Source organism: Sphingopyxis sp. Root1497 (genome assembly GCF_001427085.1).
In the GTDB taxonomy this organism is placed as follows: domain Bacteria; phylum Pseudomonadota; class Alphaproteobacteria; order Sphingomonadales; family Sphingomonadaceae; genus Sphingopyxis.
Genome location: NZ_LMGF01000003.1, coordinates 1 through 54,423 on the forward strand (window position 1 = coordinate 1; position 54,423 = coordinate 54,423).

Annotated in this window: 59 protein-coding genes and 1 pseudogene (1 of these 60 only partly in view); 22 read left to right on the forward strand and 38 right to left on the reverse strand. The window is 66.3% G+C overall.

Annotated elements, in window-relative coordinates:
- On the forward strand, positions 1-400 hold a 400-nt coding region (locus ASD67_RS03460), incomplete at its 5' end, for an AMP-binding enzyme (RefSeq protein WP_443028003.1).
- A 3-nt stretch (positions 401-403) separates the two neighbouring features.
- Here the strand turns inward: ASD67_RS03460 and ASD67_RS03465 are convergent.
- The 10 genes from ASD67_RS03465 to ASD67_RS03510 form a co-directional block, all read right to left on the reverse strand.
- Positions 404-1,519 (reverse strand): Kelch repeat-containing protein, encoded by a 1,116-nt coding sequence (locus tag ASD67_RS03465; RefSeq protein ID WP_056343463.1) that lies wholly within the window; start codon positions 1,517-1,519, stop codon positions 404-406.
- A gap of 78 nt (positions 1,520-1,597) precedes the next feature.
- Positions 1,598-2,788 carry a serine hydrolase domain-containing protein gene (locus ASD67_RS03470; protein ID WP_056343467.1) on the reverse strand — a complete coding sequence of 397 codons (1,191 nt, stop codon included), beginning with the start codon at positions 2,786-2,788 and terminating at the stop codon, positions 1,598-1,600.
- Positions 2,789-2,816: 28 nt separating this feature from the next.
- Positions 2,817-3,809 (reverse strand): cyclic nucleotide-binding domain-containing protein, encoded by a 993-nt coding sequence (locus tag ASD67_RS03475; protein ID WP_162248533.1) that lies wholly within the window; start codon positions 3,807-3,809, stop codon positions 2,817-2,819.
- Positions 3,806-4,576 carry an exodeoxyribonuclease III gene (gene xth / locus ASD67_RS03480; RefSeq protein WP_056343475.1) on the reverse strand — a complete coding sequence of 257 codons (771 nt, stop codon included), beginning with the start codon at positions 4,574-4,576 and terminating at the stop codon, positions 3,806-3,808. Before xth ends, ASD67_RS03475 begins: the two co-directional genes overlap by 4 nt.
- A gap of 39 nt (positions 4,577-4,615) precedes the next feature.
- On the reverse strand, positions 4,616-4,957 hold the full coding sequence (erpA, locus tag ASD67_RS03485) for an iron-sulfur cluster insertion protein ErpA (protein ID WP_056343477.1): 342 nt from the start codon (positions 4,955-4,957) through the stop codon (positions 4,616-4,618).
- A 334-nt stretch (positions 4,958-5,291) separates the two neighbouring features.
- A complete protein-coding gene (locus ASD67_RS03490) occupies positions 5,292-5,930 on the reverse strand; it encodes a M23 family metallopeptidase (protein WP_156377556.1) in 639 nt (212 codons plus the stop codon).
- A 175-nt stretch (positions 5,931-6,105) separates the two neighbouring features.
- Positions 6,106-6,897: a ferritin-like domain-containing protein gene (locus ASD67_RS03495; RefSeq protein ID WP_056343482.1), complete on the reverse strand. Its 792-nt coding sequence runs from the start codon at positions 6,895-6,897 to the stop codon at positions 6,106-6,108.
- 102 nt (positions 6,898-6,999) lie between these two features.
- Positions 7,000-7,464, reverse strand: a complete 465-nt coding sequence (locus ASD67_RS03500; RefSeq protein ID WP_056343483.1) for a peroxiredoxin — start codon at positions 7,462-7,464, stop codon at positions 7,000-7,002.
- 93 nt (positions 7,465-7,557) lie between these two features.
- Positions 7,558-10,242, reverse strand: coding sequence for a bifunctional [glutamine synthetase] adenylyltransferase/[glutamine synthetase]-adenylyl-L-tyrosine phosphorylase (locus tag ASD67_RS03505; protein ID WP_056343487.1), 2,685 nt, complete (start codon positions 10,240-10,242; stop codon positions 7,558-7,560).
- A 67-nt stretch (positions 10,243-10,309) separates the two neighbouring features.
- Positions 10,310-11,110, reverse strand: coding sequence for a response regulator (locus ASD67_RS03510; RefSeq protein ID WP_056343488.1), 801 nt, complete (start codon positions 11,108-11,110; stop codon positions 10,310-10,312).
- A gap of 259 nt (positions 11,111-11,369) precedes the next feature.
- Between ASD67_RS03510 and ASD67_RS23300 the strand changes: the two genes are divergently transcribed.
- Positions 11,370-11,480: a NepR family anti-sigma factor gene (locus tag ASD67_RS23300; protein WP_162248534.1), complete on the forward strand. Its 111-nt coding sequence runs from the start codon at positions 11,370-11,372 to the stop codon at positions 11,478-11,480.
- A 6-nt stretch (positions 11,481-11,486) separates the two neighbouring features.
- Here ASD67_RS23300 and tgt read toward each other — a convergent pair whose 3' ends face one another.
- The 9 genes from tgt to ASD67_RS03555 all read right to left on the reverse strand — a co-directional run bounded on the left by tgt (position 11,487) and on the right by ASD67_RS03555 (position 19,877).
- A complete protein-coding gene (tgt, locus tag ASD67_RS03515; protein WP_056343491.1) occupies positions 11,487-12,623 on the reverse strand; it encodes a tRNA guanosine(34) transglycosylase Tgt in 1,137 nt (378 codons plus the stop codon).
- Positions 12,624-12,669: 46 nt separating this feature from the next.
- Positions 12,670-13,158: a hemerythrin domain-containing protein gene (locus ASD67_RS03520; protein ID WP_056343494.1), complete on the reverse strand. Its 489-nt coding sequence runs from the start codon at positions 13,156-13,158 to the stop codon at positions 12,670-12,672.
- A 70-nt stretch (positions 13,159-13,228) separates the two neighbouring features.
- Entirely contained in the window at positions 13,229-13,990 is a 762-nt protein-coding gene (locus ASD67_RS03525; RefSeq protein WP_056343497.1) for a tetratricopeptide repeat protein, read from the reverse strand.
- A 55-nt stretch (positions 13,991-14,045) separates the two neighbouring features.
- Positions 14,046-16,166 carry an EAL domain-containing protein gene (locus ASD67_RS03530; protein ID WP_235535557.1) on the reverse strand — a complete coding sequence of 707 codons (2,121 nt, stop codon included), beginning with the start codon at positions 16,164-16,166 and terminating at the stop codon, positions 14,046-14,048.
- Between the two features lie 154 nt (positions 16,167-16,320).
- Complete coding sequence (queA, locus tag ASD67_RS03535) at positions 16,321-17,346, reverse strand: tRNA preQ1(34) S-adenosylmethionine ribosyltransferase-isomerase QueA (protein WP_056343504.1); 1,026 nt, start codon at positions 17,344-17,346, stop codon at positions 16,321-16,323.
- Between the two features lie 13 nt (positions 17,347-17,359).
- Positions 17,360-18,085, reverse strand: coding sequence for a peptidylprolyl isomerase (locus ASD67_RS03540; protein ID WP_056343507.1), 726 nt, complete (start codon positions 18,083-18,085; stop codon positions 17,360-17,362).
- A gap of 87 nt (positions 18,086-18,172) precedes the next feature.
- Positions 18,173-18,679 carry a pantetheine-phosphate adenylyltransferase gene (coaD, locus tag ASD67_RS03545; protein WP_056343510.1) on the reverse strand — a complete coding sequence of 169 codons (507 nt, stop codon included), beginning with the start codon at positions 18,677-18,679 and terminating at the stop codon, positions 18,173-18,175.
- A complete protein-coding gene (locus ASD67_RS03550) occupies positions 18,679-19,596 on the reverse strand; it encodes a polyprenyl synthetase family protein (RefSeq protein WP_056343514.1) in 918 nt (305 codons plus the stop codon). The genes coaD and ASD67_RS03550 overlap by 1 nt, the downstream gene beginning before the upstream one ends.
- Positions 19,597-19,601: 5 nt before the next feature.
- Positions 19,602-19,877: an exodeoxyribonuclease VII small subunit gene (locus ASD67_RS03555; RefSeq protein WP_056343517.1), complete on the reverse strand. Its 276-nt coding sequence runs from the start codon at positions 19,875-19,877 to the stop codon at positions 19,602-19,604.
- Between the two features lie 83 nt (positions 19,878-19,960).
- Between ASD67_RS03555 and ASD67_RS03560 the strand changes: the two genes are divergently transcribed.
- The 6 genes from ASD67_RS03560 (at position 19,961) to ASD67_RS03585 (ending at position 24,944) form a co-directional block, all read left to right on the forward strand.
- Positions 19,961-20,620 (forward strand): hypothetical protein, encoded by a 660-nt coding sequence (locus tag ASD67_RS03560; RefSeq protein WP_056343520.1) that lies wholly within the window; start codon positions 19,961-19,963, stop codon positions 20,618-20,620.
- Positions 20,620-21,033: a DUF2177 family protein gene (locus ASD67_RS03565; RefSeq protein WP_056343523.1), complete on the forward strand. Its 414-nt coding sequence runs from the start codon at positions 20,620-20,622 to the stop codon at positions 21,031-21,033. Before ASD67_RS03560 ends, ASD67_RS03565 begins: the two co-directional genes overlap by 1 nt.
- Before the next feature lie 131 nt (positions 21,034-21,164).
- Entirely contained in the window at positions 21,165-21,455 is a 291-nt protein-coding gene (locus ASD67_RS03570; protein WP_056343528.1) for a hypothetical protein, read from the forward strand.
- Positions 21,456-21,532: 77 nt separating this feature from the next.
- A complete protein-coding gene (purL, locus tag ASD67_RS03575; RefSeq protein ID WP_056343531.1) occupies positions 21,533-23,788 on the forward strand; it encodes a phosphoribosylformylglycinamidine synthase subunit PurL in 2,256 nt (751 codons plus the stop codon).
- Between the two features lie 23 nt (positions 23,789-23,811).
- Positions 23,812-24,546, forward strand: coding sequence for a DUF72 domain-containing protein (locus ASD67_RS03580; RefSeq protein ID WP_056343534.1), 735 nt, complete (start codon positions 23,812-23,814; stop codon positions 24,544-24,546).
- Complete coding sequence (locus ASD67_RS03585; RefSeq protein WP_056343538.1) at positions 24,543-24,944, forward strand: hypothetical protein; 402 nt, start codon at positions 24,543-24,545, stop codon at positions 24,942-24,944. The genes ASD67_RS03580 and ASD67_RS03585 overlap by 4 nt, the downstream gene beginning before the upstream one ends.
- Before the next feature lie 141 nt (positions 24,945-25,085).
- On the opposite strand, the gene ASD67_RS03590 is transcribed toward ASD67_RS03585, so the two are convergent.
- On the reverse strand, positions 25,086-25,865 hold the full coding sequence (locus ASD67_RS03590) for a Coq4 family protein (RefSeq protein WP_056343541.1): 780 nt from the start codon (positions 25,863-25,865) through the stop codon (positions 25,086-25,088).
- Positions 25,866-26,057: 192 nt separating this feature from the next.
- On the opposite strand from ASD67_RS03590, the gene ASD67_RS03595 reads away from it, so the two are divergent.
- A complete protein-coding gene (locus ASD67_RS03595) occupies positions 26,058-27,314 on the forward strand; it encodes a DUF418 domain-containing protein (RefSeq protein ID WP_056343544.1) in 1,257 nt (418 codons plus the stop codon).
- On the opposite strand, the gene ASD67_RS03600 is transcribed toward ASD67_RS03595, so the two are convergent.
- The 6 genes from ASD67_RS03600 to panB all read right to left on the reverse strand — a co-directional run bounded on the left by ASD67_RS03600 (position 27,308) and on the right by panB (position 32,552).
- Complete coding sequence (locus tag ASD67_RS03600) at positions 27,308-27,730, reverse strand: Hpt domain-containing protein (RefSeq protein ID WP_056343545.1); 423 nt, start codon at positions 27,728-27,730, stop codon at positions 27,308-27,310. The two genes, ASD67_RS03595 and ASD67_RS03600, sit on opposite strands and share 7 nt — an antisense overlap.
- 97 nt (positions 27,731-27,827) lie before the next feature.
- The gene (locus tag ASD67_RS03605; protein ID WP_262408148.1) at positions 27,828-28,031 is read right to left on the reverse strand and encodes a sulfurtransferase TusA family protein; all 204 of its coding nucleotides are present in this window, start codon (positions 28,029-28,031) and stop codon (positions 27,828-27,830) included.
- A gap of 14 nt (positions 28,032-28,045) precedes the next feature.
- Complete coding sequence (gene der, locus ASD67_RS03610) at positions 28,046-29,434, reverse strand: ribosome biogenesis GTPase Der (protein WP_056343552.1); 1,389 nt, start codon at positions 29,432-29,434, stop codon at positions 28,046-28,048.
- A 40-nt stretch (positions 29,435-29,474) separates the two neighbouring features.
- Complete coding sequence (locus tag ASD67_RS03615) at positions 29,475-30,806, reverse strand: outer membrane protein assembly factor BamB family protein (RefSeq protein WP_056343555.1); 1,332 nt, start codon at positions 30,804-30,806, stop codon at positions 29,475-29,477.
- Entirely contained in the window at positions 30,806-31,573 is a 768-nt protein-coding gene (locus ASD67_RS03620) for a tetratricopeptide repeat protein (protein WP_056343560.1), read from the reverse strand. The genes ASD67_RS03615 and ASD67_RS03620 overlap by 1 nt, the downstream gene beginning before the upstream one ends.
- Before the next feature lie 115 nt (positions 31,574-31,688).
- On the reverse strand, positions 31,689-32,552 hold the full coding sequence (gene panB / locus ASD67_RS03625) for a 3-methyl-2-oxobutanoate hydroxymethyltransferase (protein ID WP_056343565.1): 864 nt from the start codon (positions 32,550-32,552) through the stop codon (positions 31,689-31,691).
- Positions 32,553-32,680: 128 nt separating this feature from the next.
- Here panB and ASD67_RS03630 point away from each other — a divergent pair, with 128 nt between their 5' ends.
- The 4 genes from ASD67_RS03630 (at position 32,681) to ASD67_RS03645 (ending at position 34,704) form a co-directional block, all read left to right on the forward strand.
- On the forward strand, positions 32,681-33,103 hold the full coding sequence (locus tag ASD67_RS03630) for a hypothetical protein (protein WP_056343568.1): 423 nt from the start codon (positions 32,681-32,683) through the stop codon (positions 33,101-33,103).
- Positions 33,104-33,106: 3 nt separating this feature from the next.
- The gene (locus ASD67_RS03635) at positions 33,107-33,595 is read left to right on the forward strand and encodes a hypothetical protein (protein WP_235535559.1); all 489 of its coding nucleotides are present in this window, start codon (positions 33,107-33,109) and stop codon (positions 33,593-33,595) included.
- Complete coding sequence (locus ASD67_RS03640) at positions 33,588-33,809, forward strand: helix-turn-helix transcriptional regulator (RefSeq protein ID WP_056343571.1); 222 nt, start codon at positions 33,588-33,590, stop codon at positions 33,807-33,809. The genes ASD67_RS03635 and ASD67_RS03640 overlap by 8 nt, the downstream gene beginning before the upstream one ends.
- A 112-nt stretch (positions 33,810-33,921) precedes the next feature.
- Complete coding sequence (locus tag ASD67_RS03645; protein ID WP_156377558.1) at positions 33,922-34,704, forward strand: dienelactone hydrolase family protein; 783 nt, start codon at positions 33,922-33,924, stop codon at positions 34,702-34,704.
- Here ASD67_RS03645 and ASD67_RS03650 read toward each other — a convergent pair.
- Genes ASD67_RS03650 through ASD67_RS03665 form a run of 4 tightly spaced genes read right to left on the reverse strand, consistent with a single transcriptional unit; the run spans position 34,701 to position 37,771 of the window.
- A complete protein-coding gene (locus ASD67_RS03650) occupies positions 34,701-35,636 on the reverse strand; it encodes an aldo/keto reductase (RefSeq protein WP_056343577.1) in 936 nt (311 codons plus the stop codon). The genes ASD67_RS03645 and ASD67_RS03650 overlap by 4 nt on opposite strands.
- The gene (locus tag ASD67_RS03655) at positions 35,633-36,703 is read right to left on the reverse strand and encodes a glycerophosphodiester phosphodiesterase (RefSeq protein WP_056343581.1); all 1,071 of its coding nucleotides are present in this window, start codon (positions 36,701-36,703) and stop codon (positions 35,633-35,635) included. Before ASD67_RS03655 ends, ASD67_RS03650 begins: the two co-directional genes overlap by 4 nt.
- Complete coding sequence (locus ASD67_RS03660) at positions 36,700-37,047, reverse strand: ArsC family reductase (protein ID WP_056343583.1); 348 nt, start codon at positions 37,045-37,047, stop codon at positions 36,700-36,702. Before ASD67_RS03660 ends, ASD67_RS03655 begins: the two co-directional genes overlap by 4 nt.
- Positions 37,048-37,093: 46 nt before the next feature.
- Positions 37,094-37,771, reverse strand: coding sequence for a Crp/Fnr family transcriptional regulator (locus ASD67_RS03665; protein ID WP_056343585.1), 678 nt, complete (start codon positions 37,769-37,771; stop codon positions 37,094-37,096).
- Between the two features lie 239 nt (positions 37,772-38,010).
- Between ASD67_RS03665 and ASD67_RS03670 the strand changes: the two genes are divergently transcribed.
- Positions 38,011-39,384 (forward strand): class II 3-deoxy-7-phosphoheptulonate synthase, encoded by a 1,374-nt coding sequence (locus ASD67_RS03670; protein WP_056346983.1) that lies wholly within the window; start codon positions 38,011-38,013, stop codon positions 39,382-39,384.
- Between the two features lie 116 nt (positions 39,385-39,500).
- On the opposite strand, the gene ASD67_RS03675 is transcribed toward ASD67_RS03670, so the two are convergent.
- On the reverse strand, positions 39,501-41,006 hold the full coding sequence (locus ASD67_RS03675; protein ID WP_235535560.1) for a M28 family peptidase: 1,506 nt from the start codon (positions 41,004-41,006) through the stop codon (positions 39,501-39,503).
- 64 nt (positions 41,007-41,070) lie between these two features.
- On the reverse strand, positions 41,071-41,874 hold the full coding sequence (locus ASD67_RS03680) for an HpcH/HpaI aldolase/citrate lyase family protein (RefSeq protein ID WP_056343588.1): 804 nt from the start codon (positions 41,872-41,874) through the stop codon (positions 41,071-41,073).
- Between the two features lie 80 nt (positions 41,875-41,954).
- On the opposite strand from ASD67_RS03680, the gene ASD67_RS03685 reads away from it, so the two are divergent.
- Both ASD67_RS03685 and ASD67_RS03690 read left to right on the forward strand, forming a co-directional pair.
- Positions 41,955-42,878: an SPFH domain-containing protein gene (locus ASD67_RS03685; protein WP_056343591.1), complete on the forward strand. Its 924-nt coding sequence runs from the start codon at positions 41,955-41,957 to the stop codon at positions 42,876-42,878.
- A 1-nt stretch (position 42,879) separates the two neighbouring features.
- Complete coding sequence (locus ASD67_RS03690; RefSeq protein WP_056343594.1) at positions 42,880-43,326, forward strand: NfeD family protein; 447 nt, start codon at positions 42,880-42,882, stop codon at positions 43,324-43,326.
- 119 nt (positions 43,327-43,445) lie between these two features.
- Here the strand turns inward: ASD67_RS03690 and ASD67_RS03695 are convergent, their stop codons facing one another.
- Positions 43,446-43,976, reverse strand: coding sequence for a GNAT family N-acetyltransferase (locus ASD67_RS03695; RefSeq protein ID WP_056343597.1), 531 nt, complete (start codon positions 43,974-43,976; stop codon positions 43,446-43,448).
- Positions 43,977-44,087: 111 nt separating this feature from the next.
- Complete coding sequence (locus ASD67_RS03700) at positions 44,088-44,993, reverse strand: metal-dependent hydrolase (protein WP_056343600.1); 906 nt, start codon at positions 44,991-44,993, stop codon at positions 44,088-44,090.
- A gap of 83 nt (positions 44,994-45,076) precedes the next feature.
- Between ASD67_RS03700 and ASD67_RS03705 the strand changes: the two genes are divergently transcribed.
- The 6 genes from ASD67_RS03705 (at position 45,077) to sppA (ending at position 51,884) form a co-directional block, all read left to right on the forward strand.
- Complete coding sequence (locus ASD67_RS03705) at positions 45,077-45,682, forward strand: TetR/AcrR family transcriptional regulator (RefSeq protein ID WP_056346987.1); 606 nt, start codon at positions 45,077-45,079, stop codon at positions 45,680-45,682.
- A 174-nt stretch (positions 45,683-45,856) separates the two neighbouring features.
- Positions 45,857-46,900, forward strand: coding sequence for a GTPase ObgE (obgE, locus tag ASD67_RS03710; RefSeq protein WP_056343603.1), 1,044 nt, complete (start codon positions 45,857-45,859; stop codon positions 46,898-46,900).
- Between the two features lie 50 nt (positions 46,901-46,950).
- Entirely contained in the window at positions 46,951-47,751 is an 801-nt protein-coding gene (locus ASD67_RS03715) for a MipA/OmpV family protein (RefSeq protein WP_056343604.1), read from the forward strand.
- A 45-nt stretch (positions 47,752-47,796) separates the two neighbouring features.
- Positions 47,797-48,903: a glutamate 5-kinase gene (gene proB / locus ASD67_RS03720; RefSeq protein ID WP_056346989.1), complete on the forward strand. Its 1,107-nt coding sequence runs from the start codon at positions 47,797-47,799 to the stop codon at positions 48,901-48,903.
- 17 nt (positions 48,904-48,920) lie between these two features.
- On the forward strand, positions 48,921-49,820 hold the full coding sequence (locus ASD67_RS03725) for an NAD-dependent epimerase/dehydratase family protein (protein WP_056346990.1): 900 nt from the start codon (positions 48,921-48,923) through the stop codon (positions 49,818-49,820).
- Positions 49,821-49,898: 78 nt separating this feature from the next.
- Positions 49,899-51,884 carry a signal peptide peptidase SppA gene (gene sppA, locus ASD67_RS03730; protein ID WP_082544828.1) on the forward strand — a complete coding sequence of 662 codons (1,986 nt, stop codon included), beginning with the start codon at positions 49,899-49,901 and terminating at the stop codon, positions 51,882-51,884.
- A gap of 71 nt (positions 51,885-51,955) precedes the next feature.
- Here sppA and ASD67_RS03735 read toward each other — a convergent pair.
- The 4 genes and pseudogenes from ASD67_RS03735 to ASD67_RS03750 all read right to left on the reverse strand — a co-directional run.
- Positions 51,956-52,651 (reverse strand): annotated as a pseudogene (locus ASD67_RS03735) (PepSY domain-containing protein); the annotation flags it as partial.
- Entirely contained in the window at positions 52,648-53,550 is a 903-nt protein-coding gene (locus ASD67_RS03740) for an alpha/beta fold hydrolase (RefSeq protein ID WP_056343606.1), read from the reverse strand. The pseudogene ASD67_RS03735 and the gene ASD67_RS03740, both read right to left, overlap by 4 nt.
- Positions 53,551-53,568: 18 nt before the next feature.
- Entirely contained in the window at positions 53,569-53,844 is a 276-nt protein-coding gene (locus ASD67_RS03745; RefSeq protein WP_156377559.1) for a hypothetical protein, read from the reverse strand.
- Between the two features lie 118 nt (positions 53,845-53,962).
- A protein-coding gene (locus ASD67_RS03750; protein ID WP_056343610.1) for a trimeric intracellular cation channel family protein crosses the window boundary here: on the reverse strand, positions 53,963-54,423 show its 3' portion. Its footprint extends 166 nt past the window's final position; only the last 461 of its 627 coding nucleotides appear in the window; its start codon lies off the right edge, out of view — the gene reads right to left on this strand; its stop codon occupies positions 53,963-53,965.

Here is a 54,423-nt window from a genome sequence, read left to right on the forward strand (position 1 = left end):
CGACGACGTCATCAACGTGTCGGGCCACCGCATGGGCACCGCCGAGGTCGAAAGCGCGCTCGTGCTGCACGAACTCGTCGCCGAAGCCGCGGTCGTCGGCTTCCCGCACGACATCAAGGGCCAGGGCATCTACGCCTATGTCACCCTCAATGCCGGGGTCGAGGCAACCGAAGAGGTCGCCGCCGCGCTCAAGCAGCAGGTCCGCAAGGAAATCGGCCCGATCGCGACCCCCGACCATATCCACCTCACACCCGGACTGCCCAAGACGCGCTCGGGCAAGATCATGCGCCGCATCCTGCGCAAGATCGCCGAGAATGATTTCACCTCGCTCGGCGACACCTCGACCCTCGCCGACCCCAGCCTCGTCGATGGACTCATCGAGGGGCGCAAGAACCGCTAAACTTCACTCGCAGCGCATCGACGGCCGGTACACCTGCATCGCGTTGGTGCCGGTATTGCCGCCCAGCGTGATCGCGCCGCCGGGCAGGAAGATGCGTCCGCCGATCACCGCGCTGCCCTTCAACCCGTGCATCGCGATCGGCAGATCGGGCAGCCGCGTCCAGCGGTCGGCGCGCGGATCATAAGCGTAGGTGGTCGGCGTGAGGCCCAGCACATGCGCCCGCTCGCCCTCGCCGCCGAACACGAACATACATCCGGCATGCGCCGCCCCGGTGACGCCGCCGCGCGGCGCCGGAAGCGGCGCGCCCTTGCTCCAGCGCCGCGTCGCCGGATCGTATATCTCGACGACATCGACCCGCTCGGCCATCGCGCCCGGACCGGTGCGGCCGCCGGCGACGACGATCTTCCCGCCCAGCGCGACCATCGCCAGATGATTGCGCTGCGTCGGCAGGTCGGGCAGCTTTTCCCATGTGTCGGTCGCCGGATCATAGACCTCGAACGCATGGCCGCCCGGCGGGCGCCCGCCGGCGACATAGATTTTGCCGTCGATCACCGCCTTGCCGCCGCCGCTCCGCGCGGTCGGCATCGCCGCGCGCTGGACCCAGCCGCCGACCGCCGGGTCGTGCTCCCAGACATGCGCGACAAAAATCTCGGGCCGCCCGGTACTCGCGCCGTCGATCTCGCCGCCGATCACGTAGAGCTTGCCGCCGACCGCGGCGGCCATCATGTGGTGGATCGGCTGCGGCAACCGCGGCCCGAGCGACCAGCGGCTCGCGACCGGGTCGTAAATCTGGACGAGGTTCGACGGCAGCCGCCCGGGCGGATAGCCGCCGAGCACCCAGATCTTGCCGCCCATTTCGGCCACCGCATGCTCGGAACGCGCCAGCGGCATCGCGAGACCCAGGCTCCACCCGTCGAACTCGGGCGCCGAGCCGACCGGCGCGCCCGCGCTCACCCGCTCGTTCCAGGTTTCGACCAGTTCATTGTCTTGCACCGGCGTCGCCTCCTGCTGCGCCGCCGCGCTCGTCGCGAGCAGCAGAGCCGCGCCCATGACCACCCAATCGCGCATCATCGTCGTCTCCCGGCCTGCCGCCCCGCGCATCGGGGACGTCTTCGCCATCCGCATTCCATCAGACTGACGAGATTGACCGGCGCGTCGATGCCCTGATCGACGAACGACGGTTTCGCTCGACGAGCGTTACTTCGCCAGCGCCTCGCAAAGCCGGTCGGTCGCCAGCGCGATGTGCGATTCCGCCGTCTCGCGATTCGCGGGGCTGTTCTGCACGCCGCGCGTCTCGGTGTTGAACGCGAGCAAGCTCCCGACGCGCTGGTCGGGGAAAAGGCTGAGATAAGCACGAAAGCCGTTCTGGTCGCCATTATGACCGACGAAACGTACCGCCGCACTGCGATCGATAAAGAAGGACAGCCCGCTCTGCGTCGTCGTCGCCATGCGGCCCTGGGTGAAATCCGCGCCCGCCGAGATCTGCGGCACCCACATCTCATCGATCGACGAGCGCTTCAGCACCAGATCATAGTCGGCGGCGCGCGCCGGATCGCCAAGCAGGAAGCCGACATAGTTCGCCATGTCGGGCAGCGGCGCGTTGAGCCCGCCGTTCGACACCGTTACCCCGGTGTCGACATCGAACGGCGCGGCGACACGCTTGCCGTCACGGACATAATAGCTGTGCGACCGGTGCGGCAGCAGGTGCGGCGGCGTGCGGTCGAAAGTGCTGTCGTGCATACCCAGCGGCTTCAGGATATTTTTGTCGACATAGACTTCATAATCTTCGCCCGACAGCCGCTCGATCACCTGCCCCAGATAGACGATGCCGGGGTTCGAATAGCCGAACCGGCTGCCCGGTTCGAACTCGACCTGGGTATAGGGAAGCATCGCGACCAGCTGCGACCAGCGCGCGGGCTCGAACGGCTGCCAGTCATGGTCGCGCCAGGGCCAGGTCCCGCTGCGAAACCCCGCGCTGTGGCTCATCAGCTGGCGCAAGGTGATCGCGCCCGTGTCGCCATAGGGGTTATGCACCGCCGCCAGCTCGGGGACATATTTGACGATCGGGTCGTCGAGCGACAGCAGCCCGCGATCGCGCAGCTGCATGATCGCGATGCCCGTCATCGTCTTGGTCACCGACGCCCAATGATAGATGGTGCGCGCATCGACGGGGACATGCGCGTCCGCGTCCTGCTCGCCCAGATGGTCGGCCGCGACAACCTGCCCGTCGCGCACGACGTAAAAGCTGCTCCCGGCAATATTCGCGCGGCGCGTTTCGGCGCGATGGAGCTGGCGAAAATCACGCAGCGCGGCGTCGAAACCGCCCTCGTCCGCCCCGGCGGACGGGGCTGCGGTCAGGCAAAGGGCGGCGGCAATCCAGCGCGACATGGCAATCCCCCGTCTCTTCATCGAAATATCAGGCCGCGACCGCGTGCCCGCGCTGCATCGCGAGGATGCGCGCCTCGACCTGATCGAGCGCGTCGAGCGCGGTGACGAGGTCGGCGTTGACCGACGCGCCGAGTTCGCGGCTCAGCGCATCGCCGGTCCCAAGCATTTCGGCAAAGGTCGCGCGGTCGAAGGCCAGCAACGTCGCCTGCTCGCTCGTCCGCAGCAGCCGGTCGTGTGCCATGCCCGATAGCATCGGCGACAGACCGACAAGCTGGCCGGGACCGGTGACGGTCAGCTGATAGATACCCTCCCTGTGCGGCAGGCCGCTGCGCACCGCACCGCGCACGACGAGCCACAGCCGGTCCGAAACCGCGCCGGGCGTCGCCAGATCCCTGTCCGCCGGCGCATCGACGCGCGTTCCGGCATCCCAGAAGGCGCGGCGCTGGCCCGGCGTCATCGCCGCGCAACAGGGGAGCTTGGCGAGAAAGGCCTCGGCCGCGAAATCCTCCTCGCTCACCGGCGGCAGCGCCCGCTGCGGGCGCGGCGTGAAGCTATCGGGGGTTTCGGACAGCATCGCGGCAATATCGCGCGTCTTGCCCGCAACGCGCGCCGCGACCAGCCGGCCAAGCGCGGTCTGCAATTGCAGCGAGGCGGGGCGAAGCTGCGACAACGCCGCGCGAAACTGATCGGCGGGCATATACCAGCTGCGCACCGGTCCGCGCGCAATGCCCATCGCCGATCGTTTGATGTCGCGGCCGATCAGCGCCATGTCGCCGATGACCTCGCCCGGACCGACCTGCGCGAGCAAGGCCAGCCCGCCGCCGGGCAGGCGTTTGCCGATATCGACCCGGCCCTCGTCGATCAGGTACAGGCCCTCGGCGCGCTCATTCTGGACGAGCAGCGCCTCGCCATCGGCGAAATGGCGCACCGTGAAGGCGTCGGCGATTTCGGCGCGCGCGGCGTCGTCGAGGTCCGCGAACAGCGGCACGTCCGCCAGCCGGCTGGCGGACAGCGCGCTCAAGCCAGCACCGCCCATGTCGGCGCATGGTCGCTCGCCTTCTCGCGCCCGCGATGGTCCTTGTCGACCCCGGCATCGACCAGCCGGTCGGCGAGCGCAGGGCTCAAAAGCAGATGGTCGATGCGAAAGCCATGGTCGCGCTGCCAACCCCCCGCCTGATAATCCCAGAAGGTCCACACCCCGCCCGCGGGATGGCGGCTGCGGATCGCGTCGGTCCAGCCGTCACCGAGCAGGCGGAACCAGGCGTCGCGCGATTCGGGCTGCATCAGCGCATCGGTCGACATCGCGCGTGGGTCCCACACATCGTCATCGTGCGGGATGACATTATAGTCGCCGGTCAGGATCGTCGGGATCTCGGCGGTGAGCAGCGCCTTCGCGCGCTCGCGCAGCCGCGCCATCCAGCGCAATTTATAATCGAACTTCGGCCCCGGCTGCGGATTGCCGTTGGGCAGGTAGATCGACGCGACGCGCACGCCGTGCACGTCGGCCTCCAGGTAACGCGACTGCTCGTCCTCGGCTTCGCCCGCCAGCCCGCGCTGCACCTCGACCGGCGTCGTGCCTTTGGCGAGGATCGCGACACCGTTGAAGCCCTTTTGCCCGTGATAGAGAAAGCCGTAACCCGCGGCCTCAATCTCCTTGGTTGGCATCGTCTCGTCGCTCGACTTCAGCTCCTGCAGGCAGGCGATATCGGGCTGGGTTTCCTCCAGCCATTCGACGAGACGCGGCAGGCGCGCCTTGATTCCGTTGATGTTGAAGGTCGCGATTTTCATGCCGCACCTATGGCAGCAACGGGGTCGCGACGAAAGGCGTCAGATCGAGAAGCTCGACCCGCAGCCGCAGCCCGAGGCCGCGTTGGGATTTTCGACCTTGAACGACGACCCGCCGAGCGAATCGACAAAATCGACGATACAGCCGCGCACCAGGTCGATGCTGACGGGATCGACGACCAGCTTCACCCCGTCGGTCTCGGTGACGATATCCTCGGCATCGATGCCTTCGGCGAGCCCGAAACGATAGGTAAAGCCAGAACAGCCGCCGCCATCGACCGCGAGGCGCAGTGCAGCCTCTGCTTCACCCTTGCGGTTGGCGATCCAGCGGACGCGCGCCGCGGCGGCGGGGGACAGGGTGATATCGGAAAGCTGCGTGGCCATGGTGCCAAGATAGGGCGTGCGAGCACGAATGGAAGGGGGTGTGGTGACGATGGATCGCGGCGTTTTGTCGGCTTTGGTGTGAGTGGCGACCCTGAAGATCCTCCCCATCGCGAAGCGTTGGGGAGGGGGACCGCCGCGAAGCGGTGGTGGAGGGGTCGGTACGGTGCGTCATGGTGAGAGGTTTGAACCCCTCCGTCAGCCCTGCGGGCTGCCACCTCCCCATCGCTTCGCGTGGGGAGGATCTTGCGTCCAACCGAGGCATACCGCCCAAATGAAAAGGGCGCCCCGGCTTGGACCGGTGGGCGCCCCCTCCTCTCCGACCCTGAAAAGCTTTTTATTCGGGACCGCCCATCGCCAGCTTGTCGCCGGTGATCGCGGCGATCGCCATGCTGTCCTGGCGGCAGAAGGGCATCGGATTGACCGGCGCGCCTTCGATGCGGACTTCATAATGGAGGTGGTTGCCGGTCGAGCGCCCGGTCGAACCGACGTAACCGACGACCTGCCCCTTCTTCACCTGCTGGCCCGGGGCCACGATGTAGGAGGACATATGGCCGTAGCGCGTCTGGATCGCGTTGCCATGCTCGATTTCGACATAATTGCCATAGCCGCCGAGGCGCTGGGCGCGACCGACGATGCCGTCGGCGGTCGCATAGATCGGGGTACCGTGCGGCGCGGGAATATCGACGCCATTGTGGCGCGCGACCTTGCCGGTGATCGGGTGCACGCGCATGCCGTAGGACGACGACAGCGACATATTCTCGATCGGAACCCGCGACGGGATGGCGACGCCGATATTGGCGGTCAGGCCGGTGTCGAGGCGCTTCCACGCCTGGAAAATCGCGCGGGCTTCGGTATCTTCGCTGGTCTGCGGAACGCCGGCCGTGAAGCTGTCGTCATCGGGTTCGTCGGGAACGACGATGCCCGCATCGGCGCTGGTATCGGCAGCCTGAACAGCCGGGGCGGTGAAGCCCATCAGCGCGGTGGCACAAAAAATCAGCCCAAAACGAAACTTTTGCGCCAGAAGAGTGTTTATCACTTAACGACCCCGCATCTGCCATGTCGCCAATGGAAAATTTTCCGTTGGTGCCGGTTTTGTCTGCATTGGATGATTGATCATCCGCCCGCGATGATGTCTGCGGGGTCAATCGTTACGAAGCAATAACAGCGTAGTATTCTTGCGTTAAACCGGCGTCGAGGCGCGCTGAGTCGTTGAACGGCGGCTTCAAAGACCCCCGAAATCGCGATTTTACGAGGCTTTGCCAGGTTAACGTCCGGGCGAATCCCTGTTCATCGCACGCCCGGTTGAACCAGTCTGTGCCCGCGCTCACATGGCGAATCTCGTCGCGGTAAATGCGCCGCAGGATCGCGGCCGATGCGGTATCGCCGACATCCTCGAACCGAGTGATCATCGCCGGCGTCACGTCGAGCCCGCGCGCTTCGAGCACCATCGGCACGATCGCCAGCCGCGCCAGCGCATCGTCGCTCGTCGCCTCGGCCGCCTCCCATAATCCGGTATGCGCGGGCAGCGCGCCATAATGGCTGCCGAGCGCACGCAGCCGCCGGTCGAGCAGCGCGAAATGCATCGCCTCGTCCGCCGCCACCCCGATCCAGTCGTCGACGAAGGCGCGCGGAAATTCTCCCCCGAAGCGTCCGACAAGGTCCACCGCAAGGTCGATCGCGACGAACTCGATATGCGCGAGCGCGTGGAGCATCGCGATGCGTCCGCGCTCGGAACCTCCCTTGCGGCGGCTCGGCATGCGGTTGGGCGGCAGCAGCTGGGGATGTTCGGGCCAGGCCGGCCGATCGGGCATCGCGACGTCGCAGCGATGCGCGAGGTCGCCGCGCCGCCAGGCGCGCGCCAGTTCGCGCGCCGCGCGCCTTTTGGCGTGCGGATCGGCGGTCAGCAGCACCGCCCGCGCAGCTTCGCCCAAGGAGTTCATGGATTCCCTATCCCGTTCGCGTCGAGCGAAGTCGAGACGCCCCTCGGTCCAGCACGGCGTCTCGACTTCGCCCGACGCGAACGGAAAAAGGGGCAGTAATCATCAAAGCGCCTTCGCCGCCTCCAGCACCGCTTCGGCATGGCCCTTCACACGGACCTTGCGCCACTCGCGCGCGAGCTTGCCGTCGGCGCCGAACAGGAAGGTCGAGCGTTCGATCCCCATATAGCTACGGCCGTAATTCTGCTTTTCGACCCAGGTCCCGAACGCTTCGCACACCATGCCCTCTTCGTCCGAAGCAAGGCGGACGGTCAGCCCATATTTGTCGCGGAACTTGCACAGTTTTGCCGGCGCGTCGCGCGACACCGCCAGCACCTGCGCGCCGAGCTTCGCGAAGTCGTCGGCAAGCCGCGTGAAATCCTGCGCTTCGACGGTGCAACCCGGCGTGTCGGCCTTGGGGTAGAAATAGACGACCAGCGGCGCGCCCGTCAGGCCCGCAAGGTCGATCGCCGCGCCATCGGCATCGAGCAGGGGCACCGCGGGAATGGCATCGCCGATTGCGAGGGTCATCGTTCGTCTCCTCAAATAAATAGGGACAGTCCCTATTTAATCCAACTGGCAGCGCCATCGCCGGATCGCTTCGTCGTTAAATAGGGATTGTCCCTATTGGCTGCGATCGCGAATCGAAGCCCACCAGTTTGTAATCTCCTGCCGCGCGGCGTCGTGCGCGGCAAGCAGTTGCGGCCAGCCCGGTTCGCCGCACTGGCTCGCCACCAATTGCCGCGCCGCGGCGGTCGCGGGCTCACCCTCCGGTGCGGTCAGCCGCAGCATCACGAGCATGCGCGCGAGCAGCGCATGCGCCTCGCACACTTCGGGCGGTGCGAGGCCCTTGCCCTTCAGGCAAGCGAGCGCCGCCGCGATATTGGGGTCATGGCATTCGCCGCTGGCGAGCTGGGTCACCTGCATCGCGAATTCGAGGTCGACCAGCCCGCCCGGCCCGCCCTTGATGTCGAGCGCGCCCTTCGGCGGCTTGTGTGCCGCCATCTTGTCGCGCATCTCGGCGGCGTCCTGCGTCAGTTTCGCTGCATCGCGCGGCGCCGCGAGCAGCGTGTCGATGACGCACTGCACCTCGGCCTTCGCACCGTCCGATCCATAGACCGGCCGCGCGCGGAGCAGCGCCATATGCTCCCACGTCCAGGCCTCCTCGCGCTGATAACGTTCAAAGCTGTCGAGCGTGACGACCAGCGGCCCCTGCGCGCCCTGCGGCCGCAGCCTGGTATCGACGTCATAGAGCTTGCCCGCCGCGGTCGGCACCGACATCGCCGCGGTCACCCGCTGCGCGAGGCGGTTGTAATAGGTCGTCGCGCCGAGCGGCCGCCGCCCGTCGGATTCGGCGAGATGATCGCCGGTGAACAGATAGATCAGATCGAGGTCCGACGCGTGCGTCAGCGCCCGTCCACCGAGCCGGCCCAGCGCGAGGACCACCAATTCGCTGTCGGCGATCCGCCCATGCGCCTCGACGAATTCGGCGACCGTCGCATCGGCGAGCACCTGCAGCGCCGCCTCGGCAAGCTCGGCATAGCCGCGCGCAATGACCATCGGGTCGCTCGCGCCCGCGATCAGTTGCACGCCATATGCGAAGCGCCGCTCGCCGACCCGGTCGCGCACGCGGTCGAGCAGGCGTTCGTAATCGAGCCCGGCCAGCCCCGGTGCCCACTCCGCTCGTAATTGCGCCTTGTCGGCGGGCGCATCGAAAGCGCGTTTGTCGATCAGCCCTTCGATCAGTTCGACCCGCACGCCCAGCGCCTCGGCAAGCGTCGGTGCCAGCGTCAGCACGCGCACCGCGACCTTGGCGAGTTCGGGCTGCGCCGCGAGCAGATGGAAAAAATTGATCGCGCTCGGCAACCCCGACACCAGCTTGTCGAAACGGGTCAGCGCCGCTTCGGGATCGGGTGCGGCGCCCAGCGCCTTGACCAGTTCGGGCAGCACCGTCTCGAGCGCGTCCTGCGCCGCGGGGGTGCGCAGCGCGCGCAGCTTGCCCCCTCGCCATTCGGCGATCGCGCGCAATGCCGGCTCGGGCGGCTCGAACCCGGCGGCCATCAGCGCCCCGGCGAGTTCGCCCTCGTCGCGCGGCAGCCCGCTGGTCGCCGCCCGTTCGAGGACGAGCCGGTCGTAACAGGCGGCGACCTCGGCGGTGACGGGCTGGAGCATCGCGAGCAGCGCCGCGCCGTCGGCATGCCCGTCGAGCCGCGCCACCGCATCCAGCGCGTCGGGCTGCAGCGGCAGGCCATGCGTCTGCTGGTCCTCGATCATCTGCAACCGATGCTCGATCCGCCGCAGCACCGCATAATGGCCGGTCAGCCGCTCGGCGATATCGGCGCCGATCCGCCCGGCTTTAGCGAGCGCCGCAAGCGCGTCGACTGTCGCCCGCACACGCAGCGACGGGTCGCGCCCGCCAAAGATCAACTGGTGGACCTGCGCGAAAAACTCGATCTCGCGGATGCCGCCGCGCCCGCGCTTGAGGTCATATCCCGGCCCGAAGGCCTGCCCCTGCGCGAAATGGTCGCGAATGCGGTCGCTCATCGCGCCGATTTCCTTGAGCTGGCGAAAATCGAGGCTGCGGCGCCAGATGAAAGGCTGGATCGCGGAGAGGAACTCGCCGCCAAGCGCACGGTCGCCAGCCGATGCGCGCGACCGGATGAACGCGGCCTGCTCCCACGCCAGCGCTTCGGATTCATAATAGGATATCGCGGCATCGACGGGCAGCACGATCGGCGTCACCTCCGGGTGTGGGCGCAGCCGAAGGTCGACGCGCAGCACATGCCCGTTCGCCGTACGCGCCGACAATATTTCGGTCATCCGCCGCGCGATCCGCACCGCCGCCTCGGTCGGATCGTCGCGTTGGCGACGCGGCATCGTCTCCGGATCGAAGATCAGGATCGGGTCGATGTCCGAAGAGTAATTGAGTTCGTGGCTGCCGAGCTTGCCGAGCGCGATCACCGACAGCCCGCGCGGCTCTTCGCCCGGCATCCGTTCGGCAAAGGCAGCAGCAAGCGCGGCATCGCAGGCGGCGTCGGCAAACGCCGACAGGTGCCGCGTCGTCGTCGCGACATCATGCTCGCCCGACAGGTCGCCGAGCGCAAGCAACAAGGCGATGCGCCCGCGCCACTGGCGCAGGCTCACCATGATATCGTCATCCATCGGCGGCGCGGCGACCGCCGCCAGCGCGGCGTCGGTGCCGTCGGTCAGGAAGCGCGTCACATCATCGGGCTGCAACTCGGCCAGCCGCGCGAGAAAGGGCGCATTGGCAGTCAGGCGATCGAGCGCCGATTGGCGTTGGGAAGTCATCGCCCCGCCCTATCACCTGCTCCGGCCAAGCTCGCAACCCATAGCGCGCAAAAGCGAAGGGATGACCTCAGGCCGGAACCGTGCTCTCGTCGAAGAACAGCACCTGCGAGATCGCGGCGCGCAGCGTCGCGGGCTGGTATGGCTTGGTGAGCAAGAAGGCCGGCTCGGGGCGGTCGCCGGTGAGCAGCCGTTCGGGGAAGGCGGTGATGAAGATGACCGGCACTTTCAGGTCGGCCAGGATTTCCTGCACCGCCTCGATCCCCGAGCTGTTGTCGGCAAGTTGGATGTCGGCGAGCACTAGGCTCGGCGTGTGCGCCTGCGCCTCGGCGACCGCTTCGCGATGCGTCGTCGCGACGGCCACGACCTCATGCCCCAGGTCGCGCACGATCATTTCGATGTCCATCGCGATGATCGGCTCGTCCTCGATAATCAGGATGCGCGCGCGTGTCTGGCGGTCGATCTCGGCCATCGCATCGTCGATCAGGCCGCGCACCGTGGCAGCGTCGCGGCCAATGATACGCCCGGCCTCATCTTCGCTGAAGCCTTCGACCGCCGTCAGCAGCAGGGCCTGGCGCGCGAGCGAGGGAATGCGGCGCAGCCGCGCGTCGGCGATCGCGATGTCGGCGGCGGCGGCGGCGGGTTCGTCCGATTGCCCCTGTTGCTCGCTGGCGAGCCCGAAATTGTCATGCACCATGCGATAGAGTTGGATGCGCAGGTCGGCGCGCGTATCGACCGCCGCCGGGTTTGCGACCAAAGTCTGCAACAAGCCCGCGACCAAAGCATCGCCGCTCCGCTGGCTTCCCGAAATCGCACGGCCGTAGCGGCGCAGATAGGGAAGATGCGGCGCGATCGCCTGACCCAATGACATAGTTTACCTCCTGATACAGGTCCATGCCTGCCTCGAAACCCGCCGGAATCGGACGATGCTCCGCCCGCGCCCGATATTATTGCGCCGACGTGGAACGATCTAACGGCAAATTGGTTTCATGGGGAAGAAGAAACGCGCCATTGCTCTTTGTTGAAGGCGCGGTTAGCTACAGGCCCCATGTCCATTGGATATCATGATAATGCCGTCTGAATCCGGGTCCCCTTCACAGAAGCGAACCGGAAAAGACGGTGACAAGAAAATGACCAGAAAGGCGCAGGACGTGAACATCGCCCTGCGTCGCGCCTATGAGTCTGCGGTCGACGAGACGATCCCCGATTCGATGATGGACCTGCTCAACAAGCTCAACTGAGTCGCGTCACCCGGCCTTGCCACGCTGATACCGACTCTCGAAATCCGACTGGAAAGCCGCGAAGCGCCCCTCGGCGATCGCATCGCGCATCCCCTGCATCAGATCCTGATAGAAATGCAGGTTGTGCTGCGTCATCAACATCGCGCCAAGCATCTCGCCCGCGCGGACGAGATGGTGGAGATAGGCGCGCGTCCAAGTCGAGCATACCGGGCAGCCGCAGGCCTCGTCCAGCGGCGCCTGATCCTCGGCATGCTTTGCATTGCGGATGTTGACCGGACCGCTCCAGGTGAAGGCCTGCCCGTTACGCCCCGAACGCGTCGGCAGCACGCAGTCGAACATGTCCACACCGCGCGCGACCGCACCGACCAGATCGTCCGGCTTGCCGACCCCCATCAGGTAGCGCGGCCGGTCGTCGGGCAGTTGGCTCGGCGCATAGTCGAGCACGCCAAACATCGCCGCCTGACCCTCACCCACCGCAAGCCCGCCGATCGCATAGCCATCGAAGCCGATGTCGGTCAGCGCCGCCGCCGAGCGTGCGCGGAGCGTCTCGTCGAGCGAGCCTTGCTGGATTCCGAACAGCGCCGAACGCGCCGCATGTTCCTCGCCGGCGTCGAAGCCCGCGCGGCTGCGCGCGGCCCAACGCATCGATCGTTCCATGCTCGCCTCGGCGCGCCTGGCATCGACGCCATTCGGCGGGCATTCGTCGAACGCCATCACGATGTCGCTGCCGAGCAGCCGCTGGATCTCCATCGAGCGTTCGGGCGTTAGCATGTGACGCGATCCGTCGAGATGGCTCTGGAACGCCACGCCTTCCTCGCTCTGCTTGGTCAGCGCCGACAGGCTCATCACCTGATAGCCGCCGCTGTCGGTCAGGATCGGCCGGTCCCACCCCATGAATTTGTGCAAGCCACCCAACCGCGCCATGCGCTCGGCGCCGGGGCGCAACATCAAATGATAGGTGTTGCCCAGGATGATGTCGGCGCCGGTCGCGCGAACGTCCGCAGGGCGCATCGCCTTCACCGTCGCGGCGGTGCCGACGGGCATGAAGGCGGGGGTGCGGATGTCGCCGCGCTGCATCGCGATGACGCCGGTTCGCGCTGCGCCATCGGTCGCGGCGACCGAAAAGGTGAATCTTGTGGTCATGGCGCGCGCCTATGGCGGGCGGGCGCGCGAAAGTCGAGCGCCGCGCCTATTCGCGCTCGTCCTCGCTCGATGGCTCATCGGCAGCCGCCTTCGCCTTTTCCTTCGGCTTTTCCTTCGCGAAGATTTCCGCCAGTTCCTTCTTCCGCGCCGCGGTCAGCCCCTCTTCGGCGGCGGGAAACATCTCTTCCTCTTCCTCGTCGATATGGTGGAGATAGCGATGCTTCATCGTCCGGAATCGCGTCAGCCAGCCGGTCGAGGCAAAGTCCATCTCATAGAGTTCGGTGAGCATCTCGTCGATTTCCTTATGCTCGCTCGCACTGTGCTGGGCGTCCTCGCGCAGGTCGGGCTGGCCCATCATCGTCGCATAAAGCGAGAGTTCCTCGGACGCCGCGTGCGCGGTCACCTCGACGCGGAACGCCTCGAACAATTGCTCGCGCTCGGGGCTGTCGCCATGGGTGTCGTCGATCCGGTCGAGCAGATCGCGATGCCGGTCGTGATCGGCCTTGAGTCGCGCGAATATCTTTGCTTCCGCCATGATCGTCTCCGTTCGCTGATCCCTCGAACGGATAACGGCTTATGACGGCAGCGGTTCCGCTGCGGCGAAGTCAGGGTCCCTTGGGGGCTTCGGTCGGCGCCTCGGCAGGCTGCGTCGGCAAAGGCCGCACCGGTTCGACATAATCCGAATAGAGCGCGGTCGCCTTGGCCGCGACGCGGTCGAGCACCTCGGTCTTCTGGTCCGCAAGCATCTGATCGGTGATCGCCCTCCCCGATTCGTCGCCGAGCGCAGCCGCGACCGAGAACCACGCGGCGGCGGTTTCCTTGTCGGCCGCAACGCCCTGCCCTTCGAGATAGAGGATGCCGATGCCGTAAAAGGCGTGCGGCTCGCGCTTTCTTGCCGCCGCCTGATAATAGTCCATCGCCTTGGCGAAATCGACCGGCGTGCCGCGACCATTGGCGTGCATCACGGCCAAGCTGACCTGCGCCGCCAGATTATCCTGCGCCGCCGCCTTCTTCAGCCAGCCGAACGCAGCCTTCGGATCCTCGGTCACACCCTCGCCGGTGTCGTACATAACGCCGAGGCGCCACTGGCACTGGCTAAGCCCCTTGTCGGCGCATTTGCGGTACAGCCCCGCTGCCTTCGCCTTGTCGGCAGTGATATTCTCACCATTGTCATAGAACCAGCCGAGCGCGAACTGCCCCTCCGGGTCACCCTCGCCCGCCTTTTCCTGCGCGAGCGCAAAAGCCTCGATCGGCTTGCCCGCCTCGATCAAGTCGGCGACCTGCTCGCCGGTCGATGCGGCGGTGAGCGCGACCCACGCCAATCCGACGATCGCAACGCGCTTGATATGATGTGCTGTGCTGAACATGGGTGCCTTTTGGCAAAGACGCAGCGTCGGCGCCAGCGCTACCTGCGCGACCGTGTCAGTTGCCCGTCCAGTCCGTCGTCGTGGTAAACGACGGCAGCGCCAGCGAGGTCGCGGTCTGCTGCGTGGCGGCGGCGATGAGATAGGGTGACACACGGTGCCGGGTGCACAGCCCGCCATTGCCGTCACTGACCATCGACTGTTCGAATTCGATGCCCTGCTGGTGCTTCTTGGTCCGGCGGACGGTTGCGGTGGCAAGTTGGCCTTCGCCGAAGTCGATCACGAACTGGGTGCCGATCGGCACGTCCATGATCCCTTCGATAAAGGCGCCGGTCGCCGACAGGTTACGCATCACGACGGTATAGCGGTAATTGTCGTGGATCGCACCGACATTGCGGAACATCTGGAAACGATCGTTGCGCTGACGCGCCGGCCCCGCTGGCTTGATCGTCCAGTTTCCCGATTCGGCATGGCCGAGCAGTTCGTCGTTCGACACCGACTTGCTGTACACATAACCTTGCACATGGCTGACGTTGAGTTTGCGGATCAGGTCGAGCTGGTCGAGCGATTCGATACCCTCGGCGGTCGTTTCCATTTCGAGCGCCTCGGCGAGCGCGACGATTGCCGCGATGATCGCGCCGTTGCGCGAACCCGGTTGGGTCGCACCGCGTACGAAGCTCTGGTCGATCTTGATCTTGTCGAACGGCGCCGACTGCAGATAGCCGAGCGACGAATAGCCGGTGCCGAAATCGTCGAGCGCGAGGCGGACGCCGATCGCCTTCAGCGCCTTGAACATTTGGCTGGTTTCGGCCGAATCGCCGAGAAAGACGCTTTCGGTGATTTCGAGTTCGAGCTGTTCAGGCGGCAGGCCGCTGGCGGCGAGCGCATGGGTGACGATTTTCGGCAGTTCGGCGTTGGCGAACTGGATCGGCGAGACATTGACCGCGACGCGCATCTCGCCCGGCCAGCGCGACGCGTCGTCGCACGCCTTGCGCAGCACCCATTCGCCGAGCGTCCAGATAAGGTTGGCTTCCTCGGCGATCGGGATGAACAGCGCCGGCGAGATCGGTCCGCGCTCGGGATGCGTCCAGCGGATCAGCGCCTCCATGCCGGTGACGGTGTCGGTCTTCGCGTTGACGATCGGCTGGTAAGAAAGCTCCATCTCGCCGCGTGCAAGCGCATCGCGCAAATCTTCCTCAAGCGCGCGGCGGTCTTCCGCCGACTGGTGCAGGTCGCTCGAGTAGAAGCTGAACCGGCCGCGCCCATTGCCCTTGGCCGCATAGAGCGCGAGGTCGGCGTTGCGAACGAGATTGTCGCTGTTGTCGCCGTCGAACGGACTGATCGCAACGCCAATCGAGGCGCCGATGATGCAGCGGCTACCCTCGACCGAATAGGGCTGCGACAGGCTGTTGATGATGTCCGACGCCATGTCGCCCAATTTGCCGCGATCCTCGACATCGGGCAGGATGATCTGGAATTCGTCGCCGCCCAGGCGGCTGACCATTTCCTTGTCACCCACGATCTTGAGCAGCCGTTCGGCGACCTGCTTGAGCAGCGCGTCGCCGGCGGGGTGGCCGAGCGTGTCGTTGACCTGTTTGAAGCGGTCGAGGTCGAGCAGCATGATCGCGCACGACCGCTGTTGCTGGGCGAAGGCGGCGAGCGTCGTATCGAGCTTTTTCGAGATGTTGAAGCGATTGGCGAGCCCGGTCAGCGAATCATACATCGCGAGCCGCGACGCATCCTCGGCCGACCGGCGCTGCTCGGTGATGTCGATGCCGCTGCCGCGATAGCCGGTGAAGCGGCCGCCGCCGTCGAAGTGCGGGCGTCCCGACACCGCCCACCAACGCTGGTCGCCCTCGAACGCGCCGCGCAGCGGCAATTCGTCGAATTTCGATTGTTTGGTGAGCAGGAAGGGCAGAGTGCGCTGCCGCTCGCCATGGCTGTCGACCGGCAGGAACAGGTCGGAAAAAGTGGCGCCGAGCATCGCGGCGGCGGTCCGACCCATCTGCTGCGCGACGTGATGGGTGATATAGGTCAGCCGACCGTCGGCATCGGTCGACCAGAACCAGCCCTGGCCGCTTTCCTCGTAATTCTGAAGGAGGAGCAACGCTTCCTTGGTGTGGATGCTGGGAACGACTTCAGGGCGCGGCGTCGCCGCGCGCGCGCTGAACTTGCCCAAAAAACCTCGCCCACCGCCGTCTGGCACTCTCTATTTCCCCCGGTCGTCCGGGCGCAGCACCGGCTTACCCATGTCGCATCATCGTGCTGGTCCCCACCAATTGAGACCATTTGCCTGAAATCCCTTGCGAATCAGTAAATGACGGGGAGTCAGATCAGGGGAGCAGCAGACTCGCGTCGCCATAGCTGTAGAAGCGATAGTCATACGCGATGGCGTGGGCATAGGCCGCCTGCATCGCGTCGAGCCCCATCAGCGCGCTAACCAGCATGAACAGGGTCGATTTGGGAAGGTGGAAATTGGTCATCAACCCGTCGATGGCGCGGAAGCGATAGCCCGGGGTGATGAAGATCGCGGTGTCGCCCGCAAAGGGCGCGATGATACCATCCTCGCGCGCCGCGCTTTCCAGCAGGCGCAGGCTGGTCGTGCCCACCGCGATGACGCGTCCCCCCGCCGCGCGCACGGCGTTCAGCCGCCCGGCAGTGTCGGCATCGATGCGGCCCCATTCGGCATGCATGACATGATCGTCGGTATCGTCGGCCTTGACCGGCAGGAAGGTTCCCGCTCCCACGTGGAGCGTGAGCGTTTCGCTTTTTACCCCGGCTTCGGCGAGCGATTCCAGCAGTTCAGGCGTAAAATGCAGCGCTGCGGTCGGTGCCGCCACCGCCCCGTCTTCCTTCGCGAACATCGTCTGGTAATCGCTGCGGTCGGCCTCGTCGGTCCCGCGCTTGCCCGCGATATAGGGCGGCAGCGGCATCGTGCCGGCGCGTTCGAGCAGGATTTCGACGGGCTCATCGCCGGCAAAGGCGAGGATGAAGCTGCCGTCGGCGAGCCGGTCCTCGGCAACCGCTGCGACGCCCGAACCGAAATCGACGCGTTCTCCAACACGAAGCCGCTTGCCATTGCGGATGAAGGCCTGCCAGCGGCGGAGGTCGATGCGCTTGTGCAGCGTCGCGCCGATTTTCGCTTCGCCGCGTTTCCCTTCGAGCTGCGCCGGGATGACCCGCGTGTCGTTGAAAACGAGGCAGTCGCCCGCACGAAGCAGCGCCGGCAGGTCGCGCACGCCCCGGTCGGACATTGCCTGTCCCTCGACCACGAGCATCCGCGCCGCGTCGCGCGGACGCGCCGGGCGGAGCGCGATACGCTCGGCAGGGAGGTCGAAATCGAAGGCGTCGACGCGCATCGCGCGCCTCTCCTTACCGGATCGGGGCGTTGAGCTGGTCGGCGGTGATCGGCGCCGCGGCGGGCGCGGGCACCGTATCTGTCAGCATCGACGCCGGCGGCATCGGCTTGTTGTCGGCGGCGACCGACACCTGGACCATTCGCGACATCACTTCGGGCGGTTCGCCTTTGTGGATCGCATCGACATATTGCATGCCCGAAATCACGCGGCCGAAGGCGGTATAGCGGCGATCGAGGCTGAAGCGCGGCTGGAGCATGATGAAGAACTGGCTGTTCGCGCTGTCCTCGCTCTCGGCGCGTGCCATCGACAGCGTCCCGCGCAGATGCGGCGTCGGGTTGAATTCGGCCTTGAGGTCGGGAAGCTGCGAGCCGCCCTGCCCGGTCGCGGTCGGATCGCCCGTCTGCGCCATGAAGCCGTCGATCACGCGGTGGAATTTCACCCCGTCATAGAAGCCCGCACGCGCAAGCTGCTTCACACGTTCGACATGGTTGGGGGCAACGTTCGGATAGAGCTGCGCGACGATCCGCCCACCGGTCGAAAGGTCGATGTTGAGCATATATTCGGGGTTGTTGATATATTGGTCGGGCGTCATCGCCGGCACCGCAGGGGCGACCGTCGTTTCGCCCGTGGCCGGTGCGGTCGCGGGCGCCTCCGCCGGGGGCGTCTCCTGTGCCGCGAGCGGGGCCGCAAGGCCGAGCGCTATCGCCGTCAGGATCAGGGGGCGGAAGGTGAATGTCATGCTGGATCGGCCTTTGTGATGAAATGCTCTATGCGCCCCGTCTGGCGCGGCCCTAGCGGGAAAAAGCTGAACGCTCAATGATCGCGATCAGGCGTCGCCCTGGCGCAGCCCGCGTTCGGCGATGCGCCCCGTCACCGCGTCCTTCACCGCCGGGGTGACGAACTTGTGGATGTCGCCGCCGAAGATCGCGATTTCCTTGACCAGCCGCGACGCGATCGGCTGCAATCCGACGTCGGCCATCAGGAACACCGTCTCGATCCGGTCGTTCAATTGCTGGTTCATGCCCGCCATCTGATATTCATATTCGAAGTCGGCGACGGCGCGCAGCCCGCGCACGATCACGCTCGCGCCCTCGCGTTCGGCAAAGTCCATCAGCAGCGAGTTGAAACCGACCACACGGATATCGCCGCCGATGCTCGTGACCTCGCGGCGGACCATCTCGATCCGCTCCTCGTCGTCGAACAAGGGCGATTTGGTGATGTTGGTCGTCACCCCGATGACCAGCCGGTCGACCAGCTTCGCGCCGCGCCGGATGATGTCCATATGTCCCAGGGTGATCGGATCGAACGTCCCCGGATAAACCCCCACGCGCATCAGCGGTCCCTTTCCACGATATAATGGGCGATGGCGCGCAGCAGCGTCGCCTCTTCGCCAAATCCTGCCAGATGGCCGATCGCCTGGTCGACGAGCGCGACCGCCTGTTCGCGCGCCCGGTCGAGCCCCATCAGCGTCACGAACGTCGCCTTGCCCGCCGCGGCATCCTTGTGCAGCGCCTTGCCGGCGAGTTCCTCGTCGCCCTCGACGTCCATGATGTCGTCGGCGATCTGGAAGGCGAGCCCGATGTCGCGCGCATAGCCGCGCAGCGGCGTGCGTCCCTCGGCCGGGATGCGCGCAAGGATCGCGCCGGCCTCGACCGAGAAAGCGATCAGCGCCCCGGTCTTCAGTTGTTGCAGCCGGGTCACCGTGGGCAGGTCGAACTGCGCGGTCTCGGCGGCGAGGTCCATCATCTGCCCGCCCGCCATACCCGCCGGTCCGGCGGCACGCGCGAGTTCGCGGATCAATTCGCTGCGCACGAAGGGATCGGCGTGGGTCGCGGGATCGACGAGCCATTCGAAGGCGAGCGCGTGAAGCGAATCGCCCGCCAGCACCGCCGTCGCCTCGTCATAGGCCCTGTGCACCGTCGGCTTGCCGCGGCGCAGGTCGTCATCGTCCATGCACGGCAGGTCGTCGTGGATCAGCGAATAGACATGCATCGCCTCGACCGCCGCGCCGACGCGCAGCGAGAGATTGCGGTCGACATGATAAAGATCGCCCGCCGCGCGGACGAGCAGGGGACGCAGCCGTTTGCCGCCGCCGATCGCGGCGTGGCGCATCGCCTGATAGAGACGCTCGCGCGGATCCTCGGGAACTTGCAGCAACTGGTCGAACAGCCGGTCGGTCGCCTCGACCACCTCGGATTGCGCATCCGCGAGCAGGCGGCCGCCGTCGATATCCCCTTCCGCGACCGTCATCCGGTTCAGCCTTCGCCGAAGGGCGTCGTACCCGCCGGTCGGCCGTCGGCGCCGAGGCTGACCTGTTCGATGCGCGCCTGCGCCGCGGCGAGCCGGGCCTCGCAATGGCCGCGCAGCGCATGGCCGCGTTCGTAGAGCGCAACCGATTCCTCGAGGCTGACGTCGCCGCTTTCGAGCCGCCGCACGATCGTTTCGAGTTCGCCCATCGCGGCTTCGAACGAGAGCGCGGCGATGGCGGGGGCGCCAGGGGTTTCCGGGGCGGGTGCGGGGGTGTCCGTCATGGCACCTGCTTTGGCCCTTTCGGCACCCGATGGTCAAGTGCGGTCAAGCTTGACGTCGCCCGGCGGCGCACTAGGCTCGCGCCATGTTCATCGGCCATTTCGCCCCGGCGCTGGTCGCCGCCGCCCGGCCAAAAGCCGCAGGCCTCGGGACGCTCTTCGTCGCCGCACAGCTTGTGGATATCGGCTTCGCAGCGCTGTTGATCCCGGGGATCGAGGCGATGCGCATCGCCCCCGGCATCACCGCGATGAACCCGATGGACCTCTTTCATATGCCCTACACCCACAGCCTGCTCGGCAGCCTGCTCTGGGCTGCGGGATTCGGGGCGCTCGTCTGGTTCGCGACGAAGCGGCGCGCGGCGGCGATCGGCGCTACGCTGGTCGTCGTGTCGCACTGGTTCGTCGACCTGCTCGTCCATATTCCCGACCTGACGCTCTATGGCGCGCCGCCCAGGCTCGGGCTCGGCCTGTGGGATCATCCGGCGATCGCGATGCCGCTGGAGATCGCCTTCATCGGCGCCGCATTGATCTACTACGCCCGCCGCACACAGGCGCCGACGGGCAACCGGCGGCTGTGGATTCTCGCCGGACTGCTCGCCTTCGCGCAGGCCGTCGACTGGTTCGGGCCGAAGGAACCGGTCTATTCGCTCGCGATCCCGGCGACGATGCTTTTCGCTTATGCGCTGCTCGCCGCGACCGCGGCCTGGGCGGGCGCCAACCGCCGTGTCGCGGGGACGATGCCCTGATGCTGCAGGCCGCGGCCGGATACGGCTTCACCGCCCTGATCTTCGGGATTCTCGACGCCTTGTGGCTGACGAAGGTGGGACCGAAACTTTATCGGCCGGAAATCGGCGAACTGCTGATGGACGGCTGGCGCCCCGTCCCCGCGCTCATCTTTTACGCCCTCTATATGCTCGGCATCCAGATTTTCGCGGTCCAGCCCGCGCTCGCAGCGGGAAAATGGCAGGTCGCGGCCACATATGGCGCGCTGTTCGGCTTCTTCTGCTACATGACCTACGACCTTACCAACCATGCGACGATGAAGATCTGGTCGACCAAAATCACCCTCGCCGACATCGCCTGGGGCACCTGCGCGACCGGGCTGTCGGCGGGCGCCGCCGCCTGGCTGGTGCTGACGCTGCTGCCGCGCGGCGCCTGAGCGCCCGCCAGCGCGCGCAATCACGTTTCCGTTTTTTGCAATTGCCGAATGTGGCACGTCGCATCATGCTGCACCGCACAAGAGAGAGGGGCGTAAAGGCAAGTTTTGTTCGCTAAACAAGGACTTGCATCATGAAAAAATTTCTCCTCCCCATCCTGACCCTGTTCGCCGTCCTGCCCGCCGCCGCGCATGCCGAGGAAGCGCGCCGTTTCGAACATGAGGGTCGCATCTACAGCTACACGATCAAGACCGTCGGCGAACGCCGCATCATCGATGGCGTCGACGAGGCGAGCGGCAAGCGCTTCTCGCTTCGCGTCGGCACCCACAAGGTCCGCGGCACCGTCGGTTCGCAGCAGGTCGAATTTTCGCTGAAGGACGTCGAGCCGCTGAAGGCCACGGTCACCGTCCTCGCCGCGCGCTGATCTCCGACGCAGGCCCCATGGTGCGAAATGCACTATGGGGTCTGTTCGTTTTGTCCTCGCGCGGCTAAAGGCGCGCCATGACTCAGACAGCAGCCGCGCCCGCCTCCGTCATCACCCCCGAGATCGTTGCCGAACACGGCCTGTCTCCGGAAGAATATGAGCGCGTCCTGCACGCGCTCGGGCGCGAACCGAACCTTGTCGAACTCGGCATCTTCTCGGTGATGTGGTCCGAACATTGCAGCTACAAAAGCTCGCGCCTCCATTTGAAGAAATTGCCGACCGAAGCCCCCTGGGTGATCTGCGGCCCCGGCGAAAATGCCGGCGTCATCGACATCGGCGAAGGCCCCGACGGCAAAAAGCTCGCCGCGATCTTCAAGATGGAGAGCCACAACCACCCGTCGTACATCGAACCCTATCAGGGTGCAGCGACCGGCGTCGGCGGCATCCTGCGCGACGTCTTTACGATGGGCGCGCGCCCCGTCGCGAACCTCAACGCGCTGCGCTTTGGCCGCCCCGATCATCCGAAGATGAAGCATCTGATCTCGGGCGTCGTCCACGGCATCGGCGGCTACGGCAATTGCGTCGGCGTCCCCACGGTCGGCGGCGAGGTCAATTTCCACAAGGCCTATGACGGCAATATCCTCGTCAACGCGATGACCGTCGGCGTCGCCGAACAGGACAAGATCTTCTATTCGGCCGCCTCGGGCGTCGGCAATCCGATCGTCTATGTCGGTTCGAAAACCGGCCGCGACGGCATTCACGGCGCGACGATGGCGTCAGCCGACTTTGGCGAGGATGCCGAGGAGAAGCGCCCGACGGTGCAGGTCGGCGACCCCTTCACCGAAAAATTGCTGATCGAGGCATGCCTCGAGCTGATGGCGTCGGACGCGATCGTCGCGATCCAGGACATGGGCGCTGCAGGCCTCACCTCGTCATCGGTCGAGATGGCGTCGAAGGGCGGCGTCGGCCTCCATCTCAAGATGGACGATGTGCCGCAGCGCGAAACCGGCATGACGACCTACGAGATGATGCTGTCCGAATCGCAGGAACGCATGCTGATGGTGCTGAAGCCCGGCCGCGAGGATTTCGCCGCCGCGATCTTCCACAAATGGGAACTCGATTTCGCGGTCATCGGCACCGTCACCGACACCGGCCGCATGGTGCTCGAGCATAAGGGCGAGATCGTCTGCGACATTCCGCTCGCCCCGCTCGCCGACGACGCGCCGCTCTACGACCGGCCGCACGTCCCGACGCCGAAGCAGCCCGAACTGACGAGCGTCCCCGAAACGACCGATGTCGCGGCCGACCTCAAGACCTTGATGGGCACCCCCGACATCGCCAGCCGCCGCTGGATCTACGAACAATATGACAGCCAGGTCGGCGGCGACACGCTGCAGATCGGTGGCGACGCCGCGCTTGTTCGTATCCATGGCACCAACCGCGCGCTCGCCATGTCGACCGATTGCACCCCGCGCTATTGCTACGCCGACCCTGTCGAGGGCGGCAAGCAGGCGGTCGCCGAAACCTGGCGCAATATCAGCGCGGTCGGCGCCACGCCCTTGGCGATCACCAACTGCCTCAATTTCGCCAATCCACAGCGCCCCGAAATCATGGGCCAGATCACCGGCTGCCTCGACGGCATGGCGCAGGCGTGCCGCGCGCTCGACTATCCGATCGTCTCGGGCAACGTCAGCCTCTATAACGAGAGCAAGGCGACCGGCGGCGGCAGCGCGATCCTGCCCACCCCCGCGATCGGCGGCGTCGGCGTGATCGAGGATCTGAACCGCGCCGTGGGGATCGGCTTCAAGCGCACCGGCGACATCGTCTTGGCGGTCGGCGAGCGCGCCGGCCATCTCGGCCAGTCGGTCTGGCTGCGCGAAATTTTGGGCCGCGAGGAAGGTCCGCCGCCGCCCGTCGACCTGCGCGCCGAAAAGCGCACCGGCGATTTCATCCGCGGTGCGATCAACGCCGGCTGGATCACCGCCTGCCACGACGTCTCCGACGGCGGTATGGCGGTGACGCTCGCCGAAATGGCGCTCAAGTCGAACATCGGTGTGCTGGTTAGCGAAGAACAGCCCTTCGGCGTCGCCGAAAGCTTCTTCGGCGAGGATCAGGGCCTCTACCTCGTCACCGTCTGCGACACCTGCCTCGCCGATTTCCTCGACGCTGCCGGCCGCGCCGATGTGCCCGTCGATCCGGTCGGGCGCACGATCAAGGACCGCATCGTCTTCGAACTGGAAGGCAGCGACCATAGCGTGACGCTCGCCGAGCTGCGTGACGCGCATGAAGGTTTCTTCCCGACGCTGATGGGGGCCGACGCGGCGCTCGCATAACCAGTCACGAAAGAGAGGGGCCGATGAGCATCCATGTCGGAATCGGGGGCTGGACCTTCGAACCGTGGCGCGGCCCCTTCTACCCCGCCGGCCTCGCACAGAAACGCGAGCTCGAATATGCCGGCCAGCATCTGACCGGCATCGAGATCAACGGCACCTATTATGGCAGCCAGAAGCCCGAGACATTCGCGAGCTGGGCGGCCTCGGTCCCCGACGGCTTCAAGTTCAGCGTCAAGGCCTCGCGCTTCACCACCAACCGCAAGATACTGGCCGAAGGCGCCGGATCGATCGAGAAATTCCTGACGCAGGGGCTGACGCGGCTCGGCGACCGTCTCGGCCCGATCCACTGGCAGTTCATGGCAACCAAGAAGTTCGACCGCGACGATTTCGCCGGCTTCCTCGACCTGCTGCCCGACAGCCAGGACGGCCTCCCCCTCCGTCACGCGATCGAGGTCCGACACGAAAGCTTCCGCGACCCTGCCTTCATCGCCATGCTGCGCGAGCGCAACATGGCGGTCGTCTATGCCGACAGCGACGAATTCCCCTGCATCGACGAGCAGACCGCCGACTTCACCTACGCCCGCCTGCAACGCAGCCAGGAGGATGTCGAAACCGGCTATGACGCGGCGGCGCTAGGCAAATGGGCTGCCCAAGCGAAGGATTGGACCAAGGGCGACCGCGACGTCTTCCTCTTCTTCATCTCGGGCGCGAAGGTCCGCAATCCCGCGGCCGCACAGGCGCTGATCGCGCGGCTATGAGTGCCGGCTATTCGGGCACCCCGCTCGCGAAGAAATTGTCGCTGAAGGACGGGATGACCGCGTGGTTCCACACGATGCCCGCCAGCGTGCGCGAAGAGATCGGCGATGTCGCGCTCGACGAACGCGCCGCGCCCGAGGCGGGCCTGCAGGCCGCGCATATCTTCACCACCGAGCGCACCGAACTTGAGCGCCTGCTCACCGAGCTGCGCACGCTGATCGACCCCACGGGTTTCGTCTGGGTGAGTTGGCCCAAGAAGGCCGCGAAAGTCCCGACCGACATCACCGAGGATGTGATCCGCGAGATTTGCCTGCCGATGGGCTGGGTCGATGTGAAGGTCTGCGCCGTCGATACGGTGTGGTCGGGGCTGAAGCTGATGGTGCGCAAGGAACTGCGCTGATCGACAAAAGCGACGGTCGGGCTAAATAGATCCTCCCCTTCGCGAAGCGTTGGGGAGGGGGACCGCTTGCGAAGCAAGTGGTGGAGGGGCCGGCAACGTTGCGTCATTNCCCATCGCTCCGCGACAGGGAGGATTTTCACGTCACGCCGCCGCGGCCTGCGCCGCGAGGAAATTATAGGGGTCGATGCCGCGGCTGCGGTATGCCCGGTGCGCTTCCTTATAAAGCGTCGGTTCCCCGATCCCCAACCGCGCGCGTGCGGCGTCGAGCGGTTCGGCGAGCAGCGAGCGGATATCCTGCTCGATGATCGCCTTCGACGCCTTGCCGTGACGCTGGCCCTGGCGGATCGCGCCCATCACCGGCGCGTCGCCCTTGACGCTGCGCTTGAGCTCATAACCGCCGGCATAGGCGATGAAGAAATTGCCGTAATTGCCCGTCTGGCCATAGGTGAAGCCGAGCACGCACTGCTCGCCGAGTGCGTCGCGGCCATAGCCGGTCAGGATGTGGAACAGGTCGTGCGTGTCGCGCAGGCGGTTGGCATACCATTGCACCTGGTCGTCGAACTTCGGGCGCCCCATCTTGTCGGCCTCGGCGACCAGGCCGGCCGCCGACAGGCCTTCGCGGCGCATGAAGGTGACATAGGCGTGGCCCACCGTGCCTTCGGGCAGTGCGTCGATCCAGCCATGATCGTCGAGCAGATCGGGCAGATAGGGCTCGCTCGCCATCAGCCGCTGGCCGAAATCGCTTTCGACGAAGGCGCGCGCATCATCCATGAAGCCCTTGCGCGGAAGATTCTCGAATATGTGGAAGACCTGCTCGGTGTCTTCCTTGTCCTTGATCAGCTTGCGAAAGTGCGACAGCGCCTTGAACGGGCGGAACTTAGCGGGCTGGCGGGCGGGATGGGAGAAGATGGTCGGGGTCATGGCGGCTCTCTTTCGGCGGACTCTGGCGAATCATCTGACGCTGTCCAGATAGCATTACTGACATGTATGTCAATAGCGACTCGACGGGCTGGACGGACTGGCCTCCGAACCGTTATACCATCATAATACAGCATCGGCGATGTGCGCGATGATCGAGAAGTTGCGAAGACCTTCGATCGACAGGGGAACGGTATGAACGGGCAAGCGGCAGCAACACGTTACGAAAGCCTCGACGCCATTCGCGGCGTCGCGGTGATGGGCATATTGGCGATGAATATCGTCGCCTTCGCATTGCCGATGAGCGCCTATTTCAATCCCGCCGCCGGCGGAGCGCCAGGCACGAGCGACCTTGCAACCTGGGCGTTCAATTTTGTGTTCGTCGATTCCAAGATGCGCGGGCTGTTTTCAGTGCTGTTCGGCGCCAGCACCCTGCTGGTGATCCAGAGCGCCGAGGCGAGCGGGCGCAGCGCGGTCGGTACGCATTATGCGCGAATGTTCTGGCTCGGGCTGTTCGGCCTCGCCCATTATTACCTCTTCTGGTTCGGCGACATCCTGTCGCTCTATGCCGCGTGCGGGCTGCTGCTTTTCCTGTTTCGGGGCCTGTCGATCCGCGCACTGCTGATCTGGGCGGGTGCGTTCCTGTTCGTCTCGCTGCTGTTCCTGGGGTCGACCTGGCTGTCGATCGCGATGCTCGATACCGGCGGCCTGCCGCCCGAAACCGCCGCCGCCATGGGTCAGCAAATGGCCGAATTCAACGCGATGATGGGACCGAACTCGCCGACCTATGCCGCCGACGTCGCCCATTTCCTCGGCAGCTATCGCGAGATCGCGGGCACCCGCATGGGTCCCGACGCCGCCGAACCGCTGGTGCAGGTCATGCTGTTCCTGTGGGAGAGCATGGCGCTGATGCTGATTGGCATGGCGCTGTTCAAGTCGCGCATGCTGACGGGCGAATGGAGCCCGGAGCGCTACACCAAATGGGCCACCGTCTGCTTCGCGATTGCGGCACCCGTGCTGGCATGGATGGCGTGGCACAGCGCGCAGACCGGCTTCGCGACGATGACGGTGTTCGGAACCGGCCTCGTCTTCTCGACGCCGTTCGACATCCTGATGACCGTCGGCTGGGCGGCGCTGATCATGCTGCTGATCCAGACCCGCGCCAGCGCCGCGGTCCGGGCGCGCCTCGCCGCGACGGGGCGCATGGCCTTCACCAACTATCTGGTGACGACGATCGTGATGACGACGATCTTCTACGGCTATGGACTGGGCCTGTTCGGCAGCGTCGGGCGCGCCGGACTTTACCTGTTCTGCTTCGGCATGTGGGCGGCGATGCTGTTCTGGTCGAAACCCTGGCTCGCCCGCTTCCACTACGGGCCGCTCGAATGGCTGTGGCGCAGCCTGTCGCGCTTCAGCCTGCAACCGATGCGGAAAGGCGCGGCGGTTCAGTAACCGACGGCGCGCCCGAAACCGGGGGCGCGGCGCTGGACGAGCGGATTGGCTTCCTTTTCCAGCGCAGCCAGCGTTTCCTCGAACAGCGGGCGCAGCGTGACGACGCGCGGCAGATATTCTTCGGGGCTGACCTGACTTTCGATGCAATGGCGCGCGAAGGTTTCGATATCTTCGGCAAGGTCCGCGAGTTTTTCGGCCCCGAACTGACGCGATTCGCCCTTCAGCGTGTGCGCGGGCATGACGAGACCGCGTGCGTCGCGGGCGCGCATCGCTTCCTCGATCGCGACGACCGATTTGGTGCCGTCTTCGCGAAAATAGCCCAATATCCGCACGAAAGCAGCGCCGAGCTGCGTGCGCGTCGCGCGGAATTCATCCCAATCGACCAGGATATCGTCCACTCGTTTGTCCCTTGGCATCAAAATTCGGTCTTTGGTCCCAGCCCCGTCATGCCGCGAATCCGGTAAAAAAGCCGTTACGATGGGGAGGTCCGCTTCCGATGCGGCCCGTTTTGGGTCAGGTGCGGCGGACCAGCCAGCGGCCTGCGGCTTCGGTCGTGACGGTCCAGCCATGTTCGCCCGCCAGCGCTGCGACTTCGCGCTCCGCCTGCGGATCGTCGGCGAGCAGGATCACAGCAGGATCGGTACGCATCGCGCGGGCGAGCCGTAGCGCCGGCCATGGGCATTTCATGCCGCGCGCATCGACGATTACCGTATCCAAGTTTTCAGCGGCCGTCATTCGTCATAGGGATTGCGCGAATTGCGGAAATTCAGCCGCACGGGCACGCCCTGAAACCCCAGTTCCTTGCGCATGCCGTTGACCAGATAACGCTCGTAACTGCCGGGCAGCGAGTCGGTGCGCGTGCCGAAAACGACGAAGGTCGGCGGGCGCGTGCGCGCCTGGGTGATATAGCGTAGCTTGATGCGCTTGCCGCCGGGCGCGGGCGGCGGGTTGTTTTCGACCGCGCTTTCGAACCAGCGGTTGAGCCGTGCGGTCGAGACGCGGTTGGTCCAGATCGCGCGCTGTTCGAAGGCGACACGGACAAGCGTGTCGATTCCCCGGCCCGTCGCGCCCGAAATGGTGAGTACCGGGACGCCCTTGACCTGGCTGAGCCCGTCCTCGAGCGCGCCTCGGACGCCGTTGAACAGCGACGACGGGTCCTCGGCTACGTCCCATTTGTTGAGCGCGACGATCAGCGCGCGGCCTTCCTGCAGTACCCGGTCGGCGATGTGCAGATCCTGCGATTCCAGGCCTTTGGTGGCGTCGAGCAGCAGCACCACGACCTCGGCGAAATCGACCGCATGGAGCGCATCCATCACCGACAGTTTCTCGAGCTTGTCCTGCACCTTGGCGCGCTTGCGCATGCCCGCAGTGTCGAACAGCTGGATCTCGTGGACCTCGCCGTCATTTTCCCACCGCCAGTCGACGCGGATCGAATCGCGCGTGATCCCCGCCTCGGGTCCGGTGATCAGCCGGTCCTCGCCGATCATGCGGTTGATCAGCGTCGATTTACCCGCATTGGGGCGGCCGACGATCGCCAGCTTCAGCGGACCGAGCGGCGCATCCTCATCCTCTTCGCCCTCGATGGGCGACGGCAGCGTTTCGGCCGCGGCGGCGTCATAACCCTCGACGATCGGGCGCAGCGCGTCGAACAGGTCGACAATGCCCTCGCCATGTTCGGCGCTGAGCGCGATCGGATTGTCGAAGCCGAGCGAATAGCTTTCGTTGAGGCCGTTTTCGCCCTGTTTGCCCTCGGCCTTGTTGACCACGAGGATGATCGGCGTGTCTTCGCTGCGCAGCCAGCGCGCGATTTCCTCATCGAGCGGAGTCACCCCGGCGCGGCCGTCGATCATGAACAGCGCAGCGTCGGCCTCGCGCACCGCTTTCTCCGTCTGCACACGCATCCGGCCGGGCAGCGTCGCCGCGTCATAATCCTCGAACCCGGCGGTATCGACGATCGTGAATTTCAGTCCCAGCAGTTCGCCGTCGCCTTCGCGCCGGTCGCGCGTCACCCCCGGCTGGTCGTCGACCAGCGCCAGGCGCTTGCCGACGAGCCGGTTGAACAGCGTCGATTTGCCGACATTGGGCCGGCCGACAATGGCGATCGTTGCGGATCGCGCCATTTCATATTCCTTCAATAAATAGGGACTGTCCCTATTTAATTTAGCGCCAGGCGGTGATGCGTCCGTCGTCCGCCAGGATATAGAGGACATTGTTCGCGACGATCGGCGACTGCGACAGCGACGTCTTGAACTCGGTCGTCGCGATCAGCGACCCGTCGGCGGGCGAAAATTCGGAAAGCTGACCCTCGCTGTTCACCGCGATCAGGCGGCCACCGGCGAGGATCGGGCCGGTCCAGCGGATCGGGTCCTTCTTCTTCTTTTCGGTTTCGACGCGGAAACGTGCGAGCTGCTGCAGCCAGCGCACCTTGCCGGTGCCGCGCGCGACGCACAGCAATTTGCCATCGTCGGTCATCGCATAGACCCACTCGCCGACCACATAGGGCGTCGAAATCCCGGCGATCGAAATTTCCCAGCTGCGCTGGCCGGTGACGAGTTCGTAGCTCGCCATGCGGCCGCCCTGGCCGAGCGCGAAGACGCGGCCGCGGTCGATCACCGGGTCGGCATCGACGTCGGACAAGGTCGACACCGACAGCGCCATCGAGGTGCGCGCCAGCGCATCTTCCCAAAGGTCGCGGCCATTCTCGTACCGATAGGCCTGCACCTCACCCGACGAGAAGCCGGCGACGATCGTGCCCTGCCCCGCGGCGGGCGATCCGGCGCCGAAGATGCTGCCGGCTTCGAGCGACGCCGTCGCCTGCCACAGCACCGCGCCGTCAGCGGCGTTGAGCGCGATGATCTGGTTGTCCTGGGTGATGACATAGACGCCGCCGAAAGCGATCGTCGGGGCGCCGCGCAGCGGCCCCGCGGGCTTCACCTTCCACAGCACCGATCCATCGGCCGCGTTCAGCGCGGCAACGTCGCCGACGCCGCTGGTCGCATAGACGACGCTGCCGTCGACCGACGCGCCGCCGCCGAACAGCGAATCCTTGAAATCCTTGCCCGTGCTGCCGATCGACGCGCTCCACAGCGACGCGCCGGTGTCGGCCGAAAAGGCCGAGACGACGGCATCGGTGCCGACCACGAACAGCCGGTTGTCCGAAACGACCGGTGCCGCGGCCAGCCGCTGCTTGTTGTTGCCGCCCGCTATGCTGGCGGTCCAGATCTGGGTGCGCGACGCGGCGAGCGCGGGGTGGCCCATCGATTTCGACGCGTTGCCGCCCGACTGCGCCCAGTTCGCGTTCACGACGGGATCGGGCAGCACGACCGCGACCGACGCCGTGGCGGGATCGACCTTGACGCTGTTATCGTTCGACAGGATCGAGACGCGGTCGCCGACGGTCGGGGTTTTCGGCCCGCCATTGCCCTTGAGCACGCCGCAGCCGGCGAGCGTCAGCGCGATCAGCGCCACGCCGACAAAATTGGCTTTCCGCATTATTTCTTTTCCTCGGCTGGTCCGGCGGCCGCCGGTGCGACGCTGCCCTTCTGTTCCTTCGCGGCGCTCTCGGCCGCGCGATCCTTGACGACGTCGACGCCCAGCATGCCGGCCATCTGGACGGTGCGCGACTGCAGCGACTTGGGGATATTGGGGGTGTCGGCGATCCGGCCGTAAAGCGCGCCCGCCTCTTTATACTGACCGAGCTGGTAATGCGCGGTTGCCGACAGTTCGGCGGCGCTCGGGAACCAGCTCGACGCGGGATCCTTGGCATCGACCATCGGTTTCATTCGCGCGATCACCACTTCGGGCTTCAGCGTGTCATATTCGAAGGCGGTCTGGCGGATCAGCGCCAGATCACGCAGCGACGGGTCGAGCTTGGTGTCGGCGGCGGCCTTGGCCATCAGCGCGGCAGCGGCTTTCAGGTCGCCGCGTTCGGCCTTCATGTTCGCCTGCTGGAACAGCGCGACGGCGCGATAGGCGGGGCCGCCGTCGGCCTCGATCTTGGTCAGCTCGGCGGTCGCCGCGGTCGGCTGCGCCGCCTTCAACTTGTCGAAGGCCGCGAGCAGCTGCTCGGCATTCTCGCCGCGCTTGGTTTCTTGCATATGGCCCCAATAAAGGTAGCCGCCGAACGCGATCAATGCCGCGACGACCCCGACCAAGATCCAGATGCCAAACCGCTGCCAGATGCTGTCGAGCTGGTCCTTGCGGACAGCCTCATCCACTTCCTGCAACAGGGCCGCATTGTTCGTCGGGCTCAACGCCACACATATTCTCCATAGACCGGGCAGGCACGAAGACGCCCGCCGGTGGTTTCCTTAGCGACGGCACCCGAAAAGGCCAAGCTTTTCACTTGGCCCGCACACACCGCCTCGTGCCGGATCAACCGGCGTAGATCTGATCTTCGGTGGGGAATGAACGGGACCTGACTTCGTCGGCATAATCCTTGACCGCGCCGTTCACCACGCCGGCCATATCCTGATAGCGTTTCACGAATTTGGGGACACGATCGAACATACCGAGCATGTCGTCGGTGACCAGCACCTGACCGTCGCATTTGGCCGAGGCCCCGATGCCAATCGTCGGGCAGTCGACCTTCTCGGTGATCTCGATCGCGATCGATTCGAGCACACCTTCGATGACGATCGAAAAAGCGCCCGCCTTTGCGACCGCGATCGCGTCCTCGACGATCGAACGCGCTTCCTCTTCGCTCTTGCCGCGCACGCCATAGCCGCCGAGGATATTCACCGCCTGCGGGGTCAGCCCGACATGGCCCATTACCGGAATGCCGCGCTGGGTCAGGAATTCGATCGTCGGGGCGAGCACCTTGCCGCCCTCGACCTTGACCGCCGCGGCGCCGGTTTCCTTGAGCAGCCGCGCCGCATTGTCGAACGCCTGCTGCGGGCTGCCCTCATAGCTGCCGAAGGGCATGTCGACGATCACCGCCGCATGATAGCTGCCGCGCACCACCGCCGCGCCGTGCAGCGCCATCATGTCCATCGTCACGCCGACGGTGTGCGGCAGGCCATAGATCACCTGCGCCAGCGAATCGCCGACGAGCAGCATGTCGCAATGCGGATCGAGCAGCTGCGCCATGCGGACGGTATAGGCGGTCAGCATGACGATCGGCTCGCCGCCCTTGCGCTGGCGAATCCGCGGCACCGTCAGGCGTTTCATCGGCTGCGGCGTCGGATTGGCGCGGCTGGTCGAGGTGTCGTAGGTGAGCGTTTTTGGGAGCGTGGACATGGGGTCGCCGCTTACCCCCAAATAGAAGGCGGCGAAAGCGCCAAAGCCATGGCATGTTATTTTTTATTGACTCCATGTTAAAAATATTAGACATAGAGTGCATATTTCATGACATGGAGTCGAATCGGATGGCCTTCCGCGAGAAAATTCACTGGGTCACGCTGGTGACGATGATCCTGGCCTTCGGCTGGTACTTCCTCGCCTACCCTTGGCAGATCGCCGACAGTCCGGCGGCTGTGTGGGCGACGGCGGGGATGCTGGTGCCGGTCACCATCGCAATCATCGTCGCGATGACCGTCGCCACCGCCGTCCTTGCGATCCGCAACCGCGGAGAGGTCGATGTCAAAGAGGATGAACGCGACCGCAGCTTTCATATGCACGGCACCCATTATGCCTATTATCCGCTCGTCGTCGGCATCTGGGTCAACATCTTCCTGATCTTCTGGGGCATCGGCCAGGCGCAGCAGCTCAATCTGATGATCGCGACGCTGGTCGTCGCCGAGTTGGTCCGCATCGGGACCCAGTTGTTCCTCTATCGCCGGGGGTACTGAGCCATGTCCCCCGCGACCCTCGAATCCTCGCGGCAGCTTGCCGGCGCCGACACCGGAGACTTGTCGATGAACTTCCGTGAAAAGACCGCCTGGCTGAACGTCATCGCGATGGTCGCCGCCTATACCCTCTATTTCGGGCTTCTCCTGTCCGGGCATCCCGCCGGGCGCGAAATATTCCCCATGCTGTGGCTCTTCGGATCGATCGCCATAGCGCATGCCGCCACCGTCATCGTCGGCACGATCATCCTGTCGGCGCAGGCCCCGAAGTCCGAGCGCGCGCGCGCCGACGAGCGCGACCGCGCGATCCGCCGCCGCGGGGCGACCGCCGCCTATTATGTGCTGCTGGTGGGGATGATGGTCGTCGGCGTCTATATGCCCTTCGTCGACGGCGGGGTGCGGCTGGCGAATTGCGGCCTGTTCGCGATCGTCGCCGCCGAACTGGTAAACAGCGTCGTCGTGCTCATCAGCTACCGGAGGGGCTGGCATGGCTAAGCCCCCTTTCACCAACGACATCCGCACGCTGCGCTTCCTTTCGGGCGAGATGACCCAAGGCGACCTCGGCGACCGGGTAGGGGTCACCCGCCAGACGATCGCGGCAATCGAACAGGGCAAATATTCCCCCTCGCTCGAAGTCGCCTTTCGCATCGCGCGCACGTTCGACAAGCCGCTCGAAGCGGTGTTCCAGTGGGACGAAAGCGCCGATTAAAACAGCGCGGCCGCGCGGGTGCGGCCTCGGCTCTCCCCGGGGCCGGGGCCGCACCTTGATTTGGCAGCGCCTGCGAAAAGGCCTAGGCTGGACCGTCCGAAAGGAGTCGCCGGTGCCCCGCCTTGCATTGCTCTGCTCCGCCCTGCTGGCCGCCGCGCCGCTGTCGGCGGAGTCCCCCGCCCCGCTCCCCGCCGACCTGCACCTGATCCCGGTCGCTCCCGACACGAAACCACGCCCCTGGGCGATATTCTTTCCCCGCGCTGCGGGGGTCGGCACGCTCGCACCCGGCAATCAATATGCCGACCTTGCCCGATATCTGAATGATCGCGGCATCGACGTCGTGATCGTAGACGACGACGCGGCGCTCAAACGACTCGCCCCGAAGGGATCGGCGGGTGAAAAGCGCGCGACGATTGCGATCGACGCGATCGCACGGCTGCGTGAGCAGGGCCGCTTCGACATGCGCTGCCCCGGGGTCGTCGTCGGCTGGTCGCGCGGCGGCGAAGGCGCACTCACGCTGGCATCGAGCAAGCAAGGCACTGACAGCGGCATTCGTGCCGCGATCGTCTATTATCCCTCGGTCAGCGGCCAGCCGTCCCCTTGGCCGCAGCGGATGCCGGTGCTGGCGCTGCAAGGCACCGCCGACGGGACCGCACCGGCCAAAAAGCTCGAAGCCCTCGTCGCCGGGCGTGTGAAGAACGCCGAATATCCGTTCATCGTAAAGCTCTACCCCGGCGCCAAACATCGTTTCGACGTCGCACACCCGGTCGACGATCCGGCAAGCGCGACGACGGAAGAGGATTTCGACGTCAATGCGCACGCCGACGCCCGCGAGACGATCGGCGACTTTCTGTTCGAACGGGGGATCAGCTTCGAAAGCTGCGCGCTCGACTAGGCTCCGGCGGCAGTCAGCGCCGCAAGTTGCTCCGCGGTCAGCGTCAGATTCTCGCTGCCCATGATCTCGTCGAGTTGCGCGACGCTCGTCGCGCTCGCGATGGGCGCTGTGACGCCCGGCTGGGCGGCGACCCAGGCAAGCGCGATCTGCGATAGGGTGGCACCCGTCTCCGCCGCTATGATATCCATCGCCGCCAGCATCGCCGGCCCCTTGCCCTCGACATAGGGCTTCACGCGCGGGCCGCGCGCGCTTTGGCCGATGTCGTCGACGCTGCGATATTTGCCCGACAAATACCCCGAAGCGAGGCTGAAATAGGTGACGACACCCAGCCCCTCGGCAACGCACAAATCCTGCAGCGCGCCCTGATATTGGCCGCGATCGAGCAGGTTGAGTTCGGGCTGCATCACCGTGAAACGCGGCAGGCCGTTGCCGTCGGCCACGCGCAGCGCCTCGGCCAGCCGATCGGCCGAATAGTTGGACGCGCCGATCGCGTCCACGACGCCCGCGTCGACCAGTTCGCCGAACGCGCCGAGCACCTCGTCCAACGGCACGTCCGGATCGTCCTTGTGCGCGAAATACAGGTCGATCCGGTCGGTGCCGAGCCGGTCGAGCGAACCCTGCACCGCCTCGCGGATGCGATCAGGCTTCAGCCCGCCGGGCATCATGCCGACCTTGGTCGCGATCATCACCCGGTCGCGCGCGCCGCCGGCCTTCAGCCATGCACCCATCATGCGCTCGGACTCGCCGCCCTTGTGGCCCGGCACCCAGGCCGAATAGACGTCGGCGGTGTCGATCATGCCCCCGCCCCGTTCGACGAAACGGTCGAGCACGGCAAAGCTCGCGTCGCGGTCCGCGGTCATGCCGAAGACATTGCCGCCGAGCATGAAAGGCCGGATCGACAGGCCGCTCTGGCCCAATGCGCGTTCGGTCATGGCTTGCCTTTCACCGTCGCAACAGCCTCGCGCGGATTGTCGCTGAACAGCCCGTCGATGCCGGTTTTCAGATAGGCGTCGATCTCGGCGCCCAGATCGCCATGGCCGGCGGGATTGATGCCCCCCTTGTCGGCGAGCGGCAGGAAATAATTTTCGCGGCGAAAGGTCCAGGGATGAACCTTGAGTCCTGCCGCATGGGCGTCCGCCACCAGCGTCGTCGGCTCGCCCAGCGTTCCGAGCGCGCCGCGCGGGATGACCATCGCCTTGTTGGGTCCGATACCGTTGGCATAGGCGGCGATGGCTTTCAGCCCGGCAGGCGTCGCCATGGCGGCATAGGTCGTCTTCGCATCGTCGGCAGGACCGCCTTCGCCGTCCATCAACTGGATCAGCGGCAGGTCGCTCCTGGCGCGGATCGCCTTGAGGTTCGCGACCTCAAAGCTCTGAATGAAGACCGGCGCGGTGCGGCCGCGATAGCCATAGCGGTCGAGCATCGCCAGCAGCGTCGCCTCGTGCGGAAGGCCGATCGACGCGAAATAGCCCGGATGCTTGGTTTCCGGATAGACGCCGACCGGGACCCGGCGCCCCTTGTTCGCGGCGGCCAGCAGGTCGAGGATTTCGGCGAAGGTCGGAACCTCATATTTGCCGTCATATTCGGTGCTGCGTAGTTGCGGCAATCGTTCCTTCGCACGCAGCGTCTTGAGTTCGGCAAGGGTGAAGTCCTCGGTGAACCATCCGGTGAACGCGGTTCCATCGATCGTCTTCGTGGTCTTGCGGCCGGCGAATTCGGGATGATCGGCGACGTCGGTGGTCTCCGAAATCTCATTCTCGTGGCGCGCGACGAGCACACCGTCCTTGGTCAGCACGAGGTCGGGTTCGATATAGTCGGCACCGAGGTCGATCGCGAGCTGATAGCCTTCAAGCGTATGTTCGGGGCGCTCGCCCGACGCGCCGCGGTGCGCGATGACGATCGGGGCCTTGCCGTCGAGCGTTGGTTGCTGCGCCGCCATCGGCTCAGCCCCGCACGCCGCGAGCAGCAGCGCCGGCACCACCGCCCAGCGCCGGATCATGCAAAACGCGTCTGCCATTCGGCGGCCGAAAAGCCCGCGCTCACCCCGTCGTCCGCCTCGACCACCGGCCGTTTGATCATCGCCGGCTGGTCGAGCATCAAGGCCTTGGCCTTGCCCGCATCCAGATCCGCCTTGTCCGCGTCGGGCAGCTTGCGAAAGGTCGTCCCGGCCTTGTTGAGCAATTTTTCCCAGCCGATCGCGTCGATCCAGGATTGCAGCGTCGCGGGATCGAGCCCGTCCTTGCGAAAATCGTGGAATCTGTACGGAACGCCCGCCGCATCGAGCCAGGTCCGCGCCTTTTTCACCGTGTCGCAATTGGGAATTCCGTACAAAGTCAGTGCCATATATAGTCCATGTTAGAAGCCGCCGATGACAATAATGCGGCAGACCCTAAGCGATGGGTGGCAGGTCGGCAATGCGGGCGTTGGCGTTCGCCAATTTACCGCGAAGCGCGCGCGCAAAGCCTTCGTGCAGCGTGGCGGCGATGCCCGGATTGGCGGTGAGATAGGCGCGCAGCGAATGCGCCGGGATGAACCACATCCGCGCGTTGCTCGCGAGCAAGACGGTCCCGGTCGCATGGCTGCCGTCGAGCACTGTCGCCTCGCCGATCAGCGTCCCGCCCGCCACGGTGCCGACGTCGATGCCCTCGCGCCGGATCGTCGCAACCCCGTCGGCAAGGTAAAAGAGGCTGGGCGCCGCCTGGTCCTCGCGGATCAAGACCTCGCCGCGCCGCGCCGAAATCCAATGCCCCTGATCGATCAGCCGGCGCGCATTGCTCGGGCTGAGCGCTTCGAAGTGCAGCCGCCGCAATTCCTGTTCCTCCGGCGAAAAAGCCACCTGGGCATCGCCGATCCAGTCCCGCCCCACCTGTCCGAGGTTGACCGCGAGGATCAGCCCGACGAGCAGCGAATAGCCGGCGCCCGGAGCATGGAACAGGGTGAGCGGCAGCGCGATCAGCGCCGCAAGCGCCAGCCCGATGCGGACGTGCGTCAGGGTCAGCGCGAAGCTGGTTCCGAGCACCAGCAAAAGTGCGCCATATCCGAACCAGGCGGGATCGAAACTCGCCATATGAATCTTTTCAACAGGTGGCCCCTTACCTGGGCCACTAAGTGTAGAAGGTTACGGATTGCCGAACGGACGATCGCGATCCCCGCGCGCACGTCCCAAAACCATAGCAAACTATCAGTTTTTCGCGGCAAAGAAAAGCACAGGTGCGCAAAAGCCGCGCCGATGCTAATTTCCTGATCCTTGCCTCCATGGTCCATTCGCGCCATGGCGGCGCGCGATTCGATTTTTGGATTTTGATTATGACACAGCCATGGCAGCCGCACAGCTGGCGCTCGCACGAAGCCCGCCAGCTTCCCACCTATTCGGACGAGGTCGCCCTCGCCGCCGCCGAGCGCGAGTTGTCGAATTATCCGCCACTGGTGTTTGCCGGCGAGGCGCGCGAACTGACCAGCGAACTCGGCCGCGTCGCCGAGGGCAAGGCGTTCCTGCTCCAGGGCGGCGACTGCGCCGAAAGCTTCGCCGAATTCCATCCGAACAACATCCGCGACACCTTCCGCGTGCTGCTCCAGATGGCGGTCGTGCTGACCTTCGCGTCGAAAATGCCGGTGGTGAAGCTCGGCCGCATGGCGGGCCAGTTCGCCAAGCCGCGTTCGGCCGACATGGAAGACATCGATGGCGTCGAGCTGCCGAGCTATCGCGGCGACATCATCAACGACATCGCGTTCGAAGCATCGGGCCGCGCACCCGACCCGCAACGCATGGTCAAGGCGTACAACCAGTCGGCTGCAACGCTGAACCTGCTGCGCGCCTTCGCCGGCGGCGGCTATGCCAATCTGCGCCAGGTCAACGCCTGGACGCACGACTTCATGGACCGCAGCCCCTGGGCGAAGAGATATCAGGAAACCGCCGCGCGGATTTCCGAAGCGCTCGCCTTCATGGAAGCCTGCGGCGTCACCCCCGAAACGGTGCCGCAGATCAAGGGCACCAGCTTTTACACCAGCCATGAAGCGCTGCTGCTTCCCTATGAGCAGGCGCTGACGCGGCAGGACAGCCTGACCGGCGGCTGGTACGACACCTCGGGCCATATGCTGTGGGTCGGCGACCGCACCCGCTTCGAAGGCTCCGCGCATATCGAATACCTCCGCGGCATCGGCAATCCGGTCGGCATGAAGTGCGGACCGAGCCTCGAAGCCGACGTGCTGCTGCGCCTGCTCGACACGCTCAATCCCAATCATGTCGCGGGCCGCATGACGCTGATCACGCGCTATGGCCATGACAAGATCGAGGCGCACCTGCCGCGGCTTGTCCGCGCGGTGAAGGAATCGGGCCACCCCGTCGTCTGGTCGTGCGACCCGATGCACGGCAATGTCATCAAGACGCCCAACGGCTACAAGACGCGCCCGTTCGAGCGCATCCTCGCCGAAGTGCGCGGCTTCTTCGCCGTCCACCGCGCCGAGGGTACGCATGGTGGCGGCATCCATATCGAGATGACCGGCCAGAATGTCACCGAATGCACCGGCGGCGCGATGGACGTGACCCAGATGGACCTCGCCGATCGCTATCACACCCATTGCGACCCGCGTTTGAACGCGGGTCAGTCGCTGGAACTGGCGTTCCTGCTGGCCGAAATGCTCAACCAGGAAATGAGCGAACGGGCGAAGCAGGCGGCCTGATCAGCCTCATCAACTCGTCATTGCGAGGAGCGAAGCGACGCGGCAATCCAGAGCAGGCGTAAACCGCCCTGGATTGCTTCGCTTCGCTCGCAATGACGAACCCTTTTTCCCCGGCCCTATTTCTCCGTTCCCGACCAAGCCTTGGTGTCGGCGAACACCCGGCCGAGCGCGACGTGCAGGTCGGCATCCTCCGCCGCGCCGCCGAGCGGGATCGCGTCGCTGAAATTGTCGGCGGCCTTGTGATAGTCGCTGCCGAGGAATTTCTCGAGCAACGGCATGTCCGAGAAACTTCCCCCGACCATCAGCGACGGCACGCCCTTGGCGCCGAGTGCCCAGCCGTCCTGCCGCTGGACAAAGGCGTCGGCCTCGCCATCCTCGTCGAGCTTGCGGCCGAGGTCGGTGGAAACCTTGCGCACCACCGCGTCATAGGCGGGACGCCCGCGCCCGATTGTCGCGACCGGCGTGCCGCGCGGCGAGATGGCGATGGTGTCGATGTTGAGCGCGACGGTGATGTCGCCCAGCGGCACCACCGGATGGTCGGCAAAATAAGTGGCGCCGAGCAGGCCCTTTTCCTCGGCGGTCGTCGCCATAAAATAGATGTCCCGGTCGGGACGCGGGCCACTGGCGAGCCGCTTGGCGACCTCGGTCAGCACCGCGATGCCGCTCGCATTGTCGACCGCGCCGTTGCAGATGCGATCGGCATCGCCCTCGTCGCCGCAGATCCCCAGATGGTCCCAATGACCGAGGAACAGCACCGCCTTGCCGTCGGGTTTCGCGCCCGGCAGTTTGGCGATGATATTGTGGCTGGCATAGGGACGCACTTCGGTCTCGGCGCTGAGGTTCGCGGTGACGGCGAGGTCGGTGCCGCGATAATCGGGCGATTTGGCGGCTTCGAGCGCCGCGACCGCCGCCTTGCCGACCTTGGTCAGCAAGGCCTGCAGGGCGGGCGCCGCGATGAAGCCCGTCGCCGCCGCGCCGGGCTTGGCGCCGGCAAGCTTGGTGGTCTGCGATCCGAACGATCCCTGCACCGCCGCCCAGGGCAGCGCATCGCTCGCGACGACGAGCACGGCGGTCGCGCCCGCTTCGGCGAGCATCTGGCGCCGGTCGCGATAGCGCGGCATCTTCTCGCCGAACGGCACCGCGTCGGAGAGCAGGATCGCGACCTTGCCCTTCACATCGGCGGCGACCTTGCCCGATGCATCGACACCATAGCCGACGAAGATCACCGGCACGTCCGCCAGCGCCAGCGAGGCGTCGCGTCCGGTCAGGACGACGCTGTCGTCCGACAGCGGAAAGGCGCGGCCGCGTACCTTGAACTGGACGCTGCCCGCGATCGCGGCGCTTTCGACCAGCGGCACCGGTTGCAGCCAGGGGGTTTCGCTGCCCGGCACGGGCTGGAGCCCCATCCTGGCCCATTCGCCGACGACATAGGCGATGGTGCGGTCCTCGCCCTCGGTCCCCGGCGCGCGCCCCTCGAACGCGTCGCTCGCCAGCACGCGCATATGCGCGGCGAGGTCGGCTTCGGTAATCGGGGGATCGACCGGCCTGGCCTGAACGGCGGAAACGGAGACGGCGATCAGAGCGACGGCCGCGATCGCGGCGCGAAATTTTATTGCGTGCATGGCGGCGCGGCATGGCATGTCCGCGAACGACCGGCAAGACGGTTCGTCGAAGCGGGTCGGGCGTTTATCGCCCCGCCCGCTCCAGCAGCGCGCGGGCCGCGGCGACATGCATATCTTCGATCATCCGCCCCGCATGTCGCTGCGCCCCGCCGGTCGCTGCGGCAACCAGCGCTTCGGCCTCGGCGATCTCGCGCGTGGACGGCGCAAAGGCGGCATTGCACGGCTCGACCTGCGACGGGTGGATCAGCGTCTTGCCGTCGAACCCCAGCCGCCGCCCCTCGGCGGCTTCCGTCGCGAAACCTTCGGCGTCGTCGATCGCGTTATAAACCCCATCGAAGCCAAATTTCCCGCCCGCGCGCGCCGCGAGCACGATCGCCTGAATCGCGTGGCTCATCGCGCCGCGGTCCATGCCGTCGGGCAGCTTCAGTTCGTAGGCAAGGTCGTTCAGCCCCGCGATCAGCCCTGCCACCGCCGGATCGCCCGCAATCTCGCGCGCGGCATAGATGGCGGTCGGGGTCTCGATCATCGCAAGCAGCGGTAGGCCGAGTCCGCGCGCGGGTTCGAGGTCGGCGATGGCATCGACCTTCGGCAGCACCACGGCATCGAGCGGCAGCCCGGCGACCGCGTTGATGTCGGCCGCCTGATGCTCGCTCCCGGTGCCGTTTATCCGCACCGCGATCCGCTTGCCCGGGAACCCAGCGACCACCGCCGCGCGCATCGCGGCACGCGCCTCTTCCTTGCGGTCGGCGGGCACCGCATCCTCAAGGTCGACGATCAGCATGTCGGCCGCAAGCCCCTGCGCCTTTTCCAGTGCGCGGGCGTTGGAACCGGGAACATAGAGCAGCGAGCGGGGCGCAAAATCGATCATGCGCTTTTCTGTGGCGCAAGCCGGGCAATGTCGCAATAAGTTAGCGCCAGAGGTTTGCGACCAAGCAGAGGGGATTTGTCATGGGTTTTGGGTTTGCCATCGCGATCGTGGTGCTCGCCTTGTTCTTCCTGATCTGGGCGATGACGCCGGTCCGGCAGGGCTTCAGCTATACGATCGAACGGTTCGGACGCTACACACACACCGCGCAGCCGGGGCTCAACTTCATCACCCCCTTCTTCGATCGTGTCGGCCGCAAGGTGAACATGATGGAACAGGTGCTCGATATCCCGGGCCAGGAAATCATCACCAAGGACAATGCGATGGTCGCGGTCGACGGCGTCGTCTTCTTCCAGGTGCTCGACGCCGCGAAGGCCGCTTACGAAGTCAGCGACCTCTATCTCGCAATCATGAACCTGACGACGACCAACCTGCGCACCGTGATGGGTTCGATGGACCTCGACGAAACACTGTCGAAGCGCGACGAGATCAACGCGCGCCTGCTGCACGTCGTCGACGATGCGACGACGCCGTGGGGCGTCAAGATCACCCGTGTCGAGATCAAGGACATCCGCCCGCCCGCCGACATTTCGAACGCGATGGCGCGGCAGATGAAGGCCGAGCGCGAAAAGCGCGCCAACATCCTCGAAGCCGAAGGAATGCGCGCGTCGGAGATCCTGCGCGCCGAGGGTGAGAAGCAGGGCCAGATCCTGCAGGCCGAAGGCCGCCGCGAGGCCGCCTTCCGCGACGCCGAGGCCCGTGAACGCGAAGCCGAGGCCGAAGCCAAGGCGACCCAGATGGTCTCCGACGCGATCGCGAACGGCAATGCGCAGGCGATCAACTACTTCATCGCGCAGAAATATGTCGAGGCAGTGGGCCAGTTCGCGACCAGCCCCAATGCCAAGACGATCCTGTTCCCGGTCGAGGCGACGCAGTTGATCGGTACGCTCGGCGGCATCGGCGAACTCGCCAAGGATGCGCTGGCCAGCCGCGAAGGGAGCCGCTGACATGCCCGACTGGATTGCGAACATGGAGCCGCATTGGGCCTGGCTGTCGATCGGCGTGCTGCTCGCGGCGGCCGAGATCGTCGCGCCGGGCTTCTTCCTCGTCTGGCTCGGCGCCGCCGCGATCGTCACCGGCATCGTCGCGTGGATCGTCCCGATCGGTGTCCCGCTGCAGCTCGCCATCTTTGCCATATTGTCGATCGTCGCGCTTTACGCGGGGCGCAAATATCTGCGCGACAATCCGATCACCACCACCGACCCGCTGCTCAACCAGCGCGGCGGGCGGCTGGTCGGTGAAGTGCTGACGGTGACCAAGGCGATCGAAGACGGCCGCGGCCGCGCCAAGGTCGGCGACGGCGAATGGCCGGTGCGCGGCCCGGATACCGCCGAAGGCACCAAGGTCCGCGTCGTCAGCGCCGAGGGCGGGTTGCTGGTGGTGGAACTGGCTTAGGCTAAACCACATCTCGTCATTGCGAGGAGCCGAAGGCGACGCGGCAATCTCCAGCTATTGGCCTTTCGCAAGGTCGATAGCCGGAGATTGCTTCGCTCCGCTCGCAATGACGAATATCTCTATCCGCCGCGCGGTCGCACGTAGATATTAACGATCTCGGGTAGCACTTCGCTCGATCCGGTCAGGCCGAACCCCAGCTTCGCCGCGACGCGCTCCGATGCGCCATGTCCCGGTTCGATGATGCAACGGATGTCCGCCGCGTCGAGGTTCGCGTCGGCCCAGGCGAGCGCCGCGCCCATCGCCTCGGTCGCGAGGCCGCCGCCCCAATGGTCGGCGTCGAACGCCCAACCCGCCTCGGGCTGTCCTTCGAGTTCGGGGATGCCGCGACCGAAATAGCTTAAGCCCCCCATGCCGATCAGCCTGTCGGTGACCTTGTCGGCGAACACCCAATAGCCATAGCCCATCACCGGCCACAGCCCGGCCGCCGACAGGAACTTGCCCCAGCTGACGTCGGGGGCGCGCGGCTCGCCGCCGATGAAGCGCGTCACGCGCGCGTCGGCCCACATCGCGATATGGTCGGCCTTGTCCGACAGGCGATGCTCGCGCAGGCGCAGGCGGTCGGTTTCGATGATCGGGGGCGTCGTGAACATGGCGCCGGGCTATCAGCGCACACGACGCGCCGCAAGCCGCTGATCCCGCAAAGGCGAAGCCCCGAAAATGGGGAGAGAGAGCCCTTTGGAGGCTCCGCCTTTGCGAGCCGGTCAGGCGGCCGCGGCCGCCAATTCCTCGTGCCGGGCCGGCGCTGCCGAGCTGTGCTGCGGCATCACCGCGTCGGCATAATCGCTTTCATATTTGCCGATCAGCGCGCGGTCGTCGTGATTCCACGGGTGGAAGCCGGGCAGGAAATAGCTGAGCCAGGGCAGGAAGCTCTTGCGCAGCACCCCCGGCTTGCCGAGCAGATACCACCAGATGCGCGCCGTGACGCGCCAGCCGGTCAGGCCGTCCTGCTTCAGCAGCGCCTTCATCCCCTTGACGCGCTTCGGCCAGAAGCGGGTGGTGACGAGCAGCATCATGATCGACTTGGCGCGCCAGCGCTTGAATCGGCTCCAGTCCTTAGTGGCGTGCAGCCAGGTGTCATAGGCGACGCCCTTATGCTCGATCTCCTCGATCGCGTGCCATTTCCACAGCGCCGCCCATTCGGGTTCGGCGCCGGCATACATGCTGTCGTCGCGCAGCATCACCGCTGCCATCATCGCGGTATAATGTTCGAGCGCGATCGTAGCCATCAGGTTGACGATCTGCGGCCGTGCCTTGATCAGGTCGAGGACGTGGTTCACATCGTCTTCGAGCTCGCTGAGGTCGTAACCCGCTTCCGCCGCCTTCTTGTTGAACACCACATGCTCGCGGCTGTGGATCACTTCCTGCTGGGTGAAGGCGCGGATTTCGCGCGCCAATTTGTCGGGCACGCCATCGCGGTGCGCTTTCACCGCCTCGATGAACATCGCCTCGCCGCGCGGGAAGGTCACCGACAGCGCGGTGTGAAAAGCCGAGGCGATCGGGTCGCCGTTCAGCCACCAGCGGCCCTGCCGGTCGTCGCGGCCGAAGCGCATGTCGCGCGGCGTGATCGCAAGGTCGGCGGGGGTCGGGTTGTGGGAAAAGCTGGACATATGGTCTGCACCGTCGAAAAGGAGAGGAAGGGCGTGGGGACGTCCTATGGGGCATATGTTAAAGGTTACTTACAGTGGTGTCAATAGTAGCGAAGAAGCGCCTGAGTCCCGAAGAGAGCCGGTCGGCGGCGCTCGAGGCGGCGCGGACGATCCTGATCGAGATGGGGCCGGCGGCGGTGACGCTGAAAGCCGTGGCGGCGCGCATCGACCGCACCCACGCCAATCTGCTGCATCATTTCGGCAGCGCGGCGGGACTGCAAAAGGCACTCGCCGCCTATCAGGCCGAAACCGTCTGCGCGACGATCGGCCGGAAGATGGCGGAATCGCCACCGGGCGAACGCAATGTGCGCGAGATCGTCGACCTCGCCTTCGACGCCTTCAACGAGGGCGGCGCGGGCGCGCTCGCGACCTGGATGGCCGCGACGGGCAACGAGGATGCGCTCGACCCGATCGTCGAGGCGATCCACCGGCTGATCGACAACATCGCGCCCGACGCGCATGAAAAGCGCCTGATGCACGAAGATACGCTGGCACTGGTGCTGATGGCGCTGGGCGATGCACAGCTCGGCGGCCCGATGGCCGAGGCGCTCGACCTGCCGCGCGACACGTCGCGGGTGCTGGCGACCGAATTGATCACCGGCAGGATCGCGAAATTCTGGGCTGAGCACGGCGGCAAGCCTGCTGCCTGAAGGCTAGCAATTTTGTTGCGCGCGCGCTAAGGGGCCGCATCCCGTCATTCCGTTCGCATCGAGCGAAGTCGAGACTCCCTTCGGTCGTGTGCCCCGATGGGTGTCTCGACTTCGCTCGACACGAACGGGATTTGATGTGTAGTTTTCCCGTCTCCCGCGCCCAAAGGCCCCGCCATGCATTTCCTCGATCAAGCCAAGATATTCGTGAAGTCCGGTGACGGCGGCCCCGGCGCCGTCAGTTTCCGGCGCGAGAAATATGTCGAATATGGCGGTCCCGACGGCGGCAACGGCGGCAAGGGCGGCGACATCATCTTCGAAGCGGTCGCCGGGCTCAACACGCTGATCGACTTTCGCTACACCCAGCATTTCAAGGCCAAGCGCGGCACCCCCGGTGCCGGCCGCGACCGCACCGGCGCCGGCGGCCCCGACCTCTTGATCAAGGTGCCGATCGGCACCCAGATCCTCGACGACGACGAAGACCGCAGCCTGCTCGCCGACCTGACCAAGGAGGGCGAACAGGTCACCTTCCTGCGCGGCGGCGACGGCGGGCGCGGCAATGCGAGCTACAAGACCAGCACCAACCGCGCCCCGCGCCAGCACGGCCCCGGTTGGCCCGGCGAGGAGATGTGGGTGTGGCTGCGGTTGAAGCTGCTCGCCGACGCGGGGCTGGTCGGGTTGCCCAATGCCGGCAAATCGACCTTCATCAATGCGGTGAGCAATGCGCAGGCCAAGGTCGGCGCCTACGCCTTCACCACGCTGCGCCCGCAGCTCGGCGTCGTCAGCCACAAGGGCAATGAATTCGTCGTCGCTGACATCCCCGGGCTGATCGAGGGCGCCGCCGACGGCGCCGGGGTCGGCGACCGTTTCCTCGGCCATATCGAACGTTGCCGCGTGCTGCTCCACCTCGTCGACGCGAACGACGAGGATGTCGCGACGAGCTATCGCATCGTCCGCGACGAGCTCGAAGCCTATGGCGCCGACCTGGTCGATAAGCCGGTCGTCGTCGCGCTCAACAAGGTCGACACGCTCGACGACGAGCTGATCGCGGCGTTGTCGGCCGAACTCGCCAAGGAAAGCGGCCATCCCGTGATGGCGCTGTCAGGCGCGAGCGGCGCGGGCATCGAAGCCGTGCTCGACAAGCTGCTCGAAGCCGTCGCGGGCGACGTCGCGGGCGAAGACCCCGACAGCGATGCCGACGCCTCATGGTCTCCCGTCTAGGAACCAAGCGCCGAGGCGGGACTTGGGTGAGGGAACAGCAGGAGTTCCCGATGCCCCCTCGTCGCCTGATCCCTTATAGCCTCGCCGCCTCGTCCTTGCTTGCGTTGACGGCGCCTGTCTTCGCGCAAGAGGCCGAAACGCCCGCCCCCAAACGCACGCGCATCATCGCCGGACCACAGCTTTCGCCAGCCTGGCCGGGCGCGAAAGACCTGTCGATCGGCCCCTATCTCGATCTCTCGCGCGAGCATGAAGGCACCGAATTCACCTTCGAAGCCGCCGACGAAAGCTTCGGCGCGCCGCTCCTCCAGGCCGGCGACTTCGCCTTCGGCCCGGCCTTCGGCTTCGTCGGCAAACGCACCGCCGCCGATGTCGGCGCCAACCTGCCCAAGGTCGGCTTGACGATCGAGGCGGGCGGCTTCGCGCAGGTGTCGCTGACCCCGAACTTTCGCCTGCGGGCGGAGGCCCGGCGGGGCCTCGGCGGCCATGACGGCTTCGTCGGTGAGGTCAGCGCCGATTATGTCGTGCGCGACGGCGACGACTGGCTCTTCTCGATCGGCCCGCGCGTGACGCTGGGCGACGGCAAATATCAGCGCGCCTATTTCGGGGTGAGCCCGGCCGCGGCGGCCGCCTCGGGCCTTCCCGCCTTCGATATCGAGGGCGGGGTTCACGCGGTCGGGCTGACCGCCGGCTATCTCCGCCAGCTCAGTCCGAACTGGGGTTTCGCGGCCTATGCCCGCTACGACCGCCTCGTCGGCGACGCCGCGCGCTCGCCTGTCGTCCGCCAACTGGGGTCGCGCGACCAGCCGTCGGTCGGCGTCGCGCTCAGCTACACCTTCGGCGGAGATCGCTGAGCAAAGCCATTGGCGTGCGGCGCCGCGCGCGCTATCGGCGGCGCCATGAGCCTGTTTCCGCCCCCCGCCTGCCCCCGCCTGATCGTCAAGATCGGCTCGGCGCTGCTCGTCGATCCGGACGGCGCGGTGCGGCGTGACTGGCTGACCGGCATCGCCGCCGACATCGCCGCACGCGCCAGGGCCGGCCAGCAGGTCGCGGTCGTCTCGTCGGGTGCGATCGCGCTCGGCGCGCGGCGGCTGGGGCTGGCCAAGGGCGGACGCGCCAGCCTCGAGGATGCGCAGGCGGCCGCCGCGACGGGGCAAATCGCGCTGTCGCAGGTGTGGGCCGAGGTACTTGGCGCCGAGGGGCTGACCGCGGCGCAGATGCTCGTCACGCTCGACGATCTCGAACATCGTCGCCGCTACCTCAACGCTGCCGCGACGCTCGACCGCCTGCTCAGCCTCGGCGTCGTGCCGATCATCAACGAGAATGACAGCGTCGCGACCGAGGAAATCCGCTTCGGCGACAACGACCGGCTCGCCGCGCGCGTCGCGCAGGCGGCGGGCGCCGACGGCGTGATCCTGCTCAGCGACATCGACGGGCTGTACGACCGCAACCCCGCGCAGGATGGCGCCGTCCATATCGCGCGCATCGAGCGTATCGACGCCGCCATCGAGGCGATGGCCGACACCGGGTCGGCCTCGGGCATGGGATCGGGCGGCATGGTGTCGAAGATCGCCGCGGCGCGGATCGCCAACGCCGCGGGCGCGCATCTCGCCATCGCGTCGGGGCGCATCGACCACCCGCTCTCGACCGAAGCGCGGCACAGCCTGTTCGTCGCCGAAAAGGGCGCGAGCGCACGCAAGGCCTGGCTCGCCGGCGGGCTGACCGCGAAGGGCCGGCTGGGTATCGACGCCGGCGCGGTCAAGGCGCTGCGCGGCGGCGCCAGCCTACTCGCCGCCGGGGTCGCGACGGTGGCCGGAAATTTCGCGCGCGGCGACATTCTCGACATCGCCGGCCCCGATGGCCGCGTCGTCGCGCGCGGCCTTGCCGAATATACCGCCGCCGACGCGGCCACGATCCTCGGCCTCGGCCGCGACGCGCAAGAGGCGGCGCTCGGCTATGCGCCGCGCAGCGCGGTCGTCCACCGCGACCATATGGTGCTGCTGTGACCGCGCCGGTGCTGGCGATGACCGGCGCGACCGGCTTCGTCGGCGGCGCGACGATGCGGCGCGCGGTCGAACAGGGCTGGCACGTCCGCGCCCTCACCCGCCGCCCGCAACGCGAACGCGAAGGCATCATCTGGGTCGAGGGCGCGCTCGACAAGCCCGAGGCGCTGGCCGAACTTGCGGCGGGCAGCGATGTGGTCCTGCACATCGCGGGTGTCGTCAATGTGCCGACACGGGCTGCGTTCGAGGCCGGCAACGCCACCGCCACCGGCAACGTCATCGATGCCGCGCGCCACGCCGGGGTTACCCGCTTCGTCCATGTCTCATCGCTCGCCGCTCGCGAGCCGGACCTCTCCAACTACGGCTGGTCGAAGGCGCGCGCCGAAACGATCGTCAAGGCGAGCGGGCTCGACTGGACGATCGTTCGCCCGCCCGCGGTGTTCGGACCCGGCGATACCGAGATGCTCGACATTTTCCGCATGGCGCGGCGCGGCATCGCGCTGTTGCCGCCTGCCGGGCGGATGTCGGCAATCTACGTCGATGAACTCGCGCGCCTGCTCGTTACGCTCACCGCCGACCGCGACACCAGCATCGGCGCCATTTACGAACCCGACGACGGCAAGCCCGGCGGCTGGTCGCACCGCAGCTTTGCCCGCGCGGTCGGCCGCGCCGTCGGCCGCAGCCATGTCTCGACCCTCACTATTCCGGCGACCTTGCTCAAGGCCGGCGGACGGATCGACAAGCTGGTGCGCCGCAGCCGCGCCAAGCTGACCCCCGACCGCGCGCGCTATATCGCGCATCCCGACTGGGTCGCTACCGACGGCGCCGGCCCGCCGCCGGACCTCTGGCGCCCCGAACTCGACACCGGCGATGCGCTGGCCGAAACCGTCCGCTGGTACCGCCGCGAAAATTGGCTCTGACGCCGCCGGTGGGGCGTCGTCGCCCGCCGGTCGAAGCGTGCATTGCCAAGGACGGGGCGCATCCCTAGGTTTGCACACATGACCGACAGCACCGCGAACACGCCCAACGATCCCGCCGGCCCCTGGGCCATTCCCGTTCGCCGCCCGCTGCCCGGCGAGGACAAGCCGAAAGGCACCACCAGTTTCCCCCGCAAGGTCTGGAACCTGCTCGTCGCGATCAAGGACGGGTTGGCGCTCATCTTCCTGCTCCTCTTCTTTGTCGTACTCTTCGGCCTGTTCGCGGGGCGCCCCAATCCATCGCTGCCGGTCAGCGAGGGCGCGTTGCTGCTCCAGCTCGACGGTGTCGTCACCGAACAGCCTGCCGAGATCGATCCGTTCGCGGCCTTGTCGGGCGGCAACAATCTCAAGGAAATCCGCGTCCGCGACGTCGTTCACGCGCTCGAAACCGCAGCCGATGACAAGCGTATCACGTCGGTCGTACTCGACCTCGACCGCTTCCTCGGCGGCGGCCAGGTCTCGCTCGCCGAAATCGGTGACGCGCTCGACAAGGTCCGCGCACAGAAAAAGCCCGTCCTCGCCTTCGCCACCGCCTACACGACCGACAGCTATCAGCTCGCCTCGCACGCCAGCGAGATATGGGCCGACCCGATCGGCGGCGTCGCGATCGCCGGACCCGGCGGTTCGCGGCTCTATTACAAGGGGCTGATGGACAAGCTCGGCGTCACCGCGAACATCTATCGCGTCGGCACCTTCAAGAGCGCGGTCGAACCCTATTTGCGCGCCGACCAGTCGCCCGAGGCGAAACAGGCCGACCTCGCCTATGCCGGCGCCCTGTGGGAAAATTGGCTGGCCGACGTCAAAAAGGCCCGCCCGAAGGCGAAGATCGATCCCTTCATCGCCGACACCGCGGGTGCGGTGCGCGCCGCGGGCAACGACCTGTCGAAGGCGTCGCTCGACGCCGGGCTGATCGACACGCTCGGCAGCCGGATGGCGTTCAGCAGCCGCGTCGCCGAAATCAGCGGCGCATTCGACGACAGCCAGCCGTGGAACTATAATGCGATCCCGCTCGACAACTGGGTCGCCGCCAATCCGCCGAAGCAGCCCGGCAGCGCGATCGCGGTGGTGCCCGTGATCGGCGAGATCGTCGATGGCGAGGCTCCGAACGGCAGCGCCGGTGGCCAGACGATCGCCCAGCACATCCTCGACGCCGCGGCCGACGACAGCATCAAGGCGATCGTCCTGCGCGTCGATTCGCCCGGTGGGTCGGTGCTCGCGTCGGAGGAAATCCGCCAGGCGCTGCTCGCCGCAAAGGCGAAGAAACTGCCCGTCGTCGTGTCGATGGCCAATGTCGCGGCGTCGGGCGGCTACTGGATTGCAACGCCCGCCGACCGCATCTTCGCCGAACCCGACACGATCACCGGGTCGATCGGCGTCTTCGGCATCCTGCCAAGCTTCGAACAAACGCTCGCCAAGGCCGGCGTGACCACCGACGGCATCAAGACGACGCCCTTGTCGGGCCAGCCCGACATCCTCGGCGGGGTGAACGACGAGTTCAACCAGTTGGCGCAGGCCAGCGTCGAGGATATCTACGGGCGCTTCACCGGCCTCGTTGCCAAAAGCCGCAAGCAGCCGATCGAGAAGATCCGCGAGATCGCCGAAGGGCGTGTCTGGGCCGGCGGCACCGCGCGCCAGATCGGGCTGGTCGACCAGTTCGGCGGGCTGCCCGACGCGATTGCCGCCGCGGCTAAACTGGCCAAGGTCGATGGCGACGTCCACGCCAAATATTTCGAGAATGAGCCGAGCGAGTTTTCGAAGATGCTCGCCAGCTGGACCGGCGCCGAACAGGAACCGACCGCGGCGTTGCCGCGCGGCTGGTTCGGCATCGCGGCGATGAACCGCCAGATGATCGAACGCCGCGTCGTGCAGGACCTGTCGCTGCTGACCGAGGCCGGGTCGGTGCAGGCATCGTGCCTCGACTGCCGCGCCTATCTGCCCGCCGTGCCGCGGCCGGGCCAGGCGGAGACCCGGGGTTTCCTCGCCACGCTGGCGTTGTTGCTGCGCTGATACTCCCCTCCCGCTTGCGGGAGGGGTCGGGGGAGGGCCTGTTGCCTTCCCGCCTTTACGACATGCCCTCNGGACTGTTTGCGCCGCCGCCGCTGGCGCACGAACAGCATCACGAACCCCAGCACAACCGTCACCAGGCTGACCGCCGTGAAGCCGATCAGCAGCGGGTGGTGCGTATCCTCGCGGGTCTGCAGATCCATGATGTGCAGCCCCCAGAAAAAATCATAGCCGCGCCAATATCCGGTCCGAAGTGCCAGCAACTCGCCGGTATCGGCATCGACATAGGCATGAAGCCCGCCGTCATAAACGATCCGCCACGCCGGGCGATCGCGCCGCAGTTCGATCGGATTGGCGTCGGCGGCGAAGCGGCGTACCGATAGCAGCTTGCCCGGCGCCTTGAGCGCGCCATCGGCGATCACCCGCGCCTCGGCGGCGGTGACGGGCGGCAAGAGCGCGCCGGTCGTCGCATCGGCGGCGCGGCTGTCGTCGCCGGTATAGCGCACCAGCCACACCGGTTTCGCCCCGCGCATCGCCAGCTCCAGCTTTTGCACCGGGCGGCCGTTCAGCTGCGGCGGCACCGCCGCCAAGGTCGCGGGGATCGCAACCGGCTCGCTACGCAAATCGCTGCCGCGCACTTCGTCGATCGGCTTGATCACCATGACCAACCCCGACAGTGTCCACAGGATCAGCGGCACGCCGACCAGCCAGCCAAGCCAGATATGAATGCGGAGCAGCTGCGCGCGCAGCCGCGTCTGCAGCGCGCTCATGCCGCCGCCGCCAGCTCCCGCGCATGACTCGCAATGGCATCGGCGAGCGTATCGACGAGCGCGAGCGGCAGGTCATGCCCCATGCCCGGGATCGTCATCAAGCGCGCGCCGGGGATGCTCGCCGCGGTGTCCTTGCCGCCCGCGAGCGGGACGAGCGGATCGGCCTCGCCATGAATGACCAACGTCGGCGCGGTGATTGTCTTCAGCATCGCGCGGCGGTCGCCGTCGGCGACGATCGCCGCCATCTGCCGCGCGACGCCCTGCGGGTACCAGCCGCGTTCGAAATCGCCGCGCACCCGGCGCTGCAGCCGCTCCTCCGCGGCGGGATAGGCGGGGCTGCCGATCACCCGCGCGGCGCGCACCGAATAGGCGATCATCGCCTCGGGATCGCCGCTCATCGGCCGGTTGGCGAGCACCGCCATCGCGTCCTTGTTGGCGCGCGGCAATCTGGGGTTGCCAGTCGTCGACATGATCGAGGTCAGCGACAGGGTACGGTCGGGATAGCGCGCCGCGATATGCTGCGAAATCATGCCGCCCATCGACGCGCCGACGATATGCGCCTGCGCGACGCCGAGATGGTCGAGCAGCGCCACCCCGTCGGCCGCCATGTCAGCGAGCGTGTAAGCGGGACGCACCGGCAGGCGCAACGCCGCCTTGACGAACATCCATTTCAGGTTGGGCACCCCCGCCGCCTCGAAGCGCGTCGACAGGCCGACGTCGCGATTGTCGTAGCGGATAGTGCGGAAACCATGGGCATTCAACGCATCAACGAACTCGTCGGGCCACAGAGTCAATTGCCCGCCCAGTCCCATCACCAGCAGAATGACCGGCGCATCGCGCGGCCCCTTGTCCTCATAGGTGATGTCGATGCCATTTGCGGTCGTCTGCATTGTCGTCATGGAAAGCCCCTGCAAGGGTCAGGCCCTTCGCGCGGCGATGGTGCTGACATCCGTGTTCACCGGCGAACCTGCCACAGCCAGCGTATTTGGCAAGCCCACCGCGCAGGAGCCGCGCGCGGCACGCAAGCGGCCGAACCGTTCACCCCATCCCGCACACATCGCGAACAGCCGGTCGCGCAGCATCACCGCGGCGAGGATCGGCGGCGCGGCCAATAGCATGACCCCCGCCGTCATCGCCGCATCGCAATCGACCGCGCAGTCGGCCGACGCGACGCCGGCGCCAAAACTGATCAACAAGACTTCCAAGGCCCCCACGCGCCCCTTTCGTGCGATGCGGGCTAGGCGTGGCGGGTTAATCGATTCTGACAGCCCGGCTGCCGTTCGGGTCATTCCGTCCCGAACCGGGACCCGTTCAGCGGGTCGGTTCGCGATAGGCGGGCAGCGCAAGCGACCAGTAGATCGCGGCACCGCGCAGGACGAAGCCCGCGACCGCACCGCTCAGCGCCGCGACCGGCGTCCCCGTGCCCAGCCAGAGCAGCGCCAGGAACAGCCCCGAGGCGAGCGCCGCCGCGGTGACATAGATTTCAGGCCTGACGATGATCGATGGCACCCCGGCGAGGATATCGCGGATGGTGCCGCCGACGCAGCCGGTGATCACCCCCATCAGCAGCGCGGGCACCGGCGGCACGCCCCACGCCAGCGCCTTGGCGGTGCCGAAGACCGCATAGGCCGCGAGCCCAACGGCATCGGCCCATTCGAGCAACTGCCCCTGCCACCAGCGTTCGGGGGTCACCCAGACGACCAGCGCGATCGCGATGCACACCGCCGCGATCGCCCCGTCCTGCACCCAGAACACCGGGGCGCCGATCAGCA

What these genes read in the sequence shown, in the direction of transcription:
- ASD67_RS03635 (WP_235535559.1), top strand. Translation starts at nt 33,107, where the DNA reads ATGTCCCCCGCGACCCTCGAATCCTCGCGGCAGCTTGCCGGCGCCGAC.
- ASD67_RS03525 (WP_056343497.1), bottom strand. Translation starts at nt 13,990, where the DNA reads ATGTTCAGCACAGCACATCATATCAAGCGCGTTGCGATCGTCGGATTG.
- ASD67_RS03565 (WP_056343523.1), top strand. Translation starts at nt 20,620, where the DNA reads ATGCTGCAGGCCGCGGCCGGATACGGCTTCACCGCCCTGATCTTCGGG.
- ASD67_RS03595 (WP_056343544.1), top strand. Translation starts at nt 26,058, where the DNA reads ATGAACGGGCAAGCGGCAGCAACACGTTACGAAAGCCTCGACGCCATT.
- ASD67_RS03600 (WP_056343545.1), bottom strand. Translation starts at nt 27,730, where the DNA reads ATGCCAAGGGACAAACGAGTGGACGATATCCTGGTCGATTGGGATGAA.
- queA (WP_056343504.1), bottom strand. Translation starts at nt 17,346, where the DNA reads ATGCGCGTCGACGCCTTCGATTTCGACCTCCCTGCCGAGCGTATCGCG.
- ASD67_RS03680 (WP_056343588.1), bottom strand. Translation starts at nt 41,874, where the DNA reads ATGATCGATTTTGCGCCCCGCTCGCTGCTCTATGTTCCCGGTTCCAAC.
- coaD (WP_056343510.1), bottom strand. Translation starts at nt 18,679, where the DNA reads ATGCGCGTGGGGGTTTATCCGGGGACGTTCGATCCGATCACCCTGGGA.
- panB (WP_056343565.1), bottom strand. Translation starts at nt 32,552, where the DNA reads ATGTCCACGCTCCCAAAAACGCTCACCTACGACACCTCGACCAGCCGC.
- ASD67_RS03665 (WP_056343585.1), bottom strand. Translation starts at nt 37,771, where the DNA reads ATGGCGAGTTTCGATCCCGCCTGGTTCGGATATGGCGCACTTTTGCTG.
- ASD67_RS03550 (WP_056343514.1), bottom strand. Translation starts at nt 19,596, where the DNA reads ATGACGGTCGCGGAAGGGGATATCGACGGCGGCCGCCTGCTCGCGGAT.
- der (WP_056343552.1), bottom strand. Translation starts at nt 29,434, where the DNA reads ATGGCGCGATCCGCAACGATCGCCATTGTCGGCCGGCCCAATGTCGGC.
- obgE (WP_056343603.1), top strand. Translation starts at nt 45,857, where the DNA reads ATGCATTTCCTCGATCAAGCCAAGATATTCGTGAAGTCCGGTGACGGC.
- ASD67_RS03520 (WP_056343494.1), bottom strand. Translation starts at nt 13,158, where the DNA reads ATGGCGGAAGCAAAGATATTCGCGCGACTCAAGGCCGATCACGACCGG.
- ASD67_RS03695 (WP_056343597.1), bottom strand. Translation starts at nt 43,976, where the DNA reads ATGTTCACGACGCCCCCGATCATCGAAACCGACCGCCTGCGCCTGCGC.
- xth (WP_056343475.1), bottom strand. Translation starts at nt 4,576, where the DNA reads ATGAAAATCGCGACCTTCAACATCAACGGAATCAAGGCGCGCCTGCCG.
- purL (WP_056343531.1), top strand. Translation starts at nt 21,533, where the DNA reads ATGACTCAGACAGCAGCCGCGCCCGCCTCCGTCATCACCCCCGAGATC.
- ASD67_RS03650 (WP_056343577.1), bottom strand. Translation starts at nt 35,636, where the DNA reads ATGACCGAACGCGCATTGGGCCAGAGCGGCCTGTCGATCCGGCCTTTC.
- ASD67_RS03685 (WP_056343591.1), top strand. Translation starts at nt 41,955, where the DNA reads ATGGGTTTTGGGTTTGCCATCGCGATCGTGGTGCTCGCCTTGTTCTTC.
- ASD67_RS03560 (WP_056343520.1), top strand. Translation starts at nt 19,961, where the DNA reads ATGTTCATCGGCCATTTCGCCCCGGCGCTGGTCGCCGCCGCCCGGCCA.
- ASD67_RS03465 (WP_056343463.1), bottom strand. Translation starts at nt 1,519, where the DNA reads ATGGCGAAGACGTCCCCGATGCGCGGGGCGGCAGGCCGGGAGACGACG.
- proB (WP_056346989.1), top strand. Translation starts at nt 47,797, where the DNA reads ATGAGCCTGTTTCCGCCCCCCGCCTGCCCCCGCCTGATCGTCAAGATC.
- ASD67_RS03740 (WP_056343606.1), bottom strand. Translation starts at nt 53,550, where the DNA reads ATGACGACAATGCAGACGACCGCAAATGGCATCGACATCACCTATGAG.
- ASD67_RS03505 (WP_056343487.1), bottom strand. Translation starts at nt 10,242, where the DNA reads ATGACTTCCCAACGCCAATCGGCGCTCGATCGCCTGACTGCCAATGCG.
- ASD67_RS03715 (WP_056343604.1), top strand. Translation starts at nt 46,951, where the DNA reads ATGCCCCCTCGTCGCCTGATCCCTTATAGCCTCGCCGCCTCGTCCTTG.
- ASD67_RS03675 (WP_235535560.1), bottom strand. Translation starts at nt 41,006, where the DNA reads ATGCACGCAATAAAATTTCGCGCCGCGATCGCGGCCGTCGCTCTGATC.
- ASD67_RS03700 (WP_056343600.1), bottom strand. Translation starts at nt 44,993, where the DNA reads ATGTCCAGCTTTTCCCACAACCCGACCCCCGCCGACCTTGCGATCACG.
- ASD67_RS03630 (WP_056343568.1), top strand. Translation starts at nt 32,681, where the DNA reads ATGGCCTTCCGCGAGAAAATTCACTGGGTCACGCTGGTGACGATGATC.
- ASD67_RS03540 (WP_056343507.1), bottom strand. Translation starts at nt 18,085, where the DNA reads ATGACATTCACCTTCCGCCCCCTGATCCTGACGGCGATAGCGCTCGGC.
- ASD67_RS03470 (WP_056343467.1), bottom strand. Translation starts at nt 2,788, where the DNA reads ATGTCGCGCTGGATTGCCGCCGCCCTTTGCCTGACCGCAGCCCCGTCC.
- ASD67_RS03670 (WP_056346983.1), top strand. Translation starts at nt 38,011, where the DNA reads ATGACACAGCCATGGCAGCCGCACAGCTGGCGCTCGCACGAAGCCCGC.
- ASD67_RS03510 (WP_056343488.1), bottom strand. Translation starts at nt 11,110, where the DNA reads ATGTCATTGGGTCAGGCGATCGCGCCGCATCTTCCCTATCTGCGCCGC.
- sppA (WP_082544828.1), top strand. Translation starts at nt 49,899, where the DNA reads ATGACCGACAGCACCGCGAACACGCCCAACGATCCCGCCGGCCCCTGG.
- tgt (WP_056343491.1), bottom strand. Translation starts at nt 12,623, where the DNA reads ATGACCACAAGATTCACCTTTTCGGTCGCCGCGACCGATGGCGCAGCG.
- erpA (WP_056343477.1), bottom strand. Translation starts at nt 4,957, where the DNA reads ATGGCCACGCAGCTTTCCGATATCACCCTGTCCCCCGCCGCCGCGGCG.
- ASD67_RS03615 (WP_056343555.1), bottom strand. Translation starts at nt 30,806, where the DNA reads ATGCGGAAAGCCAATTTTGTCGGCGTGGCGCTGATCGCGCTGACGCTC.
- ASD67_RS03500 (WP_056343483.1), bottom strand. Translation starts at nt 7,464, where the DNA reads ATGACCCTCGCAATCGGCGATGCCATTCCCGCGGTGCCCCTGCTCGAT.
- ASD67_RS03570 (WP_056343528.1), top strand. Translation starts at nt 21,165, where the DNA reads ATGAAAAAATTTCTCCTCCCCATCCTGACCCTGTTCGCCGTCCTGCCC.
- ASD67_RS03590 (WP_056343541.1), bottom strand. Translation starts at nt 25,865, where the DNA reads ATGACCCCGACCATCTTCTCCCATCCCGCCCGCCAGCCCGCTAAGTTC.
- ASD67_RS03655 (WP_056343581.1), bottom strand. Translation starts at nt 36,703, where the DNA reads ATGATCCGGCGCTGGGCGGTGGTGCCGGCGCTGCTGCTCGCGGCGTGC.
- ASD67_RS23300 (WP_162248534.1), top strand. Translation starts at nt 11,370, where the DNA reads ATGACCAGAAAGGCGCAGGACGTGAACATCGCCCTGCGTCGCGCCTAT.
- ASD67_RS03490 (WP_156377556.1), bottom strand. Translation starts at nt 5,930, where the DNA reads ATGGGCTTCACCGCCCCGGCTGTTCAGGCTGCCGATACCAGCGCCGAT.
- ASD67_RS03495 (WP_056343482.1), bottom strand. Translation starts at nt 6,897, where the DNA reads ATGAACTCCTTGGGCGAAGCTGCGCGGGCGGTGCTGCTGACCGCCGAT.
- ASD67_RS03640 (WP_056343571.1), top strand. Translation starts at nt 33,588, where the DNA reads ATGGCTAAGCCCCCTTTCACCAACGACATCCGCACGCTGCGCTTCCTT.
- ASD67_RS03690 (WP_056343594.1), top strand. Translation starts at nt 42,880, where the DNA reads ATGCCCGACTGGATTGCGAACATGGAGCCGCATTGGGCCTGGCTGTCG.
- ASD67_RS03580 (WP_056343534.1), top strand. Translation starts at nt 23,812, where the DNA reads ATGAGCATCCATGTCGGAATCGGGGGCTGGACCTTCGAACCGTGGCGC.
- ASD67_RS03555 (WP_056343517.1), bottom strand. Translation starts at nt 19,877, where the DNA reads ATGACGGACACCCCCGCACCCGCCCCGGAAACCCCTGGCGCCCCCGCC.
- ASD67_RS03585 (WP_056343538.1), top strand. Translation starts at nt 24,543, where the DNA reads ATGAGTGCCGGCTATTCGGGCACCCCGCTCGCGAAGAAATTGTCGCTG.
- ASD67_RS03725 (WP_056346990.1), top strand. Translation starts at nt 48,921, where the DNA reads ATGACCGGCGCGACCGGCTTCGTCGGCGGCGCGACGATGCGGCGCGCG.
- ASD67_RS03660 (WP_056343583.1), bottom strand. Translation starts at nt 37,047, where the DNA reads ATGGCACTGACTTTGTACGGAATTCCCAATTGCGACACGGTGAAAAAG.